The sequence below is a fragment of the Microcoleus sp. Pol14D4 genome, assembly GCF_036701245.1.
Classification (GTDB): Bacteria; Cyanobacteriota; Cyanobacteriia; order Cyanobacteriales; family Microcoleaceae; genus Microcoleus.
The window spans coordinates 21,159-78,829 of record NZ_JAUBQM010000003.1; the positions used below are offsets into that span (position 1 = coordinate 21,159).

General features: G+C 45.0%; 48 protein-coding genes and 1 pseudogene (1 of these 49 only partly in view). 19 read left to right on the forward strand and 30 right to left on the reverse strand.

Annotation, left to right across the window (positions count from 1 at the left end):
* A pseudogene (locus tag QUA33_RS02440) lies at positions 1-1,904 on the reverse strand (hypothetical protein); the annotation flags it as partial.
* A gap of 261 nt (positions 1,905-2,165) precedes the next feature.
* Between QUA33_RS02440 and QUA33_RS02445 the strand changes: the two are divergent.
* Together QUA33_RS02445 and QUA33_RS02450 are read left to right on the forward strand one after the other, a co-directional pair.
* Positions 2,166-2,504 carry a tetratricopeptide repeat protein gene (locus tag QUA33_RS02445; RefSeq protein WP_333146181.1) on the forward strand — a complete coding sequence of 113 codons (339 nt, stop codon included), beginning with the start codon at positions 2,166-2,168 and terminating at the stop codon, positions 2,502-2,504.
* The gene (locus QUA33_RS02450) at positions 2,455-2,994 is read left to right on the forward strand and encodes a tetratricopeptide repeat protein (RefSeq protein WP_333146416.1); all 540 of its coding nucleotides are present in this window, start codon (positions 2,455-2,457) and stop codon (positions 2,992-2,994) included. Before QUA33_RS02445 ends, QUA33_RS02450 begins: the two co-directional genes overlap by 50 nt.
* A 92-nt stretch (positions 2,995-3,086) precedes the next feature.
* On the opposite strand, the gene QUA33_RS02455 is transcribed toward QUA33_RS02450, so the two are convergent.
* From QUA33_RS02455 to nadD, 5 genes are all read right to left on the reverse strand, one after another.
* Complete coding sequence (locus tag QUA33_RS02455; protein ID WP_333146183.1) at positions 3,087-8,129, reverse strand: FkbM family methyltransferase; 5,043 nt, start codon at positions 8,127-8,129, stop codon at positions 3,087-3,089.
* A 363-nt stretch (positions 8,130-8,492) separates the two neighbouring features.
* Positions 8,493-8,678 carry a hypothetical protein gene (locus tag QUA33_RS02460; protein WP_333146185.1) on the reverse strand — a complete coding sequence of 62 codons (186 nt, stop codon included), beginning with the start codon at positions 8,676-8,678 and terminating at the stop codon, positions 8,493-8,495.
* Positions 8,679-8,942: 264 nt separating this feature from the next.
* A complete protein-coding gene (locus QUA33_RS02465) occupies positions 8,943-9,902 on the reverse strand; it encodes a GDP-mannose 4,6-dehydratase (protein WP_333146187.1) in 960 nt (319 codons plus the stop codon).
* A 422-nt stretch (positions 9,903-10,324) separates the two neighbouring features.
* Positions 10,325-11,344, reverse strand: a complete 1,020-nt coding sequence (locus tag QUA33_RS02470; protein ID WP_190656404.1) for a type I glyceraldehyde-3-phosphate dehydrogenase — start codon at positions 11,342-11,344, stop codon at positions 10,325-10,327.
* A 561-nt stretch (positions 11,345-11,905) separates the two neighbouring features.
* Positions 11,906-12,622 (reverse strand): nicotinate (nicotinamide) nucleotide adenylyltransferase, encoded by a 717-nt coding sequence (gene nadD, locus QUA33_RS02475; RefSeq protein WP_333146189.1) that lies wholly within the window; start codon positions 12,620-12,622, stop codon positions 11,906-11,908.
* A 963-nt stretch (positions 12,623-13,585) separates the two neighbouring features.
* On the opposite strand from nadD, the gene murC reads away from it, so the two are divergent.
* From murC to QUA33_RS02495, 4 genes are all read left to right on the forward strand, one after another.
* A complete protein-coding gene (gene murC, locus QUA33_RS02480) occupies positions 13,586-15,142 on the forward strand; it encodes a UDP-N-acetylmuramate--L-alanine ligase (protein WP_333146191.1) in 1,557 nt (518 codons plus the stop codon).
* A gap of 150 nt (positions 15,143-15,292) precedes the next feature.
* Complete coding sequence (gene murB / locus QUA33_RS02485) at positions 15,293-16,249, forward strand: UDP-N-acetylmuramate dehydrogenase (protein ID WP_333146193.1); 957 nt, start codon at positions 15,293-15,295, stop codon at positions 16,247-16,249.
* A 62-nt stretch (positions 16,250-16,311) separates the two neighbouring features.
* A complete protein-coding gene (locus tag QUA33_RS02490) occupies positions 16,312-16,662 on the forward strand; it encodes a YbaB/EbfC family nucleoid-associated protein (protein ID WP_006634273.1) in 351 nt (116 codons plus the stop codon).
* Positions 16,663-16,890: 228 nt separating this feature from the next.
* Positions 16,891-17,391: a low molecular weight protein-tyrosine-phosphatase gene (locus QUA33_RS02495; protein WP_333146194.1), complete on the forward strand. Its 501-nt coding sequence runs from the start codon at positions 16,891-16,893 to the stop codon at positions 17,389-17,391.
* A 77-nt stretch (positions 17,392-17,468) separates the two neighbouring features.
* Here the strand turns inward: QUA33_RS02495 and QUA33_RS02500 are convergent, their stop codons facing one another.
* From QUA33_RS02500 to QUA33_RS02510, 3 genes are all read right to left on the reverse strand, one after another.
* Entirely contained in the window at positions 17,469-18,872 is a 1,404-nt protein-coding gene (locus QUA33_RS02500; RefSeq protein ID WP_333146196.1) for a hypothetical protein, read from the reverse strand.
* A gap of 63 nt (positions 18,873-18,935) precedes the next feature.
* On the reverse strand, positions 18,936-19,670 hold the full coding sequence (locus tag QUA33_RS02505) for a response regulator transcription factor (RefSeq protein WP_333146198.1): 735 nt from the start codon (positions 19,668-19,670) through the stop codon (positions 18,936-18,938).
* Positions 19,671-19,733: 63 nt separating this feature from the next.
* Complete coding sequence (locus tag QUA33_RS02510; protein ID WP_333146200.1) at positions 19,734-21,326, reverse strand: glucose-6-phosphate isomerase; 1,593 nt, start codon at positions 21,324-21,326, stop codon at positions 19,734-19,736.
* Between the two features lie 463 nt (positions 21,327-21,789).
* On the opposite strand from QUA33_RS02510, the gene dusB reads away from it, so the two are divergent.
* Both dusB and argF read left to right on the forward strand, forming a co-directional pair.
* Entirely contained in the window at positions 21,790-22,800 is a 1,011-nt protein-coding gene (dusB, locus tag QUA33_RS02515) for a tRNA dihydrouridine synthase DusB (RefSeq protein WP_333059203.1), read from the forward strand.
* A 99-nt stretch (positions 22,801-22,899) separates the two neighbouring features.
* The gene (argF, locus tag QUA33_RS02520; RefSeq protein ID WP_333146202.1) at positions 22,900-23,820 is read left to right on the forward strand and encodes an ornithine carbamoyltransferase; all 921 of its coding nucleotides are present in this window, start codon (positions 22,900-22,902) and stop codon (positions 23,818-23,820) included.
* 155 nt (positions 23,821-23,975) lie between these two features.
* On the opposite strand, the gene QUA33_RS02525 is transcribed toward argF, so the two are convergent.
* From QUA33_RS02525 to QUA33_RS02555, 7 genes are all read right to left on the reverse strand, one after another.
* Positions 23,976-24,560 carry a Uma2 family endonuclease gene (locus QUA33_RS02525; protein WP_333146204.1) on the reverse strand — a complete coding sequence of 195 codons (585 nt, stop codon included), beginning with the start codon at positions 24,558-24,560 and terminating at the stop codon, positions 23,976-23,978.
* Between the two features lie 193 nt (positions 24,561-24,753).
* Complete coding sequence (locus QUA33_RS02530; RefSeq protein WP_333146205.1) at positions 24,754-26,253, reverse strand: family 10 glycosylhydrolase; 1,500 nt, start codon at positions 26,251-26,253, stop codon at positions 24,754-24,756.
* Positions 26,254-26,471: 218 nt separating this feature from the next.
* A complete protein-coding gene (locus QUA33_RS02535; RefSeq protein WP_445243213.1) occupies positions 26,472-26,621 on the reverse strand; it encodes an alpha-E domain-containing protein in 150 nt (49 codons plus the stop codon).
* Positions 26,622-26,625: 4 nt separating this feature from the next.
* On the reverse strand, positions 26,626-27,408 hold the full coding sequence (locus QUA33_RS02540; protein ID WP_333146207.1) for a hypothetical protein: 783 nt from the start codon (positions 27,406-27,408) through the stop codon (positions 26,626-26,628).
* Entirely contained in the window at positions 27,401-28,771 is a 1,371-nt protein-coding gene (locus QUA33_RS02545) for an AAA family ATPase (RefSeq protein WP_333146209.1), read from the reverse strand. Before QUA33_RS02545 ends, QUA33_RS02540 begins: the two co-directional genes overlap by 8 nt.
* A gap of 194 nt (positions 28,772-28,965) precedes the next feature.
* Positions 28,966-29,247: a type II toxin-antitoxin system RelE/ParE family toxin gene (locus QUA33_RS02550; protein ID WP_333146211.1), complete on the reverse strand. Its 282-nt coding sequence runs from the start codon at positions 29,245-29,247 to the stop codon at positions 28,966-28,968.
* Positions 29,237-29,479 (reverse strand): CopG family transcriptional regulator, encoded by a 243-nt coding sequence (locus tag QUA33_RS02555; protein ID WP_333146213.1) that lies wholly within the window; start codon positions 29,477-29,479, stop codon positions 29,237-29,239. Before QUA33_RS02555 ends, QUA33_RS02550 begins: the two co-directional genes overlap by 11 nt.
* A gap of 107 nt (positions 29,480-29,586) precedes the next feature.
* On the opposite strand from QUA33_RS02555, the gene QUA33_RS02560 reads away from it, so the two are divergent.
* Positions 29,587-31,656, forward strand: coding sequence for an Eco57I restriction-modification methylase domain-containing protein (locus tag QUA33_RS02560; protein ID WP_333146215.1), 2,070 nt, complete (start codon positions 29,587-29,589; stop codon positions 31,654-31,656).
* 128 nt (positions 31,657-31,784) lie between these two features.
* Positions 31,785-33,149, forward strand: coding sequence for an MFS transporter (locus tag QUA33_RS02565; RefSeq protein WP_333146217.1), 1,365 nt, complete (start codon positions 31,785-31,787; stop codon positions 33,147-33,149).
* A 212-nt stretch (positions 33,150-33,361) separates the two neighbouring features.
* Here the strand turns inward: QUA33_RS02565 and QUA33_RS02570 are convergent, their stop codons facing one another.
* Together QUA33_RS02570 and QUA33_RS02575 are read right to left on the reverse strand one after the other, a co-directional pair.
* Positions 33,362-34,720, reverse strand: a complete 1,359-nt coding sequence (locus QUA33_RS02570; RefSeq protein WP_333146219.1) for a lipase family protein — start codon at positions 34,718-34,720, stop codon at positions 33,362-33,364.
* Positions 34,721-34,935: 215 nt separating this feature from the next.
* Positions 34,936-36,297 carry a calcium-binding protein gene (locus QUA33_RS02575; RefSeq protein ID WP_333146221.1) on the reverse strand — a complete coding sequence of 454 codons (1,362 nt, stop codon included), beginning with the start codon at positions 36,295-36,297 and terminating at the stop codon, positions 34,936-34,938.
* 344 nt (positions 36,298-36,641) lie between these two features.
* On the opposite strand from QUA33_RS02575, the gene QUA33_RS02585 reads away from it, so the two are divergent.
* The 3 genes from QUA33_RS02585 to QUA33_RS02595 all read left to right on the forward strand — a co-directional run bounded on the left by QUA33_RS02585 (position 36,642) and on the right by QUA33_RS02595 (position 39,123).
* Positions 36,642-37,178, forward strand: a complete 537-nt coding sequence (locus QUA33_RS02585) for a GNAT family N-acetyltransferase (protein WP_333146224.1) — start codon at positions 36,642-36,644, stop codon at positions 37,176-37,178.
* A gap of 242 nt (positions 37,179-37,420) precedes the next feature.
* Positions 37,421-38,167 (forward strand): HEAT repeat domain-containing protein, encoded by a 747-nt coding sequence (locus QUA33_RS02590; RefSeq protein ID WP_333146227.1) that lies wholly within the window; start codon positions 37,421-37,423, stop codon positions 38,165-38,167.
* 41 nt (positions 38,168-38,208) lie between these two features.
* Positions 38,209-39,123 (forward strand): Rpn family recombination-promoting nuclease/putative transposase, encoded by a 915-nt coding sequence (locus tag QUA33_RS02595; RefSeq protein ID WP_333182744.1) that lies wholly within the window; start codon positions 38,209-38,211, stop codon positions 39,121-39,123.
* A gap of 111 nt (positions 39,124-39,234) precedes the next feature.
* Here QUA33_RS02595 and QUA33_RS02600 read toward each other — a convergent pair whose 3' ends face one another.
* From QUA33_RS02600 to QUA33_RS02625, 6 genes are all read right to left on the reverse strand, one after another.
* On the reverse strand, positions 39,235-40,008 hold the full coding sequence (locus QUA33_RS02600) for a class II aldolase/adducin family protein (protein ID WP_333146229.1): 774 nt from the start codon (positions 40,006-40,008) through the stop codon (positions 39,235-39,237).
* A gap of 132 nt (positions 40,009-40,140) precedes the next feature.
* A complete protein-coding gene (locus tag QUA33_RS02605) occupies positions 40,141-40,809 on the reverse strand; it encodes a hypothetical protein (protein ID WP_333146231.1) in 669 nt (222 codons plus the stop codon).
* Between the two features lie 173 nt (positions 40,810-40,982).
* Entirely contained in the window at positions 40,983-42,260 is a 1,278-nt protein-coding gene (locus QUA33_RS02610) for an NAD(P)/FAD-dependent oxidoreductase (RefSeq protein ID WP_333146233.1), read from the reverse strand.
* A gap of 12 nt (positions 42,261-42,272) precedes the next feature.
* Positions 42,273-42,431 (reverse strand): rubredoxin, encoded by a 159-nt coding sequence (gene rd, locus QUA33_RS02615; protein WP_333059225.1) that lies wholly within the window; start codon positions 42,429-42,431, stop codon positions 42,273-42,275.
* 266 nt (positions 42,432-42,697) lie between these two features.
* A complete protein-coding gene (locus QUA33_RS02620) occupies positions 42,698-43,465 on the reverse strand; it encodes a ChaB family protein (RefSeq protein WP_333135748.1) in 768 nt (255 codons plus the stop codon).
* A gap of 315 nt (positions 43,466-43,780) precedes the next feature.
* Entirely contained in the window at positions 43,781-43,987 is a 207-nt protein-coding gene (locus QUA33_RS02625; RefSeq protein WP_333146235.1) for a DUF433 domain-containing protein, read from the reverse strand.
* Between the two features lie 79 nt (positions 43,988-44,066).
* Between QUA33_RS02625 and QUA33_RS02630 the strand changes: the two genes are divergently transcribed.
* From QUA33_RS02630 to QUA33_RS02640, 3 genes are all read left to right on the forward strand, one after another.
* Complete coding sequence (locus tag QUA33_RS02630) at positions 44,067-44,756, forward strand: polysaccharide deacetylase family protein (protein WP_333146237.1); 690 nt, start codon at positions 44,067-44,069, stop codon at positions 44,754-44,756.
* Positions 44,757-44,760: 4 nt separating this feature from the next.
* Positions 44,761-45,747: a DUF6263 family protein gene (locus QUA33_RS02635; protein WP_333146238.1), complete on the forward strand. Its 987-nt coding sequence runs from the start codon at positions 44,761-44,763 to the stop codon at positions 45,745-45,747.
* A gap of 161 nt (positions 45,748-45,908) precedes the next feature.
* Entirely contained in the window at positions 45,909-47,390 is a 1,482-nt protein-coding gene (locus QUA33_RS02640) for an S-layer homology domain-containing protein (RefSeq protein ID WP_333146240.1), read from the forward strand.
* A 132-nt stretch (positions 47,391-47,522) separates the two neighbouring features.
* On the opposite strand, the gene QUA33_RS02645 is transcribed toward QUA33_RS02640, so the two are convergent.
* The 3 genes from QUA33_RS02645 to QUA33_RS02655 all read right to left on the reverse strand — a co-directional run bounded on the left by QUA33_RS02645 (position 47,523) and on the right by QUA33_RS02655 (position 50,510).
* A complete protein-coding gene (locus QUA33_RS02645; RefSeq protein ID WP_333146242.1) occupies positions 47,523-48,752 on the reverse strand; it encodes a tetratricopeptide repeat protein in 1,230 nt (409 codons plus the stop codon).
* Entirely contained in the window at positions 48,749-49,600 is an 852-nt protein-coding gene (locus QUA33_RS02650; RefSeq protein ID WP_333146244.1) for a hypothetical protein, read from the reverse strand. The genes QUA33_RS02645 and QUA33_RS02650 overlap by 4 nt, the downstream gene beginning before the upstream one ends.
* A 247-nt stretch (positions 49,601-49,847) precedes the next feature.
* On the reverse strand, positions 49,848-50,510 hold the full coding sequence (locus QUA33_RS02655; RefSeq protein WP_333146246.1) for a glycerol-3-phosphate ABC transporter substrate-binding protein: 663 nt from the start codon (positions 50,508-50,510) through the stop codon (positions 49,848-49,850).
* A gap of 202 nt (positions 50,511-50,712) precedes the next feature.
* Here QUA33_RS02655 and QUA33_RS02660 point away from each other — a divergent pair, with 202 nt between their 5' ends.
* Together QUA33_RS02660 and QUA33_RS02665 are read left to right on the forward strand one after the other, a co-directional pair.
* On the forward strand, positions 50,713-51,387 hold the full coding sequence (locus tag QUA33_RS02660; RefSeq protein ID WP_333146248.1) for an acetoacetate decarboxylase family protein: 675 nt from the start codon (positions 50,713-50,715) through the stop codon (positions 51,385-51,387).
* 38 nt (positions 51,388-51,425) lie between these two features.
* Positions 51,426-51,857, forward strand: a complete 432-nt coding sequence (locus QUA33_RS02665) for a VOC family protein (protein ID WP_333146250.1) — start codon at positions 51,426-51,428, stop codon at positions 51,855-51,857.
* Between the two features lie 221 nt (positions 51,858-52,078).
* Here QUA33_RS02665 and QUA33_RS02670 read toward each other — a convergent pair whose 3' ends face one another.
* Complete coding sequence (locus tag QUA33_RS02670) at positions 52,079-52,555, reverse strand: orange carotenoid protein N-terminal domain-containing protein (protein WP_333072966.1); 477 nt, start codon at positions 52,553-52,555, stop codon at positions 52,079-52,081.
* Between the two features lie 288 nt (positions 52,556-52,843).
* Here QUA33_RS02670 and QUA33_RS02675 point away from each other — a divergent pair, with 288 nt between their 5' ends.
* Positions 52,844-53,434, forward strand: coding sequence for a Uma2 family endonuclease (locus tag QUA33_RS02675; protein ID WP_333146252.1), 591 nt, complete (start codon positions 52,844-52,846; stop codon positions 53,432-53,434).
* A gap of 277 nt (positions 53,435-53,711) precedes the next feature.
* Here the strand turns inward: QUA33_RS02675 and QUA33_RS02680 are convergent, their stop codons facing one another.
* Together QUA33_RS02680 and QUA33_RS02685 are read right to left on the reverse strand one after the other, a co-directional pair.
* Positions 53,712-56,840: an MFS transporter gene (locus tag QUA33_RS02680; protein WP_333146254.1), complete on the reverse strand. Its 3,129-nt coding sequence runs from the start codon at positions 56,838-56,840 to the stop codon at positions 53,712-53,714.
* Positions 56,841-57,359: 519 nt separating this feature from the next.
* Positions 57,360-57,671: the 3' portion of a hypothetical protein gene (locus tag QUA33_RS02685; RefSeq protein ID WP_333146256.1), read on the reverse strand. Its footprint extends 81 nt past the window's final position; the window shows 312 of its 393 coding nt (coding positions 82-393); its start codon lies beyond the right edge, outside the window — the gene reads right to left on this strand; the stop codon is at positions 57,360-57,362.

Genomic DNA, 57,671 nt, shown 5'->3' on the forward strand with positions numbered 1-57,671 from the left:
GATTGCTCCAATTCTCCCTGAGTCTGGTGCAGTTGAGACTGGGATTGCTCCAATTCTGCCTGAGTCTGGTGCAGTTGAGACTGGGATTGCTCCAATTCTCCCTGAGTCTGGTGCAGTTGAGACTGGGATTGCTCCAATTCTCCCTGAGTCTGGTGCAGTTGAGACTGGGATTGCTCCAATTCTCCCTGAGTCTGATGCAGTTGCAACTGGGATTGTGCCAATTGACTCTGTGCTTGGTGCATTAGCACTTTGTATTGCTCCAATTCTCCCTGAGTCTGGTGCAGTTGCAACTGGGATTGCTCCAATTCTCCCTGAGTCTGGTGCAGTTGCACTTTGTATTGATCCAATTCAATTCGAGTCTCGTATGGCATATGATAATAAAGAGGGGTAGGATCAACTTCTAAGTTGAGCTGAAAGTTTTTTGAAAGTTTGGAAAGTTCTATAACAGCGATCGCATTTGCAAAGGGGAAAGGATGGTTGTACTCTACATTACTAAGTTCTATCTCTTCTATTTCTCCCCAAAGCATTTTGACGCTATCCTTTGTTGGATCTCTATTAATTAATCTTAAGAAACTTGTACGGATTGCTTCTGGAGGAATTCCATATTTTTTTAATAGTGCCAGATACTGCGCGCTGAACTGAATGTACCATCCTCCGTCCGTCAGCACTCCAAAGGGAACTGTAATCAATGCTTTTTTGTCAATAGCCAGCAGATCGTATATCTTGGCGATTGCCTTCAGTGGAGCTTCCAGATCGCGAATTTCGCTAGACTCACCGTAAGCACCACGCGGATCAAGTCCCTGACCTATATGTTCTACGGTAGAAATTGAAACTATAGCATCATATTTTTCTTCGGATTTAAGTGTCATTAAATCTTCATTATCCACCCCTATATCTATTTCAAATTTGTCTATAATTCTTCTTTTAATAACCCCCATCTGTTCGCCTAGTGAGGTTTCATAGCGAGAAAGTACGTTTCCCACTTCTAGAACACGGTCTGAATTTTGGAGATTAATCAGCCAATTAAACCCGATCGAAACTTCAACCGCTCTTTCCGAGGGATTGTTATACGGTATGCGATTGTAATATAGCTCTTTGCCTTGAAATAAAAATGTTTCTTTCCACTTTGTCATTTTTGCCGCCCCTTTGCCTGTTATTTTCAAATCAACTTGACTATCTGGTTTTTTAAATTGACTCAATTGGTACTGATCCCGGTTCCATCCTGCTATAATTGGCTGTAGTAAACTTGATTCTTGTCTCCGCTTTGCTCTCAAACTTAATGCTTCCTCATAAAGTTCTATATCTTGCCTATTGTTTTCTACTAACTTGCTGATAATTGTTTTGTTACTCAATACATTTTGTAAATCTTCTTGGTACTTAGGATTGGGGTTGATGTTTTCCTGAGCCACCGTAATTTCTGGCCACCCAAGCATGGTTTTTAGCTCTAATAAGTCCTCTCTGAAAAACTCTTGTACGCCGACAAAATAAAAATCATTTAGCATCTTTCCACAAGCATTTTGGCATAATATATTTCTTATTTCCGGTTGCTCGGCAAATTCATATATTCCAATTTTTGATTGTTGCAATTTTCCTACTATCGTGTTGTCACCCTTCTGTAATGGGAGATATCGCCAGTAAAAGTATAGGGAAACTAATAAATATATCGGATGCCTCAGCCAAATAATTCTTTTAGCTTCGGGAAAAAAGCTCTCATACTTGCTTAGAGAAAAATGACCGTTAATTACTCTGATTTGTGAAGGAATTTCATGAGGTTCGTAAACTTTTGGTCTAGACGCATCTAGATAATCATAGTAAATATGTTGCGAGCCGTAAACTTGCTGTAAAGCAGATTGAAACGTTGCTCCTGCTGTTTTTGGGACGTGAACGGCAATTAATTCAACCACAATAATACCTATATACCTCTATAGATTTTGTTGAAACATTTTTTTTATGTAAGATATTTCATCTACTATCATCGGCACCACTTTGTGCATTTTGTACTTCGCCTCCTATTCTAATTCTTCCTTGTTATTCGCTAGATTGCTTCGACAGAAGGCAAGTTGCGTCATTGTGGACTGAGTGGTAGCGCTCGCAATGTTCCCCATGTCAACCGTAAATCCTCAATTCAGTATTTTACTGTGTTTGAGTAGGGTCAGGTCAGTCCAGTGAGTTCTTGTCTTGCTCGCACACTTCAGTTAAAATCAACTACGTTGCAAGTTTATCACAAGTGGCACTTATTCAAAATTAATGCAGAAAAAACGGCTGTAACCCATATCCACGAAGGAGATCATTTTATAGAGTCAGGCAATTTAGATGAAGCGATCGCGGCTTACCGCCATGCGATTGAGTTAAATCCTGACATTTCTTTGTCTTACCACCACTTAGGGGAAGCCCTGACTCAGCAAGGCAAGCTGGAGGAAGCGATCGCAGCCTACCGCCGTGCCATTGAGCTAAATCCTAACCTTATCTTGGTCTCACCACAATTTAGGGGAAGCTCTAACTAAACTCGGTCAATTCGAGGAAGCGATCGCATCTTACCCCCGCGCCATAGAACTCAACCCGGATTTTTCTGGGTCTTATCATCACTTGGGGGATGCTTTAGATCGACAGCAACAGTGGGAAGAAGCAGTGGCTGCCTTTCGTAAAGCTATTGAACTCAATGCCGATCACTTTGGTTCTTACTGTGGATTGGGGCAGAGTTTGGTGAAACTGGGTCGGTTAGATGAGGCGATCACGGCTTACCGCCAAGCAAGTATTCTCAACCCGGATGTTGATTGGATTTACGGCTGCATAGCAGATATTTTGCAGCAGCGAAGAGAGTTGGATTTGGAGGCGGCGATCGCCTCCTACCGCCGTGCAGTACAACTAAATCCCAATGACGTGCAAGCATACCGCAACCTGCTAAATATTCAACCAGATAACTTTGAAATTTATTTTGATTGGGGGAATGCTTTAGCGAAACAGGGGGATTGGCGGGGGGCGATCAACTTCTAGAGTCAGGGACTCTGGAGGAGGCGATTGGCTCTCGTTTTGATGTTGTTGGGGTGTTGGACTCCATCATAAAGTTAAACTCTGTTTCTTTAGATCTAAACGACTCCAGCCTGCTCTAGCCGATTTTTCAGGGAATCAATGTTAACAAGTGTATCTTCACAACCCTCTTTGTAGTAAACGAGTTGACGCAACTGAGGACATTGAATTCCTGAACCTACCAAATAGTAGTAATCAAGTCTCTGGTAATGGCTAATCAGTTCGCCAATTTGAACGATCTGGTGGGGCGAGAAAATTTCGATAACTTTAGTTCCCGGCTGGCAAAAAACAAGGTTGCTGACTGCTGAACCGTGCATCAGGACTACAACCTCAGCCTGAGCCATCAATGAGACTTGTTCAGCAAAGGATATTGACTCTGCGAAGATTCTTGTAAAACCCAGCTTATTCAAAAGATTTAACACTTCATCTTCATTAATTGTTCTCCGTTCTGTTCCTGCATTCCGACTGATATATATACGCTTTAGCTGCCTTGATTTTGATGGTAGTGCTAGGGGAAGAAACTTGCTTCTGAGGAAATCGCACGCCCATTTTGTTGGGAAACACTGGAAACCGGGATAAGAGGGAACAACTAATTTATTAGCTTTTATATGGGGATGATTCTTGGTCTCTATGATTTTTTTGACGGGAATACCCAACACCTCAAGGGTTTCTTTTTGAAAAGGTGATCGGTAACCGTTAATTAAAAACTTGTCAATACTGCCCAGCTCAATTCCACTTAGTTGTAACAATCCTATCCTCGGAAGTAAATCTAACATCCAATGGTAATAAATGAGTCCAGTATCTACGGATAAGACAGCTACAGTACCATTAATATGCTCAACAAGTGGTAAATTGGTTGCTGAGAAAATAGGATGTCGATCTATGGGTATGCCAGGGCAGGTAGAAACATCTAGCAATAACTGATTATCTGAGGTTATAACAGCAGTTTTAGTGTTATAGCCGTACTCGCAATACCGACCCTCTGGTATTGTGACTACAAATGTGGCGGGCGACTCAAATTGACTCCACCAACTACTATTCAATATCGGATAGAAAGCTCTATCTATTGTTTGCGGCGGTGCTGAGAGCGGAAAGTGATGGGGAGAGTGGAGTTCTATGTAGTTAGTTTGCTTTAATGGAGATGCAAGTACCCACTCCCGCACAGTGCCATAACACCCTTGCGGAAGTGCAGCAGGCTGTGCTTTTTGAAAATACAAGTTAGCTTCTTCCTGTTTGCCTTGCTGTTGGAGAATACTGCCTATATAACTTTGGGCGATCGAACCAAACGTGTGATGTTCTAAATCAATTAGGTCTTGGAAACACGAAATAGCTTCATCGAACTTAGATTGTGCATGAAGTAAGCCTCCCAATAGCAGATAAGCCCCAACATATTCTGGATCTATTTGGATAGATTTTTTGTAAAATTTAATTGCATCGTCAAAATTTTTCTGGTGTGACCTGGCCTGTCCTATATAAAAGTAAACTTCCGCCCATTCTGGATGCTGCTGAATAACTTTTTGATAGGAGGTAATTGCGTCATCAAGTTGGTTTTGCTTTGCTAGTGCTTGCCCGATATAAAAGTAAATTTCCGCCCATTCGGGGTGCTGCTCAATAGCTTTATGGTATGAGGTAATTGCCTCATCAAGCTGATTTTGCTGTGCTTGCGCTTTCCCTAAATCGAAGTAAATTTGAGGTGCGTCGGGGGAGTCAGATTGAATTAAGAGCGACTTTTGGTATGCCTGTATGGCCTCACCTGCCTTGCCCTTTGCTGCTAGGAGTTTCCCTAAACAAGCGTATAATTCGGCTGAGTCGGGTTGATTTAGTAAGGCTTTGAAAAATTTCGCTCTCAAAAGCACCTGTGCATCGGGTTGGTTCTGGGTGGCTAGATTGTCGGCCCAACGACTGTAGGCTAGCACGAGGTCGGATTTTGACCGAATTGCCTGGTGATAGGCGGCGATCGCCTCATCCCACTTGGCTTGTTTTGCCCATTGAGTTCCCACATGCCAGTAAGTTTCCTCTTCAGAAGCTGAGGCGATCGGTTCCCACACCCACTTAAATTCTACTGATTGTTGCATTCCGGCGAGAATTGTTCTGCGCGTAATTCTCTTTTCCCCAAGGAGCTTGATATACCACTGTTTGCCTGCTTCATCTGGATAGCGGAGCAAATATTTACGGTAAGCTGCTTGCAAAAACTCTTCATCGCTGAGGTGATAATTGGTTAGCAGAAATTGTACGTCGTTTAGTTTAAATTCTTCTGGTATTGAATCGCTGTTTAATTTTTTCGGGTTCTCCCACAAAAGAGGCTCGCTATTCCAAGGATCGAAGGGGATTAGTTTCTCTGTTGACCAGTCCGGACGAAAGAAGAACTTGCCTGTTTCGTTAAGCATACACGCTGCAAACGAAAAACTGCTATTTGATATAGCGACAACATCGCACTGGCTCAATATGTAAAAATCTGAATAAAAGTCTGCTTCCGACACATTAGCACCTAAATCTTGTGCTGTTACTGGGTTGTATTCTCCAAAATCTCCGATAACTTTTCCAATTTCGTCGCTAGCAATGAATAGTACAGGTTCGTCCAGCCTTTCCCAGAGACCCCTGAGCCACTCTTTATACCATTCGCTAGGTGCTGGTAAAAAAGGTACTGTATTAAAGTGGCTGTAGTCCCCGCGGCGAAGGTGCAGACCTACAACAGTTTTGCCTAGAGAACGCAGGCACGCGATCGCAGCTTGCATTTTTGCTTCAACTTCTGCCGCTGGTTTAAATAACGAGCGCACGTAATCTTTGTAGGGAGCGTAATATTTTGTGTGGTACTGGCAGTAACCCGAAAAGTCTACATTTTTGTAAATTGTTGGCGAATTGGGGATGATAGCTTCAGCAAACCAAACAGAAAATGTTCCATCTTGTTGCCTAACTTCTTTAATTTGAGGTAATTTCTGAGAAATCGGCTGGTCTTGATGACCAAATAGATATTGTCCGATCCAAGCAGGTGTCTCGCACCGGAGATTATGCTGTTTGGCATAGATTCTTAAAAAAGCGTACTCAAATATCTGGTTGCCAAATCGATTAATGTCAAGTTTCGACATAGTAACGGCTGGCTTTTTGACATAAAACGCATCCCCCCAAGACGGGTGAAGCGGGGTTGTTGTTGCAGCACGATCGAAACCGTAATTCTCCAAAAATTCATCAATTTGGTCAATCAACGCGCAGCCTTCGTACAGTTCTTTGTAATTTACTTCTGTGTTAATTGCTTCTACATATTTTAGTAAATTAGTCGCTCCTTGCAAAGCCAAAAGTTCTGCACCTTGGATATCTATGTTGATGATATTAAAATCCGCAGGTTCCAATTCCAGTTCTTGCAGCAGGGTATCTAGAGTTTTTGATTCTACTGTTACTTGGTGAGTTTCCTGAATGTCTGGATAAATCTCTGCATGAAGCTTTAACGGCAAAATCGAACTGCTTTGATCCATTGAAGTGACGTGCAAGTTTACCGTGCCATTTCGATCGCTCACAGCACAATTAACTGCTTGCACGTTGGGGAATTCTGCTATTTTTATCTGCAATCTTTCAAAGACTTCTGGATTAGCTTCGATATACAATACCTTTTGCACGCCCATTGCTTGGTACAATCCTGTTTCATGACCTTCGTGGGCTCCAACGTGAACAACACCTCGCGGAACGATGGAATGCTGCGTACAAAGTTGCTGTAAATCCAGCATTTGGGGTGCTTCACCCAAAACAGTCGATCGAAAACGTTCGTTTACTGCTAAGAAAATGCTCCACTGATAATTTTCATAATCTGGCTGAAAATTATGGCAATACTCTAATCCATCTGGTTGAATCTTAAATATTGCATACCGCAAATTTTGAAAATATTCAAAAACTTGTTTTAGAGTTTTTTTCGAGTCTATGTAAGTGCCACCGTATTCAAATTGAATGTAATCAATTTTTCCCTTACTTAATAAATTTTGGGTTCCCTCTAGTACATCTAATTCGCCACCTTCCACATCTATCTTTAAAAAATTAATGTGGCTAATTTCTTGTCTTTGACAGTAATTATCTATAGTAGTTGTCAAAACATTTAGAATTTGAGGTTGCTTAATATCATATTCCTTTTCCGCCTGCAACCTCCGGTAAAATGTACTCCATTCCGGAGACTCCTGGTAATAAGCAAACTGATTTGATTCTTCTTGTTTCCCTAGCGCATAGTTATTGGCAATAATTTGACTATTACAAATTCCTTCTGCTAAATTTTGTAAAAGAATTTTGTAAATTTTAGGAACTGGTTCAAATAGGTGGATCTCTGTTTTAGGAAATTGATTAAATACTTCCTCCGTCCAACTGCCAACATTGGCACCTACATCAAAAACTACTTGCCCGGATGAGATGAATCTTTCGATACACAGCAATTCGCCGCTGTGCAAGGTTGTCTTGGCTCCGGCTCTAGGTTTTGCCGGTTTTTCAGGCAATGCAGGTGCTGGCTGTTGGAGCGAGTGCACTTGATTTTCCCATGCCTTTGTGCTAACTTCCTGACTATACTGAGCCACGAGTAATTTGGCTCCTTCGGGAACAGAAACTATTACATCTTCAACTATAACGGTATACCGACTTCTTCCAGAATTCAACAAACTGGTAACAGCATCAATAGTCGGCCACTCCTCTATACGGTGAGGACTCGGGGGTGGAGATAAAAAAAGGCGGGCATCATCTATCAGGATAAAGTGATCGCATTCAGAATCGTTGATAATTTGCAACTCTTCTAGCAGCGGACACTCCTCAGATTCTCCATATGTTATTCCCCCGCTCCAGTGGGCGTCTAGCCAAAAAATACAAGGTTCCTTGAGTGTGGGTACAATTGCTGCAAGCTGCTCTTTTGAGTTTCCCAATACGAAGTCTATATTTTTTAAGTGACCGTAGTTGTTTACTACTGCCTCATATATTTCTTTAGCTGCTTCAATTGTTATAACTTTTGGAAAATACTGTGCAGCCCACAATGCCGTTGCACCGCAGTTAGTGCCAGTTTTAATAAAACCTTGCAAATTGTATGCATCTTTCAAGGCTATTGCTAACTCGGTTGGCACTCCTCCTCTGACTAAACCCATTCTAATTACTCCTTATCTAAAATTATGTACATCTGAAAAATGGTTAGAACTCTAGTTTGTGGTGTGAAATATCTGTGTGTATTTTGGTTTAGCTGGAGCTTTATTGCCTTCACTAAAGCTCATTTCCATCAGCTTATAAGGATTGAAAGCGATCACCATTTGTTCCCGGAAATCTAATTTTACAGTTTTCCCCGGCATTCCTGCTCACAATCGCCGCAAACACGCTCCAGGTTAGTGAGTAAGATTTTCACTTAACTCACTTTCATTAAAATACCATGCTGGTCGATCGATCACAAACTCAGAATGTCGATCGGCAAACTCAGCCGCCTCAGTACGGTGCTCCTTGTTCCACTCAGGGGATCGTCAGTAATTTATTTCTCCACAGGTTTCACCCCCCCAGTCATGGTGTCTTGGCCCTGTTTCCGCCAGTGTCACCTTAAAATCTTGCTTCTGGTGTTCTTCGTGAGAGGTAATCTGATTTTGGCTGCCCAAGCAAATAGTAAAATCATTATTCATCGCTTCATAATTGAGGAAAGACTCCTTAATCATGTTGCCCCGATAACCCAAACACACAATAAAATTTTAAAATCCTTAATGGGCATAGGTTTTCATAATATGCCAGAGAATTGGACAGCCGCCCACATCGACTAGGGGCTAAGGACGAAATTCTGTTTCTTCTCGGAGACCTGTCCCCAAACCGCGGGCTAATATAACTACTTGGATTGTTTCAGATATTGAAAAGGATATACAACCGCTGATAATTCACAACTGGTATTTATTCCAAACAAAGAGCTATCTTTTCTAAAAAAATCTTCAAACGTTACTCATCCTCGCTTCGACCATCATCCGCACCACATCGGGCATCTTATACTTCGCCTCCCAGCCCAATTTTTCTTTTGCCTTACCCGGATTTCCCCTCCCAACAGCAATCTCCGTCGGTCTGTAAAGACTCGCATCGGTTACTAAATGTTCCTGCCAATCCAAACCCGCAGCAATAAACGCTGTCTGCACAAACTCCTCCAAAGGATAGCTTACACCCGTGGCAATTACATAATCGTCCGGTTCTTCCTGCTGCAACATCAAATACATTGCTTCTACATATTCGGGAGCCCAACCCCAGTCTCGCTGCACTGAAATATTTCCCAAATGCAGTTTTTCGGAACTACCTGCCGCAATTCGGCACACAACAGATACAATCTTTTGGGTAACAAACCTCTCCGGGCGCAGCGACGACTCGTGATTGAACAGAATACCAGAACACGCAAACAAATTGTACGCTTCCCGATAATTTGCTACTTCCCAAAATGCCGTTGCTTTCGCTACCGCGTAAGGACTTCTGGGTCGAAAAGGCGTATTTTCATCGGCTGGATTGCCTCGCGTATCCCCAAAACATTCGCTGGAACTGGCGTTGTAAAGTTTAATTTTTCCGCCTGTAAACCGAATTGCTTCTAACAGATTCAATGTGCCTGTGGCAATGCTTTCGAGGGTTTCTACGGGTTGTTCAAAAGACAGACCGACGGAACTTTGACCTGCTAGATTGTACACCTCATCTGGCTCTATTTTGGCAAGCACTTGCAAAACGCTGCGAAAATCGTTGAGAGACATGGATTCTAGTTTTACTCGGTCTCGGATACCCAAACGGGCCAGGTTTCCGAAACTAGACATTTGGGCGTCCCTGGAGGTGCCGCAAACTTCATAACCTCGATCGAGCAACAGTTTAGCTAAATAAGCTCCGTCCTGACCTGATATACCGCTAATTAACGCTTTTTTCATATCACATTTTGCTTTCAAAACTACACCGTAGCTGTTGCTATTTTTTCAGGTTTTTAACTTTTATAGTCGGAATTTTTATTTTTTTAATATTTGGGATTTTCCGATAACTTAACCAAAGCAATTTTAAGCGCTTGCTACCAACAACAAATTTATCATCAAGCAGACCCGAAAGCCCGATCAATCGAAGTATTGTTGCAAAAAGTTCTATCGATAGCTGGGAGTAGCAGCATAAGGATATCGTAGGGACACCGCACTGCCATGTCCCTACGATATTTCATCTTCTACTCGCCAACTATCGACTGCCAAAAGTCTCTAGCGCTCGAAAACAGAAATAACAAGTCAGCTAGAAATCGACTCAAAAGTACAAAATATCAGCATTTTTTACCTTCTGCCGAATGACTAAAGCCTTCTGCCTTCGGCTACTAGGCTTCCCAACGTTCGGCGACCAATTCAGCCAAGTCAACCACCCGCTGACTGTAGCCCCACTCATTGTCGTACCAAGCCAACAGCTTCACCATGTCGCCATCCATCACCAGCGTCAAGCTGGAATCCAGAATCGAAGAAGCATCACTTCCGCGATAGTCGCATGAAACTAAAGGCAAATCGTTGTACTCCAAAATCCCTTTCATGGAACCGGAGGCAGCTTCTTTGAACACTTGATTTACTTGCTCGGTAAAAGTCTTTTTCTCTACCTGAGCCACAAAATCAACTACCGACACATTGGGAGTCGGCACGCGCATGGCGATACCGTTTAACTTGCCCTTCAATTCTGGAATCACCAAAGCCACAGCTTGGGCTGCTCCGGTAGAAGTCGGCACAATATTCATTGCTGCCGCCCGGGCCCGCCGCAAGTCGCGGTGGCTGGCATCCAGCAAGCGCTGGTCGCCAGTATAGCTGTGGGTAGTGGTCATCATGCCTTTGACGATGCCAAAATTTTCGTGCAGCACTTTCAGTACAGGAGCCAGACAGTTGGTAGTACAGCTAGCATTGCTGATGACTGTGTAGTCACTGTGCTTGTAGTTGTGGTGGTTGACTCCCATCACATAAGTGCCAACTTCAGAACCCTTGCCGGGAGCGGTAATTAGCACTTTTTTAGCGCCGGCAGTGATATGCTTCGATGCACCAGCTTGGTCAACGAAGACGCCGGTCGATTCAATAATCAGATCAATACCCCAATCTTTCCAAGGCAAGTTTAGCGGGTTGCGATCGCTCACGCATTTAACTGTCTTCCCATTTAGGGTAATGGAATTTTCATCCGCACTGATGTCCACATTCTTCAACGTTCCCATCATGGAATCGTATCTGAGCAAGTGAGCATTACTTCTGGGATCGGAAGTGTCATTAATAGCTACCAACTCTAGCTGGCTGTTTTCTCTGCCCAACCAGCAGCGCGCAAAACTGCGCCCGATACGTCCAAAACCATTGATCGCGACTCGAATCACTTTAGTACCTCCTAACGATGGCAGCCCCTAGCTCAGGCTTAAATTTTGGAAAAATTTAAGAATTGACTTTTGACATTCTCACCGGACTAAAGCCACGGTGATTCCCAAACCTCACGATTTGAGTTTCTGCTTCATCGCAACTGCCTCCACCCACAAGGAGTTTTCTGGTCTTATGTTCGCTCCACAGACTAACCCCGCTAGCCCAGCGGTTTTTATGCGTCGAATACCTAAAAGGAATTCTTATCTGTTGTTTTGATTCCAGGGATGTTTACCATTGCCCTATCCTCTTTTCCCGGTCTACCGATTTGTCTGCGCCGCCAGTTGTACTGGACTTCGCTCGTTAGGCTGTCTGAATCCATCGTCGCGGGTGGGTCATTGACCAAACTATAGTTTAATATAAAGCGGTCTTAAAACGACGGGGTTTCCGCCCACCTTTCTGATGACACCAGATCATATCGCAAAGGTCGATCCTTTCTAACTTTTTGTGTCGATCAAAAAAGCTTGAACTTTTCTAGAAGGCTGAAATTGCAATGCCGAAGGCATTAGGCTTTCTGCCGCTGGTTACTGGTAAAGCTGATGGGCTGCAATATAAGTCCCGACAACTTCCGGGACTAAGTAGCGGAGGTCGATTTTTTCGGCGCAGCAGCGGCGGATGTGGCTCGACGAAATCTCGATCGCAGCCATGGAAAGCACCTCCCAGCGAATTTCCACGTCCAAAAGAGCCATTTGTTCGGCAACTCGTCGGCCCACAGCATTTGCCTGAACCTGCATCCTGTCCCTCGCGGAATCGATGGGTTTTCCACTCGGACAATCTCCCCACTCGGACAGTCCCCCAATCTCCCCGCTTTCTGCTGTCTCTCGATCTTCCTGACTCGGACGTGGGGCTACCAACCAGTCGCACAACCCGCCAATTTCGCCGCACCGATGCCATTTGGGGAGAGTAAGGAGTGCGTCACTACCAATAATCCAGTACCAGCGATGATCGCCTGGATACAATTTTTGCAAATACAGCAGGGTGTCGATCGCAAAAGAACTGTCGGAGGGATTTGCCGACCGCGGCGAAATTAGGAAGTCGGGGCGATCGGCGATCGCCAGAGCGAGCATTTCCCGCCGCTGCTCAAAACTTGCCAAATCCGGGCGCTCTTTGTGAGGAGGAGAGCGATCCGGTACCCAAATGACTCGATCGAGAGCAAATTGACTCGCAGCCGTCTCGGCTACCAACACGTGACCCCAGTGAACCGGATCAAAAGTCCCCCCCAAAATCGCTATTTTCGCCATATTTCCCCCAAATCAGGATTAATACAGACATCGCGCCACTTTTATTTTTATACGCTTTTAACCACAAGCTCGTTTATTAGAAAACCCTCGGTTTTCATTGGGGACAAACCCCTGGACGACCCTAGTTTCGAGGATCGTCCCGGACGCTAAAACCGGTTTTTTCAACCCCCTTAATTCGTTCAAACCTTCAAGAAGACTTAAAAAACCAGGTTCTGAGCGTCAGAGTGGGTGCGGGACTGGATGATTAACCTTGCCAATATCAATCCCAACTTGTTTTGAGTGCGCGATCGACCGCCTGAGCATTCGTTTGTAGGCGACCGAAAAAGTTTTGACGGTAGATATATTTATCGCAGTGGTAAAAATTTTAAGGGCTGCCAAGAGAGTCGATCGGCTTCTCGATCAAAACCAATGATTTGGTTCGATCTATGGCTTTGCGACTATTCCGACTAACTGCATAACTTGTATATATACAATAAAGTAAGAATATATACTATAGCTGCGATCGTGTCAATCTCTGATTTGGGAGAGAAAATGACCGTAAAGGTAGATTTATGACTATAAAAAGAGCGAAATTTGGTCATACGTGGTAGTGTTTGTAAATCCTTATGGGTTTTACCCTCAATCTTGGTAAAAAGGTTGTGGGGCTTTTGCTGCCGTATCCGAGCACAGCAGGCGGATAGAAATAGAAAGAATGCAGGAGTATGCAAGCACCCAAAATTAGTCTGTTGGGCCAGACCCCAGACCCCGTTTTCTGTTACCTGCTATTTTCGAGCTGTGACTGTTCCGGAAAACTACTCGGTACTAAGTCATATAGGATACAAGACAAACATCTCTACAAGTCCCGCAAATCTAGGGACGCGCAGAGAATTTTGTACAAAATCTCTAGCGAACTGTATCCTGAAAAAACAATTCTTGATATGATATCGCGTGTTATTGGCGTGGTGTGGTGTGTGAGGAGCGAAGATGCCGAGTTCTGTTGATTTCAGCGGTAGACCATTTCATTTCATCGGCATTGGTGGGATTGGGATGTCAGCCCTTGCCTACATTCTAGCTAAACGCAAGTTGCCTGTGTACGGCTCCGACATTAAATCGAGTCACATAACCGAGCGCTTGCAAGAAATGGGAGCTCACATTTTTTGGCGTCAAGACGCCAGCAATTTTGAATTATTTCAAACGACCCTTAACGGTAGCAGTCCCGACCGCGAGCTGCAGGAAAGGGCGGTATCCTCGGCAGTCGCTGGTACGGTAGGGACTTCTGTAGCGACAGCGGAAGCTATCCAATTCAACGGCAACGGTTCAAGCGCTCAAGCAATTCCGAAATTGCCTCAAGTAGTATGTTCGACGGCTATTCACCCGGCAAATGCCGAATATCGAGCTGCTTTAGATTTGGGCTGTCCGATTTTTCATCGATCGGATGTGTTGGCAGCGTTAATTCAAGATTACCAAAGCATAGCCGTAGCGGGGACTCACGGCAAAACTACTACTAGCAGCTTAATCGGCTTCATGCTGATGGCTGCGGGTCTAGACCCGACAATCGTGGTAGGAGGCGAGGTAAATGCTTGGGAAGGCAATGCCCGTTTGGGAGAAGGCCCCTACTTAGTTGCCGAGGCTGATGAATCCGACGGTTCTCTCGTCAAGCTGGTTGCCAAAATTGGCATAGTGACGAATGTGGAACTGGATCATCCAGACCATTACGATACCCTTGACCAGGTAATAGACACATTTAAGGTGTTTGCCCAAAACTGTCAAACCTTGGTGGGCTGCATTGACGACCAAATCGTCAAAGACTGCCTTCAGCCTCATGTCAGTTATAGCTTGCAGCCGGACAGCGGTGCTGACTACACGGCTTCGGGCGTGGAGTACGGAGCCGAAAGCACCAAGGCCCACATTTGGGAGCGAGGAGCTTTCCTAGGGGAAATGGAGTTGAAGTTGCTAGGCAAACACAATCTCAGCAATGCACTAGCTGCGGTAGCCGTGGGTCGATTGTTGGGGTTAGAGTTTTCGGCGATTGCCAAAGCGATTGCTGGCTTTGAAGGAGCTCGCCGCCGTTTTGAGGTGCGGGGTTTTCACAATGACATCCTGTTTGTGGACGACTACGCCCACCATCCTAGCGAAATTCGTGTCACCTTGGCGGCGGCTCGCTTGCGGATCGAAGGTAGCGAAAAAAATCCCAAATCCCGAAGAGTGGTTGCAATTTTTCAACCTCACCGTTACAGCCGGACTCTGACATTTTTGCCAGAATTTGCTCAATCTTTTGGGGATGCTGATTTGGTTGTGGCTTGCGATATTTATAGTGCTGGGGAACCGAATTTAGGAGAGATTAGCGGGCAGCAGGTTGCTGATTTGATTGCTAAAGAAGGCCGAGAGGTTGAGTTTGCGCCTTCCCTGGAGTCAGTCAGTAAGTTTTTAACCCAAAATCTGCAACCTGGGGACTTGGCTCTGTTTTTGGGTGCTGGTAATCTGAATCAGATTATTCCAGAGGTTATGGCTTTTTATCAACAAGCCGATCGCCCCGATTAGCTCGCGAACTGAGTAGAGTCGATCGACATTATGGCATGGCACTTTGTGCCGAAACTTCTGTCGGACGGCTCGCTCAAAGGGGCGACATAAGTTAGCTAAATGGATTTTCAACCACGTCTTCGAGCGAAGGTATTTTTAAGGATTTTCAAGATGGTGACTATCTCGAATGACTCCTCTGTTAAGGACTATCGGCGAGTGTATTCTCCTATTTCTTTGCGGGGAACTGATTGCAAGATTAATTCCCAAGTTTCGCTGGCGGGCCTGACTTCCTTCCGAGTCGGTGGCCCGGCCGAGTGGTACGTTGCTCCCCGCAGTATGGAGGCTTTGCAAGCGAGTTTTGCCTGGGCACACGATGAAGGGCTGCCGGTGACTCTGCTGGGTGCGGGTTCTAATTTGTTGGTGAGCGATCGGGGTTTGTCCGGTTTGGTCGTCGGCACTCGCTACCTGAAACAGGTGAATTTTAACCCAGAAACAGGTCAAGTTACAGCGGGGGCGGGGGAGTCAATTCCCCGCCTCGCTTGGTTGGCGGCTAAACGGGGCTGGAAAGGCCTAGAATGGGCAGTCGGCATACCGGGTACAGTGGGAGGCGCTGTGGTGATGAATGCAGGCGCTCACAGAGGCTGTACTGCTGATATTCTGGTCAATGCTCGCGTCCTATCCCCTGGTGGTAAGGTGGAAATTCTGACTCCCCAAGAGTTGGAGTACCGCTACCGGACTTCGGTGCTGCAAGGGGGCGATCGGCTGGTGACTGAAGCGACTTTCCAGTTGCAGCCGGGATTCGACCGATCGCAAGTAATGGCAGAAACTAATGACCATTTCAGCCAGCGGCGGACAACTCAACCTTACCACTTACCGAGCTGTGGCTCAGTCTTCCGTAACCCCGGCCCCAAGACGGCAGGTTGGTTCATCGAACAAGCGGGACTGAAGGGATATCAGATCGGCGGCGCACAAGTGGCTCAGCGCCATGCTAATTTTATTCTTAACTGCGGGTCGGCAACGGCCAATGATATTTTTCAAGTGATCCGCCACGTTCAACAGCAAGTCGAGCAGCGGTGGTCGCTGTTGTTGGAGCCAGAAGTTAGAATACTGGGAGAGTTTCCCTTCTAAGGCATCATTGAAGTAATACGGAAACGGCAGACTGCCAGCCCACACACCATCACAAAGTAGTTATGACAAAATCAGGACAAGGATTTGGCTTCGGCCTGGGAAAAATGAAAGAACTGACTGAAGCTTTCAAAAAAGCTCAGCAGGTTCAAGAAGGAGCTAAAAAGCTCCAAGAAGAGTTGGATGTAATGGAAATTGAGGGAACTGCCGGCGGTGGCTTGGTCAAGGTTTTTCTCAGCGGCAACCAAGAACCCCGCCGCGTGGAAATCTCACCGGATGCCCTCGGTGAAGGTGCTGATGTGGTTTCTGAACTCGTCACGGTGGCGATGCAGGATGCTTACGCTAAGTCTACGATGACGATGCGGGAGAAAATGGAAGAACTCACCGGTGGACTAAATCTCCCCGGTTTCGGTTAGTCATTAGTCATCAGTCAATTGTTGACTGTTGAGTGTTGACTGTTGACTGATTAAACTTTCTGGAAAACCGCTATAGTAAGGTGCGTCGCTGCTCCAAGTTCGATGGAACTTGCAGATAAACTCTGAAAGCGACGCACCCTACAAATTAGCACTGTTGACTGTTGACTGACTAATAACTAATAACTAATAACTAATAACTACTAACTACTAACTACTAACTAATGACTAATGACTAAATTATTGTTTGTCTGCCTCGGCAACATCTGCCGATCGCCCTCAGCAGAAAATATTATGAATCACTTAATTGAACAAGCTGGTTTGAGCGATCGTATCACCTGCGATTCTGCCGGAACTGCTAGCTATCACATTGGTAGCCCCCCGGACAGGCGGATGGCATTGGCGGCGAGGAAGCGAGACATTGAATTGCTAGGCGAAGCCCGCCAATTTGCCAGGAAAGATTTTGAAAATTTTGATTTGATTTTGGCGATGGATCGGGACAATTATCGCAATATTCTTGCCCTGGATACTACGGGAAAGTATAAAGATAAAGTGCGGCTGATGTGCGATTTTTGTCAGAAATATGACCTGAAAGAAGTGCCAGATCCTTATTATGGTGGACCGGAGGGATTCGATCGAGTAATTGATTTACTGTTAGATGCCTGCGAGGGTTTGTTGGAGTATGTTATCAGTCAGGAAGGCTTAAGGGTTGGTGGGCAGAAGGAAAGTTAGAAAATTGCGATCGACAGCTACTGTAAACTCTCGGTGCGATCGGAAACTATATTTTCTCTCTTCTTTGGAACTATAACTTAAATACTTCTGACAAATCTTCGCCTTAGTACGAGTAAGGCTGTAGGAGGAATAACGGTGATCAAAATTGTAAGTATAGAGATCGGATTATTTCCACCCCCTCCCCCTAAAAGGATACTGGGAAACAGAGCAAAAGTTAAGCTTGTCAAGACAAAATGGGGAGCATTGATACTCAAAGCAGCAATTGGCAGCAGAATAGAGGGATACCAAGGCATTAGCCAAGGTGTAGCAAACAAAAACAAACTAAGAGTTATCCATCCAATATCTGATACCAAATTGATTTCAGAATAGTTGCTGCGGAAGTATGATTTAAGTAACGTCACTAGGTAGTAAATCATCCAGATACAATAGGAAAAAACTTTAAGGAAGGATAGGATACTTTGGCGGGTTTCAAAAGTTATATTTGGGAAGAAGTTCAGACATAAATTCATCAGGTGGTGAAACGAGCGAGCTGTAACCGAGGATACTCCTGGATTTAACAAACTTTTCCAAGCTGCAACTGTTGGTAAAAATGTATAAGTTATGACTGTAATTATTAATAAAGAAAGTAGGGATACTGCTGCTAAATCTCTCCACCGACGCTGCTTGCAGAGGAAAGCAAAAACTAAGGGAAACCAAATTAGAGGTAATGTTTTTACTAGAAAACCCACCCAAATTGCTAAAATTGCCACAACATAACGTTGGTAATAAATACATCCTATAAAAACAATCAATGTATTAGCCAGCAAAACGTCAAGATGAGCATTAACTATCTGCTCGTTCAAGAGCATTGGATTGAGTAGATATGCCATTGCGATCAGGCTACGGTTCTCGGGATTTTTGAGTAATCGCCAAATCAAGTAAGCATTTAGTGTATGTACGCATAAACATATTATTTTAAAAAAATAAATTCCAACTAACGGGCTAATTGGTACTGCAAGTGCTGATACCGAAAAAAAGAACAGAGAAACCGGGCCGTATGTGGAAGTTTGAAACCAGTGCATGAAAGGGGATAAGCTAGAGACAAAGCTATCAGACGTATTCAAGTAAGGATTGATTTTATTTAAGCTCATTACTCCGTAATGCAAGTACATATAAATGTCATTGCTTTGGGGATAAGCTATGAGGGCAATTGCCAGAAAGGGGATTGCATACTTACAAATGTCTAGAAAGCTGGAACTTGTTTGCTTTTTTTGACTTAACCAGATAATATATGTAACCGTTGCTACCAAGTAGGAACCGTTAATTATAAGTCGGATGAGACTGAAACCGCTGGAAGGGAAATCGTTATAGTTTTCTCCACCCTGTAAAACGCTGTAATACTTGGTGATTCCCATTGATGTCATCGCAATACAGAAAATTATGGAAGCTGCTAATGCTGCTGCATATAAAATTTTCTGATTTTTTAAGTAATTGTTGACCATGATGCTATTTATTCAGTGTGGTAAGTAAGTGCAGGTAATTTTCTTGCCCGATCGCGTTGGCGGTTATCTGACTAAATGGTGTTCCATCGCAAAGCGAACGAGTTCTGCTCGGTTGTTGCTTTCAGTTTTTCTGAACAAGCTGCTGACGTGCTTTTCGATAGTTCGAGGGCTGAGGTGGAGCCTGGAACCTATTTGAATATTAGAAAGACCTTCTGTCAGCAAATCTAGCACTTGTCGCTCTCGCTGAGTCAAAGTCGGAGCATTTTGGCTGGGAGATGCCCGTGAAGCGGAGCTATCCCGTAGGGAATCGCCTGTGTTTGACTTTGGAGTTAAAAAATCTGCTTCTGGCTTGTCATTGCCTCTGCTGGGTGCCTCTGTTGGCGTCGGTTCGGGTTCCGGGGAACGAGAGGGGGCCTGAGCGATTAGAGCGTAGCGATCGAGCAAAGAGCGAATAACCGCCCCCAATTCCTGGATTTCAAAAGGCTTCGCCAGATAATTGTCGCACCCCATCTGATAGCCGCGAATCCGTTCCTGCGTGCTCGTGCGTTCCGTCAAAAAAATCACCGGCAGCAAGCGGAAAGCGGGACGAGTCCGAACTCGCCGCACGAATTCGTAGCCATCCATCTCGGGCATTGTAATGTCGGTAACAATCAAGTGGGGCTGAAATTCATCTACCAGGCCTAAAGCTTCTTTGCCGTTCTCAGCAGCGATTACAGAGTATCCGGTAATTTCTAGATAATCAGTAATTGACAAGCGAGTCGCGAAATCGTCGTCAGCAACCAGAATAGTTAATGGCATGAGGGAATTAAAAATTAAACATTAAAAGTGACTAATTTCACTTTTAATGTTTAATTCTACTGTTTAATTCTCTTGATAACTTGCAGTTAAAGTAGCCGGTTGTCCTAATTTGCCCTCCAAAGCTACGCCGCGCCCGTTGGCTGCCAAATGCCGCAGAGTTTTGTAAATTGTCTCGATTTGCTCTGGTCTTCCTGCTTTTTTTGCTAGTTGTGCTACAGACAGAGGTTTTTGGGCGTCTTTGAGCACTTGCAGTACCCGTTGCTGCAAGTCCAATACAGCAGCGGCCGCTTTTTTGCCTGCTTCAACCCCTGGCTGGTGATAAGCATTGACATTCACCAAGGAACCGTAAAAACCTACGGCTCTTTCGTAGAGGGCGATTAATGCTCCTACTGTCCGAGGGTTGACTTGGGGGATTGTGACAGTAATTGAATCTCGGTGATTTTCGTACAAAGCTTGTCGAGTTCCCTGCAACAAACCAGACAAATAATCTCCCGAAGTAACGCCGGTTTCTACTTCTGGGGAAATGCCTTGCCTGTCTTGCAAAACTTCGATAAATGTTAGGAAGAAATTCGGCACGCCGTCTCGCAGTTGCTGGACGTAAGCGTGTTGGTCGGTGGTGCCTTTGTTGCCGTAAACTGCGATTCCTTGATGAACTGTATTGCCGTCTAAATCTTCCTGTTTGCCGATCGATTCCATGACTAATTGCTGCAAGTAGCGGCTGAACAATAGCAGTGAATCTTTATACGGCAAAACTACCATATCTTTTTCGCCACGTCCGTTGCAGGCAAAATACCAACTCATGGCTAAAAGGGCGGCGGGATTGTTTTTAATGTCGGGAATCCTGGTAGCTTCGTCCATGACTTTAGCGCCGTCGAGCATCGCCCGAATGTCGATGCCTTGCAAAGCTGCTGGCAAAAGTCCTACTGCTGAGAGTTCCGAAGTGCGTCCTCCCACCCAGTCGGCCATCGGGAAGCTGGCAATCCAGCCTTCGGATTTGGCTAATTTGTCTAGTTTGCTGTCTGTTCCAGTGATGGCAACTGCCTGTTTGGCGAAGTCGAGTTTTTGAGAGGCGAAGGCTTTTTGAACTTCGATCATACCGTTGCGGGGTTCGGGGGTGCCGCCGGATTTGGAGATAGTAATTACTAGGGTGCTGGCGAGTTTGTCTTTGATTTTGTTAAGAATGCGATCGATCCCAGCCGGATCTGTGTTGTCGATAAAATGTATTGCTAGGGGCGGAATGTCTGGGGATAAAGCTTCGGCGACAAATTGGGGGCCCAAGGCGGAACCGCCGATGCCGATCGAAATTATGTCGGTAAATTGCGGAGCAAAGGGCGGTTTAATATCGCGGTTTTGAACTTTCTTGACAAATGCTTCGACTTGTGCTATCCCTTCGACTATTTCTTGTTTTAATTCTGGAGTGGGAGCTAAATCGGGGTTTCGCAGCCAGTAATGGCCCACCATGCGGTTTTCATCGGGATTGGCGATCGCACCTGCTTCTAAAGCTGCCATGTCTTTGAAAGCTTTGTCAAATTTGGGCTTCAGTGCTGCTGCGAAAGCGTCGTCGAATCCCATGCGGCTGATATCGAGGTAAAGTCCCAATCCCTCGTGATAGTAAAGCCAGTCTTGATAGCGTTGCCAGAGTGCTGCGGCGTCCATAGGAATTCTCTACAATTTTTTTAATGTTCGATCGGCGTCGTCAGGAATCCACCAATTGTAGTTTAAAACGATCTGATGTACGGCTTTTGCAGAATCCTAATAAATTTAAGCATTAATCGTCTGAAGGCAGCCGGATCTGAAGGCAGGCAGAGCATTCGGGAGAATTAAACAATAAAAATATGGTTTGGGCAACACTCTTAGTAGGTAGATCCCTCATTAAAGATCGCACCCCATAGATAGATCGAAGCGGCACAGAGATTTAAGTGTAATCGGGGTTGGGCTTTGACCCCTCGTTTAACAATATTCAAATTCGGGCGATCTGGATGTGTAAAATAGGCATTGCGGTCAGGTTAAATATATTTTTAGCTGTCACTCAATAATCGGCTAAAAATATAATTAACAACTGTCAACTATCTGAAGTGTAGTATAATATACAGATATTAGAATTAAAGTGCTATCCACTATGCTTGCTCTATCTCCCGAATTAAAAGAAAGGTTAGCAACTCCGCTTAAAATCGGCGATTTTGAAGTTAAAAGTCGCGTCCTGCAATCGCCCTTATCCGGCGTTACCGATTTGGTATTTCGCCGCCTGGTGCGCCGCTACGCGCCGGATTCGATGATGTACACGGAAATGGTGAACGCTACGGGTTTGCACTACGTGAAGCAACTGCCGAGAATTATGGAAGTTGACCCGAACGAGCGCCCGATTAGCATTCAATTGTTTGACTGCCGGCCGGATTTCTTGGCAGAAGCGGCGCAGAAAGCAGTGGCAGAAGGAGCAGATACTGTTGATATTAATATGGGCTGTCCGGTTAACAAAATTACTAAAAACGGCGGCGGTTCTTCCCTGCTGCGAGACCCGGAAACGGCCGAGGCAATTGTGCGGGCTGTTGTGGAAGCGGTAGATGTTCCTGTCACCGTTAAAACTAGGATTGGTTGGACTGACAAAGAAATTAATATTTTGGAATTTGCGAAGCGGATGGAAGATGCGGGAGCAAAAATGATTACCGTGCACGGCCGCACTCGATCGCAAGGTTACACCGGCCCGGCAAAATGGGAGTGGATTCGCCGAGTGAAAGAAGTTTTATCGATTCCTGTTATTGCTAACGGGGATATTTTTTCTGTGGAAGCAGCGATGCGATGTCTGGAAGAAACCGGCGCCGATGGAGTGATGTGTTCGCGGGGAACTTTGGGCTATCCTTTTTTGGTGGGAGAAGTTGATTATTTCTTGAAAACTGGTGTGGAAAAGATAGCTCCGACACCAATTGAACGCCTCGAATGTGCTAAAGAACATTTGCGGGCTTTGTGGGAATATAAAGGTGAAAGCGGTGTCTCCCAAGCGCGCAAGCACTTAACCTGGTATGCTAAGGGTTTCCCCGGCGCTGGGGAATTGCGGGGCGTGTTGGCTGTGGTAGAAACGGTTGAACAAGGTTGCGATTCGATCGATCGCGCGATCGAGCAATTGCCCGCATAAACCTTACCCGCAGATGTCAACTAGGGGTTACAGAAACAAAATTTACCTCTGCGGGCTAAGATTTAAGACAAAGTTAAAAATTTGTGTGTGGGGGAAAGCATGGATTCCTTAAAAGGGCGAGATTTATTAAGTCTGGCAGATTTAAGCATTGACGAATTAAATTATTTGCTGGATCTAGCAGCCAGTTTAAAATCGGGAATGGTCAAGCTGAAACGCAATAAAGTTCTCGGTTTGTTATTTTCCAAAGCTTCAACGCGAACGCGGGTAAGTTTTACGGTGGCAATGTATAAATTGGGAGGGCAAGTGATTGACCTCAATCCCAACGTCACACAAGTCAGCCGCGGGGAACCTTTGGTAGATACAGCCAGGGTTTTAGACAGATATTTAGACATTTTGGCGATTCGGACTTTCGAGCAAAAAGACTTAGCAACTTTTGCCAATTATGCGAAAATTCCTGTGATTAATGCGCTGACAGATGACGAACACCCATGTCAAGTTCTGGCGGATTTAATGACAGTAAAAGAGTGTTTTGGCAAGTTGGAAGGGGTAACTTTGACTTATTTAGGCGATGGCAATAATATGGCTAATTCGCTGATGTTGGGCTGTGCAATGACGGGAATGAATGTAAGAATTGCTTGCCCTCAAGATTTCCAGCCGAATGCTGAGATAGTGGAAAAAGCTAAGAATATTGCTAAGGGAAAAACAGAAGTTACTGTGACGGCGGACGCAGAAGCTGCTGTGAAGAATGCTCAAGTGATTTATACTGATGTTTGGGCGAGTATGGGACAGGAAGAGGAAGCAAAAATCAGGATTCCTTTGTTTGAACCCTATCAGGTAAATGAACAATTGCTGAAGTTAGCAGATAAGAATGCAATTGTACTGCACTGTTTGCCCGCACACCGCGATGAAGAGATTACCGATGCAGTGATTGAAGGCAGTCAATCGCGCGTTTGGGATCAGGCAGAAAATCGGATGCACGCTCAGCAAGCTTTGCTCGCAAGCATTCTAGAAAGCGATTAGGAATAGAGAAGGGAAGAGAAGAATCGCCCGACTGAAGAATAAGAGAAAAGCCATTCTCTCTATCTCTTCTATTCTCTTTCTCTGCGCCCTCTGCGCCCTCTGCGGTTAATAAAAAAAACATAATTCACAAATGAAGACAATTGATACAGCCGTTTTCAATTTGATACCAGAGGGGGCAACATAGCCTGAATTGCGATATTGAAAGCGGGAAATTCGATCGGTGAAATGCTCGCAGTTTCCGCAAGAATTACTTCGCTTTGATAGCCATTTTCAGTAGGTTCTCGAAAAACGTGCAGTTGTCGCTCATTCACATTTAGCACCCAATAATCGGCAATTCCCGATCGCGCGTAAATTTTGGCTTTAATTTCGCGATCGAAAGTTAAGCTGCTGTCTGCCACTTCGATAATGAGATATACCTCTGAGGGAGTGGGGTGGTGAGTCGCATAGTCAAAAGGATCAATTCTGACTACGGCGATATCTGGTTCGGGTTCGGAATTGTCATCAAGGGCGATCGGGCTTTTATTATAAACAGCAGCCTGATTTCCCACAAGATTGTGCAGCAGCGTCGCAGTGCGTCTAGTGGCGGAAGCGTGAAGAGTTCTTTTTGCACTTATTTTTATAATATTTCCTTCAATTAATTCGACTCGTTCTTCGGGGTGAAAAATTCCGATTTCTCCCAGTTTGTGATACTCTTTAACTGTCCATTTACGGAGCGTGAAAGCACCTTCTGTTGTTAGCATATCTCGATTGATAAATTTATAATTTGATGTGGGATAATTTTATTTTAACTTATGATATTAACTGATTTAACTGGTTCCCAGGCTCTGCCTGGAAACCGATATCTAGAGGCTCTGCCTCGCAAGCTTTTATGGAAATTGGAGGCAAGCCTCCGGATCTGCGTTACCAGGTAGAGCCTAGTAACGAGTAGACCAGTTAAGATGCTCCGAGATTGATTTTGGTGACTTCACCGGCGACAACATTAACTGTTTGTTGAATTTGACTTCCGTCAACTTTCAACTGATAAGTTCCCGGAGAAAGCTCGATCGCCCCAAACCATCCTTTACCATCGGCGCGCAGTTGACGCACCTGGCCAGCAGCATCGATCGACTGCAATGTCAAGCTCGCACCGTCGCAAGTTCGATCGCACCGCTGCAAATTTCCGGCGATCGCACCTGCAGTCGGCCGCGACTTCCAAGGCATATCGGGAACGGCTGCTGCTGTCGCCCACACAGGCTGAGTTTCATAGGTTTTGCCCGTCGCAGCATCAACGTATTGACTCGGCTGCGACAGCGCGGTGTAAAACAAATCGTTGCTTTGGGGAACGTATTTCCAAGGCTGGCGGGGCAAATCTCCGCTGCCGCCCGATCGCAGTTCCACATTCGTGTACACGTTGCTGCTAGCGTAGGAGTAGAGCACCGTACCTGCGACGTGATTTCCTTTCGCAGACGGCTGTTCAGCGCGACGGATCTGGCCTAGAGTGTCTTCGATGTAGTTGAGGTAATTGCCGGGGCCGATCGCAATTTGGCGGTTGTACTGGTGGTCTTTGGCGTACTCGATCCAGTGGTCATAAGCGAGTTTTTGCGATGGTTTGTACTCGCGCTGGTAAGTCATCGGCATCGCCATGTCTAAGATCCCTTCTTCCAGCCAAGCGCGCCAATCCTGCAATACTTCTTTGTAAGGCTGCGTTTGATACCACCCTGCATCGTTTTTCGGGCCGTCTCCCCAGGCGATCGTGGCGGCGGTAATTTTAACGCGCGGTTTAATCGCAAGGCTTTCTACATAAAGCTTGCGGACTAAATTTGTCACCTGTTCGCGCCGCCACTGCATCCACGCGGGATCGCTGGGTGCGGGTTTGCCCGATCGACCTGTTTGCTGATTGAAACGGGCGATCGCAGTCGGATTGTAGCCCCAAGTCGGCCCGCCGTAGCGCACGTAATCCAACTGTACGCCGTCCACATCGTAGCGCTTGATTAAGTCCAAATAGACGGAAACAGTATAATCTACGGCGTCTGGATGGCCGGGATCGAGGAAACCGGGTGATTCGCCGCTCGAAGTCAGCATCGCCCAATTGTTGATCCCCGGCGCATTGGGCCCGTGTTGTTGCCAAACGTGACCGGCGGGAAGTTTGGTGCCGGAAACCACCGGCAGCGTCACCATCCAAGCGTATACTTCAATGCCTGCGGCGTGGGCTTTGTCAATCAAATCTTGCAGGGGATCGAAACCCGCAGGAACGTTGGGATCGAGAGTGCGGGGTTCGATCGCACTCGTGTAAAAGGCATCGCCACGGCGGCGGACTTGGGCGACGATCGCGTTAGCATTTGCCCGCTGCGCGTCTGCGATCAATTTTGTGACTTCTTGAGGGGTTTTGAAGCCGGGGTTGAAGGCGTCCACCCAGAAGGCGCGAAATTCGGCGGTTTGGGTTTGCGGGGGCATAGTTGCGTTAGCGAAGCCCTCGAAGAGGATCGCGCGGGATGGGAAGTTGGAGAACCAACCAGGAGTCAGCAGAAAACTAATTGTTAAGCCAATCAGGAACAAGCTTGACAAAAAGAATGTTTTGGTATTTCGCATGAGAAGTGTGTGAGAGAGCGTTTAACAGTCCTTTACAGACTTTTGGTTTGAGCGTCCGCTTGACATTTTCGCACAATGCTACATTAAGTGGGCAGATCGGTAAATAGTTGAGTAATACCGCTGGGAGAGTCGAGAATGAGATTAAAATTGACCTCGCCAAAATGGGCGATATTTTCCGATATTTCAATATAGCGGTTGAGCCAGTAAATTGAATCCGCTACACCACTTAACATAGTTTTACAGGCTAAATAGGGTTTTAATGATTTTCATTTTGGCTGTATCAATACCGCATTCAAGTTTGGAAATTGGAGTTAGGCTTTTCCACTTGCCTTTATTCGCGGTGAAGATAGCATCGGCTGTTTTTTCAGGATCGATATTTTCAAAGCCTCCTATTTTATTAGTTGATAAGTAATTGAGGCGATCGAAAATTTCATCTTTTGATGCACGTTTCACGCTGACTGCTTGAGGAGGAGGAGGCGGCGGCGGTGGCGGTGATATAGAAAATACTTTAGCAATAAAATCTAATCTCGCCTTAGTCAAACCACATTGTAACTTAGTCAGGGGGGTGAAATCTGACCATTGCTCGCGGTTAGAATCTACAATTTTATTGGCTGTTTCAACTGGTTTTACATTCTTCCAATTATGCTCTTTAACTAAGTATTTAAATACAGCTAAGATAGTATCTTTTGATGCTGTACTCAGATTGACTGTGGGAATTTCTTCTCGCGCTAGAATCTTCGCTTGTTCAATATTTGATGGTTTTGGGTCAATGACAATACACCATACTAAATCTAACTTGGCTTGTTGAGCTACAGCATAGACAAAGTGATTGCTCACAACTTGATACTGATAGTCGCCTGTTTCTTTAACGATAATCGGAATCCAATTGCGATTACCTGCTTGCAAGACGGCTTCGGCGGCTCCGGCAATGATAAACTCTGACTCAGAGCAGGGTTCTGCTGACTCAATTTTAGATAACTTCAAGTGCATTAACTTACCGATGTTCTCAGAATTACTCATACAAAAAATATTCCTTCGCTAATTTTAAGTAATATTCAGCAGCTTTTTTGTGTTGAAAAACCGCTGGCTTTCGAGAAAAAGCTGCACTTGAAACAACTTCATATTCTGGAACAGTGAATATAGTTGTGTCAATCTCCGCTTTTGTAGATTTAGGCCAATAATAGGGTAATAATTTAGGATCTAGAAAAGAATTATCCCCTTTCTCAACTGTAAGGATTGCTTTAATTTCTACACTTATTTTTTTCTTGGAAGCCTCTGTTTCTTTGTATCTATTGAAAAAGATAGGCAAGGGAATAGGACCACCGTCCTCCCTCAGCTTCTTAACTTCAGGTAAGAATTCTTTAATCACTTTAGCAGCATTTTTTAAGGATGAAAAGTTATTGTGTTCTGTTGGCATGAGGATTACATCGGAAGCTCTTACAGAGCTTTTACTAAAAAAAGTCCAATTTGTAGGCGCATCAATTAATATGTAATCATAATTACCAACAAAACTATTAAGTAAATCTCGCAGTTGTGCTGAACCTTTCTCAATTTGTGCTTCATACTCATAACTCATGAACTTCGATAACCCTGAATCAGATGGGATGACATCAAACATCTTAACTAATTGACCTGCTTTATTCTTCAGATTAAATGGTTGAATAGTTTCTTTAACATTCAATGATCCAGGAAGCAGGCAATCAGATAATTTGACTTTTCCCTCCTGTAAGCCTAATGAATCTGTTAAATCTCCTTGTTGTGGATCGAAGTCAACAACAAGCACTTTTTTATGCTGTAGTCGAAGAATCGCAGCCAAGTTGATTGTCGTTGTAGTTTTTCCCACACCTCCCTTATCATTATAGATGCAAATTGTTAAAGCTTTGGGTGGGTTTTCCAGCAAGTTCTTAATTCTACTAATAATTTTAATAATATTATCTTTGGTTATCCTCATGCAGTCAGTAGCAGGCAATACGATTTTACCATGTTTGCGGAATAGCTGGATATCTGTTGAGTTAGTGATAATACCCCATTGAGATGTTTGGCACTTAGGAGCAAGAAGATAACCTGTTATCTGTTCTTTAGCTTTTTTGTACGTGGGAGTACCTTCTGCTAAGTTAAGGATTACCTTTCCTGATACTCTTCCTTTAACTTCAATGATTAAGTATGGGTTAATCTTAGCAACTGAAAATTTATCCTCATCGTGATTCTTGCGAGCAGCAAAATCAGCAGGGCCCTTCCCTGTTTTAAACTGTTGTACCCACTCATCAGATGTGAATCCAAGTGCATTTAGAAGGCGTTTGACAAATCGATCTTCGACTTCTGGCTCTTCTGCATTCTCTGAAATACTATCTAAAACTTCATTCCAGTTGATAGTTGTCATCATTTAGACCTAGATATTTAAGTAAAATCATAACGCTTGGTTTCAGTTTGTGTCATCGTTAGCTACCTCCCGATCTAGCTATATGAACAGTCAACATACTTTTGGAAAAGTTATATATTTTCTAGTGCGCTTGACATTTTTGCACATCGGTGAAATTTTAGGCGAAAATACACTAAAAGTGCGCTCGGCAACATCACCTAATTTTCTGGATACTTTCTTGAACTGTGAAGGATACGGAGAATTTCTACGTTTTCTTCTTTTACTCGATAGATGATGAGATAAGAGGTATTGGAAATGACAAGTTCTCTAGTAGATTCTACGCGACCAACTCGACCCATAAAAGGAAACTCTGCGAGTTGACCTACAGCACCCTGAATCCTTAAAATTAATTGCCTTGCTGCCTCTGGATCGTCTTTGACAATATATGCGTGAGCCTGTTCTAGATTTCGCAACGCTTGTCGCAGCCACTTAATTTTCATTAGTCAATTTGGCAAAAACTGCTTGGACTTCATCATCGCTGGCAAAGTCTCCAGCTTCGGCCTCGGCAACGCCTTTGTTAATTTCATCGAACAGCCATTGATAATTTTCTAGGTAAGAAGCGATCGCTTCGTTCAAAACATAAGTTAAATCGCGATCGGTGACAGTAGCGATCGCCTTCAGCGCCTCTTTTTTTTCGCTATCAAGGAGAAATGTAAAACTTTCTTGACTCATGGCTGCCCTTTGCTGTTATGGGAAGAGAGTAAACTGCTACTATGATAGCGTAGAGATTCCTATTTTGGCGAAAATAAACTGAACTCGCTATCGCACTTTTTGAACAAATGATAGTACCGCACTTTCAAACCCTAGCCCTTCCGGGTAACAGCTACTCAACTGCAAGCAATTTACTCGATCGAGTAGATGGCTGGCGCCAAGAAGCAACCCGAAAGTTGCAGCAAAGCCAGAGAGGAGAAAAGGGACAATTTTTAACACCTTCCTCAGTCGCAAGTTTGATGGCAGGAATGTTTGAATTTAACTGTGCCGATATATCGCTTTTAGATGCCGGGGCTGGTATTGGTTCCCTGTTAGCAGCCGTTGTTTGCGAACTTTTTCAGCGCCCAAACAAACCGCGTAGCCTGCACGTTACAGCTTATGAAATTGACCTTATTTTGATTGAATACCTCAAGCAAAATTTAGAATTATGCAGTATAGAATGTCAGCGTTTTGGGATATCTTTTACCTGTGAAGTTCGCGAAATTGATTTTATTCAAGACAGCGCCGATATGTTGCAGCCCAATCTATTTACACAACCAGTAAAACGGGAGTTTACCCATGCAATTATCAATCCTCCCTATGCCAAGATAGACGCTAAATCCCAAGCCCGAACCTTGCTGCGTTCTATAGGACTAGAAACCAGCAATCTCTACGCTGGCTTTACAGTGGCTGCCGCTCACCTGCTCAAACCAAACGGTGAATTAGTGTCGATTACTCCCCGCAGCTTTTGCAACGGTTTATACTTTCGAGATTTCCGCAAAGTATTCCTTCAAATGATGGCTTTACGCCAAGTACACATCTTTGAATCCCGACAGTTGCCATTTCGCGATGATGCGGTGCTGCAAGAAACTATCATTGTGCGCGCCACAAAACAAATAGAACAGCCAGATACTGTACTAATTACCTCAAGCAGCAGCGTAGGCGACGACCTGGTTTTGTCTCACCAACTGCCCTATACCGCCCTAATTAATCCCCAAGATGCCGAGCAATTTATTCGGATTTTACCGGATGCTGTCAGCCAGAAAGTAGTAGAGGAAATGGCTCAATTTACTTGCACCCTAGAGGAATTAGGCTTAACAGTTTCTACGGGAAAAGTTGTAGATTTTCGGGTTCGCTCTGACTTGCGGCTAGAACCGGAAAACGGTACAGTTCCGCTGATTTATCCCGCACACTTCTCGGCTGGCGGTGTTGAATATCCCACAGCCACGAGAAAGCATCAAGCTTTAGCTGTAACAGAAAAAACTGCTGCACTCCTCGTACCTAACGAACATTATGTTTTGAGCAAGCGCTTCTCCTCAAAGGAAGAGAAAAAGCGAATTGTTGCAGTTGTCTGGGATGCCAATAAAATTAATAGTTCTAGGGTTGGTTTTGAGAACCATTTGAATTACTTTCACCAACAGGGACGCGGATTAAACCTCACCCTGGCGCGGGGATTGACCGTTTATCTAAATTCGAGTTTGGTAGATGCGTTTTTTCGACTGTTCAACGGACACACTCAAGTTAATGCTACGGATTTACGCAATTTGAAGTATCCTAATGTAGAGCAGTTACTTTTACTTGGCGCTAAAATAGGAGAAATATTTCCCACACAGCGGGAGCTCGATCGACTTGTCGAGACACAACTGCTGAAGGCGACCAATCCGTTAGAAAATAGCCCGATGACAATCAAGAACCGTATTGATGAATCTCTAGAAATACTTGCAGCGCTGGGTTTTCCAAAAGGCCAACTTAACGAACGTTCCGCCTTAACCCTTCTGGCTTTGCTTGACCTCAAGCCAAAGGATGCTTGGGAATTGGCAAAATCTCCACTTAGGGGAATCACACCAATTATGGAATTTATGGATCGGGAGTACAGTAAAAAATATGCACCAAATACGCGGGAAACTGTGCGCCGTCAGACTGTGCATCAGTTTCTAGATGCAGGTTTAATTGTTGTTAATCCTGACAGTCCCGAATGTCCGGTGAATAGTTCAAAAACTGCATACCAGATAGAAGAAACTGCTTTGGAACTCCTGCGAACTTATGGCACTTATGACTGGAACAAGAATGTTCGCGCTTACCTGGTTCATATTAACGGAGAAAAATTTTTGCAGGGTTATTCCAAAAATATAAATATTTGTGAGTCAAAAGGATGCTAAAATTCACTGTTTATATGGCTGCCGCTGGCATCGGAATGACATATACTGTGATGCCAGCGGTTGAATTGACCGGAATTGTCGATCGCACTCAGTAAATCAAATAAGTAACTAGGTAAAATATCTCTGCAATGGAAAAAAAGCATAACGCTGGATTGTGGGTATCAGTATTATACTTCGCTCAAGGTCTCCCTTACACCGTCGTTAATTTAATGTCGGTGATTTTTTTGAAAGGTATGGGAACCAGCAACGAGCTCATCGGATTGACAAGTCTGTTGTCTTTTCCTTGGGTTTTAAAAGGTTTGTGGGGGCCAGTTGTTGATTTGTATTCAACCAAACGCAAATGGATTTTAACAACCGAAATCATTTGTGCTTTTCTGTTTGCTTTCCTAGCTTTTGGCGTATTAACGCCGGCACCGATTATTATATCGCTTGTTATCTTTACCGCGATCGCCTTTGTGTCAGCTACTCACGACATCGCCATTGACGGATTTTATTTAAACACTCTCAATAAAGACCAGCAAGCCTTGTTTGTCGGGGTTCGCAACACGGCTTATAGAGGTGCTGTCATTGCCGGTAGCGGTTTATTGGTGTTCTTAGCGGGGAAACTGGCCGAAAACCATTTAGTCACCGGAAATACAGGCGACACCAAAATATATCAAAACATTCCACTGTCACTTTTCGGTTCGGATTTTAGCGTGTCTGCGCTTAACTACGGATGGGCGACAGCTTTTGGCATTTGTGCGATTATGTTTGTGCTGATATATCTTTTTCAGCGGTGGTATCTTCCTTATCCTCGAAATTACGATCTGGAATCCGACACTCCTCAACAAAGAACCAGCTTTATCGAAGCATTCAAAACCTATTTTCAGCAAGATAAAATAGGTTGGATTGTGGCTTACGTTTTGATTTTTCGCTTGGGCGATGCCTTGACTTTTAAAATGGCTCCGCCATTTTTGATGGATAAAGTTGAGAAAGGAGGATTAGCAGTTTCTACGTCAGATATGGGCTTATTATCCGGTACTTTAGGGGTAATGTTTCTGTTAATTGGAGGGTTGCTGGGCGGCTATTTGATTGCGAAACAAGGATTGAAAAAATGGATGTGGCCGACGGCTATTCTGCAAAATTCGACTAACGTGCTGTATTGGCTGTTGGCAATACATCAACCGGGGATTGAATGGGCTTATGCTGTAAACTCGATCGAGCAATTTACTTACGGACTTGGCGTAGCTGCCTATACAGTGTTCTTGATGCGGACTGTTCGCCCTGAATACGAAGCATCTCACTACGCGATTACAACGGCTTTTATGGCCGCTGGAGTGCTGATTCCGGGCGTTTTTAGTGGCTACTTGCAGGCGAATCTCGGCTATCAAAATTATTTTTTGATGAGCGCGCTGGCAGTGATTCCCGGTATGCTGACCATTTTCTTTCTGCCGCTAGAAGATGAGAAAAAATTAGCATCCATGCCCCGACCTGGACTGGACGATTTCGATTAATATCAAGTCCGGTCGCTATAACTATAAGATTCGGGCGGGGGTGGGTTTACCAATATCTGCACTACTTTTTCGATATTCCGCCGAACCTGCCCCTACAGGAATATGGATGTTTTTAATCACTAACTGGTATAAATTGTGCGTGCCTTCATAAGATAAAATAAGGACACAACATCGTTGTGTCCCTACCCAATATCTGTATTGCCAGCAGCCAACTAAATTGAAATAAAGTCACTAGCTGTTAGGGGACTACTTGAAAGGCCGGGAATACTGGCAAGAACTTCGCCGTTACTGGCAATTTCGATCGTCGTTATAAAATCGCCTGGAGTAACTCTCAGTTGGTTAAAGCTCAAACCTCCGCTCAAACCGATTAAATCTTGACCCTTTTGAAAGTCTATAAGTGTATCTGTACCGGCACCTACTCCTAACACAAATACGTCGCGTCCAGCCCCACTGATTAAGAGATCCGCACCCGCTGCACCAATGAGTGTATCGTTTCCTTCTCCCCCGCTCAAATTGTCATCCCCTTTGCCGCCTAATAGCAGATCGTTGCCGCTGCCACCGCTGATAATATCGTTGCCTTTGTTGCCGCTGAGAGTGTCGTTTCCCCCATTGCCAGTGATAATATCGTCCCCTGCGAAACCTGATGCGGTATTGTTAGCATCGTCGCCTACTAAATTATTAATTTGGGAGACATCCAGAGCAGTTTGCATTGCCACAACGTTTGCTAAAAAGGAGGTTCCCGGAGTGGTTCTTAATTTCTCTAAACTGCTGCGGGATTCCAGCGATGTTCCCAAGGCGGGCAGTGTAAAGTCTAAGCCAGCTAACAGCTCTAAATAATCGGAATCTGTGAAAGTGAAATTAGGGCTGCTCAACTGGTCTACAGAAATTTCTGTCTGAGTCAAGCCGGGAGGAGGATCAGTTAACAAACCGCTTTGCGTGTGCTTGTCCAAGACCAGTAGCGGGTTGATAATCGGGTCAGTAAATTTTTGAAGAACTACTTTCCCGGGGATAAAAGCTTCTCCTCCCAAACTCACAAAATCGCCGCTAACTATGTAGTGAGTTACATTTTTTCCGGCGCCGACTTTCTGCTTGAATGTATTGACTGTACTCTGAGCAACTCCGGGAGAATTGAAGGTGACAACATCTCCAACAGTAGATGTAAATTCGGTCGCGGCTAGTTGCGTTATGGCGCCGCCTAAGCTGTGTCCGAGAATGTCTGGTGGCAAGCGACTGGGGTTTTTTGCTGTGTCTTGACTGATTTGGGTCAACCAATTTCCTAACGCTTGTTTGTTGGCTTCAAATTGGTTGAAACCTGTGCCGCGCGGGTCTGCGTTGGCAATATCGTCTACGGGCGAGTCGGTGCCGCGAAATACTAAAACGGGCGGTTTGTCTGGGGTGGTGGAAATTAAGCCGATCGCGTGAAATCCCGTCCCGAGATCGTCAAAGGTGCGATCGATTTGATAGCCAGCAGCACTCAAGCCTGTTTGAACTAAAGTTTGAAATTCGGGAGCGTCATCTATGTAAGCAAGTTGCTTGGCTATAGTTTCGTAAGCGGCGGGGGAGGAGGGCATATTTTTTTATTTCCTGTCGTTTGAGGGGGAATTAGTTTTTAACCTACTTAACTAAGTTTACTATAAACTTCGTTTATTGACCATATTAATTGGTCATTTTTAGTAGCTTTTTAGGGGCAAATTGATAGAGATTTTTTAATACAAAAAAAACATCTCCGTACAAAACCCATGCAGGTTTCGCGCCACCAAAAATACAAATTTTGAGCACCCTAAAGCTATACAAAATCTACCCGCGTAATATCGCTGGCAACTACGCCTCTGAGAGTAGCAAGAATTTCCCCAGTAATCGGGATAGTAATTAAAGCTCCGTCAACACCTTGGGTTACTCTCACTTGAGGAAAAGTTAGACCCCTCGACAGTGTAATTAAATCTTCACTGTCTTGAAAATCTAAAATCACATCGGCTCCGCCACCTGATTCCAATACAAAGCGATCGCGCCCCGCACCACCAATTAAAAAATCGTTGCCCAACTCGCCGGAAACCAAATCATTTCCGTCGCCGCCCTCCAAATAATCGTTATCTCTGCCGCCGTACAAGAAATCGTCGCCATCACCACCGGTGATGCTGTCATTACCTCGATTGCCTCTGAGAGTATCGTTACCGCCGTTGCCGATAACTGTATCCTCTCCGGGGCCGCCGGTAGCAGTATTGTTCCGAGCGTCTCCTGATAAATAATTCGGTTGTAAGGGAGCTAAACCGTACTGCATTTGTCTGATTAACTGCACAAAAGAAAATTCTGGTGCTGTTCTCAAACTCTCTGCACCGCCTCTGGTTCTGATGGCGACTGACACATTGGGCAGGGCGAAATTCATCGCAGCGATAAACTCGTTAAAATCTGAGTCGTTGTTATAAGCAAATTCGGGACTGTTTAATTGTTCTACGGAAATTTGCCTCTGCAAAAAACCCACGGGCGGAGTAGTTAACAAATTTTCAGTTCGATGTTTTGCCAAAACAGTTAAGGGATTAATACTCGGATCGGTAAAACTTTGGATAAATACTTTACCCGGAATAAATGCTTCCCCAAACAAGCTGACTACATCTCCGCTGACAATGTAGTGAGTGACATTTTTGTTGCCTGCCCTGCTGAGATTTCTCCGAAAACTGGTGAATGTAGTCGCTGATACTCCCGGAGAGTTGAAAGTAAAGATATCGCCGGTCAGAGATGTGTATTGGCTTGCTACAATTTGAGCGACTGCTCCGCCCCAACTGTGCCCGATGACATCGGGCAATAATTGGTTGGGGTTTTTACCAGTATTTTGACCGATTTCTGTGAGCCAGTTTTGGATATTATCTTTGTTCTTTTCAAATTCAGGTAAACCAATGTCCCGCGAGTCTGAAAAGATAGCGTCGCCGTCGATGAAATCTGTACCTTTAAATACGAGGGCGGGCGGGTTTTCGGGATTGGATGAACCGAACCCGATCGCATAAAAGTTTGTTTCTGGGTCGTCGAATATGCGATCGATATAGTAGCCATTAGTATCTAGGAAACTGGAAACTTCATTTTGCGCGTTAGGTTTTTGATTCAAAAAAACAATTGACTTAGCCAGAGCTTCATAAACAGCAGGCGAGGCACTCATAATATTAGATTTTCTGTTAGTTGGTATTTGCGATCGCTCTCTTCTTGAGCTAATTGTCCAATGGCAGCCATTATAGCTGACAAGATTTGTATGGTACACTTGATAATATCAACTCAAGAATTAAGTTTTTGCGGTTATGGGTATTATTCGTCAATACATTGCTCCATTGATAGCGGTATTAGTATTTTTCGCGGCTCTGGTAGCAGTCAGTGCTCGCATCTTTTTGCCGGGTGACATGGCTGCCCCGGCACCGATTGAGGAAGCGATCCCCCAAAAGCAAGCGACAGTAGTGAATCCAATTTTCTTGGGGCTAAATTATTCCGCTTTGCGTGTCCGGTGAGCTGATGTCTGCTCAATTAATACCGGGCTACGCGCTGCGCTCAGGATCTGGAGTCGATCGGGCAAAACTGGTAAAGTTTATGCACCGGACATATCGAGAGCTTTACCCGTATGGGGAATTGGGACATTTGGCTCAAACTGTCGAGCAGTATTTTTCTAACCAGACGCCGGTTTGGTGGGTAGAGTGCCAGAAAAACAGCCAGGAAGAGGCAGAAATTTTGCCGGTGCTTCCCTCGCAGCATCTCAATCCCCAATCTCAAGTCCAAAATCTCCACTCGGTTGTGGGATGTTTGTGGTTGGGAAATGCGATCGACCAAACCACCGGAGAACGCTACGCTCACATTTTTTTGCTGTACGTAGCACCGGAACATCGCCGTCTGGGGCTCGGTGCAGCTTTAGTTATTCATGCTGAAAATTGGGCGCGCGAAAGGGGCGATCGGCAAATTGGTTTGCAAGTATTTCTGAGCAATCAGCCGGCGGTGAATCTCTATCAAAAATTAGGCTATCAAAGTCATTCCGTCTCGATGCTCAAGTCTCTTTAAAAAATAAAAGGTACTGTTTGTAGTAAAGACTAAGAGTCCTAATACTGAAATAAGCTAAAAACTTGGTGACTTTAGGGGAAATTAAGTCTTGACTACGAACTTTAAGGAAGACTGAAGTCCTCACTATGAACCATATGAGGCCTTCAGCCCTCCCTCGGGATACTTTTATTGGTATTATCCTAGTTGCTGTTGACCGTTGTCTGAGTTGCTCAGGAGCATCCTCAGTACGGTAAAGTTTTTTTATGAACAATAACGACTACTCCAACGCCCTTGATACTGACACGGAACTGGAAAGCCCTTTGGATCAATTTGACGACTCCCAACCCCCGCTGCCAGATCCCGAGGAAATGCTGCCTTTGCTGGAATCCCCGGAACCTCAGCACCGGATGATTGCGGCGCGGGCTTTTTGCGAACTGCAGGACGATCGAGCAATTTCGCATTTAATTAATTTATTGAGAGACGGTTGCCCCTTGGTGCGGGTAAGCGCGGCCTATGCTTTGGGGCGAAATCCGAGTCCCGATGCTGTGGAACCGCTGATTCTTCAGCTTAACCGCGACTGGAACGGTTACGTTCGCAAAGGGGTAGTTTGGGCCTTGGGAAATTGCAGGGACCACCGCGCTTTGCCATCTTTAATTGATGCTCTGAAAACTGATATTTCGGCGGTGCGTTTGTGGGCGGCGAGTTCTCTGGGTCAAATGGCAAAAGTTGGTTACTATGTGGTGATTGCTGCGATTCCGCCGTTGATTGAAGCGCTGCGGGGAGATTCTGTGTCTGCTGTGCGAAGTAATTCCGCTTGGGCGATCGGGCAACTGGCCCGCGAATTGCCGAATAATATAGTGTACGCTGGGGCGATCGACGGTCTGATTGAAGCTTTAGAAGAAGATGAAGATATGGGCGTGCGGGAAGATGCTAAATCTTCGCTCTTGCGAGTCGGCGACCCGCGCGGATTGCAGATTATTGAAGATTTAGAAATGGAAGGACTTTTGTGATCTCCTTACCGCACTTAAACACCACATACTAATTCCCACTTATCAATTTCATCAATCCCAAGACAGAATTTGGTTTCAAAAAAATCTTTGCTTCGCCCCAGAGCAAAGACATTTTGATTAGCTTCCTCAATGCTATGCTCTATGATGCACAGCCAACCATTGAAGACTTAGAAATTATTGACCCTTACGCCGCGCCGAGCGTTACTGGATTAAAAGACACTTACCTGGATGTTAAAGCCAAAATTACAGGCAACAAAACTGTGATTATCGAAATGCAGGTAATAAATGTAGAAGCTTTTACAAAACGGGTACTGTACAATGCGGCCAAAACCTACGCAACTCAACTCAGGCCCAGGGAAGGATACTCGAAATTAAATCCTCTCATTGCTTTAACAATTACAGATTTTATTCTGTTTGAAAATACAGAAAAATTTCTCACCCATTTTGTATTTAAAGAACTCCAAGAAAACTTCGAGTATTATAACCGAGAAATCGAATTAGTGTTTGTCGAACTGCCCAAGTTTAACCAAAAACTGGAACAAGTCGAAAACATAATTCAAAGCTGGATTTATTTTATCAAAAATGCTCCTTTATTCGATGAAATTCCGGAAAAATTTGCATCAATGCCCGAAATTCAAACAGCTTTTTCCATCGCCAGCAGAACTAATTTAACCCTTAAGGAATTAGAGGAATTAGAAAAGCGGGAAATGTTTTTTGAAGACCAACGCGGTGCTGTTATTAAGGGGATGCAAGAAGGTCGCAAAGAAGGCATAATTGAGGGGCAAACAGCATTAATCCTGCGTCTACTCGTGCGGCGCACTGGTGAAATTGCGCCGGAAATTCAAACTCGCATCCAACAGTTATCTCTCGAACAATTAGAGGATTTAGGAGAAATCTTGTTAGATTTTACCAGTCAAGAGGATTTGATAGCTTGGCTGGAATCCGTGTCAGTATGAATTTATAAATTTTTCACTTCTGATACTAAATCCGGCTTTAATACCCTCTTCATTCTTTATTCGCCGCAGGCGGACTGTGTTTGTGTAATAGTGGTTTCAACCGCCGAGTTTCTAATCTAATAAGTCGGGTTCCCGACGCACTATCATGTCATAAAGCGGTTGAAAGCTAAACCATCCCATGCGGTGAGACCCTACTTGTTGCTGTGTCAAACGCGCACATTCTGGCTTGATGAGAATTGGTTTTCCCGCAGCTTCGGCCATTAACTGCGCTTGACAAGAACGTTCCATTGCAATAAACCACCAAGCCGCTTCATCTACTGTTTGACCTACTGTTAACAGTCCGTGATTTTGTAAAATAATCGCTTTTTTCTCACCTAAAGTTTTGGCGATGCGTTTAGCTTCTTCGATTTCCAAAACAACTCCGGTGTAATCGTCAAATAAAGCTTGGTCTTCATAAAAAGAACAAGCATCTTGCGTCAGCGGGTCAAGCAGGCGGCCCAAACTCGACCAACTTTTGCCGTAGGGAGAATGAGCGTGGGCTGCTGCGATTACGTCGGGGCGGGCGCTGTGCACTTGGGAATGAATGGCAAGTGCTGCTTCGTTTACGGGTTTATTTCCTTCAACAACTTCGCCTTTGTGGTTGACTAAAATTAGGTCGCTGACTCGAATTAAACTAAAGTGCATTCCAAAAGAATTGACCCAGAAATGGTCTAGGTGTTCGGGGTCGCGGACGGTGATGTGTCCGGCAATTCCTTCGCTGAATCCGAAGCGGGCAAATAATCGAAATGCGGCGGCTAAACGCTGTTTGCGGTGGCGGCGTTCTTCTTCAATTGAGTTGAATGTTGGGGGTTGAATGGTGACTTTGGGGATTTTTATTGCAACCATATATTTTATTAGTGAAAAGACAGGAGGCAGAGCCTCCGAATCGGCATTCCCAGTCTCTGACTGGGAACGAGATAAATTTTGAATTGGGAAATTTGAATTGGGAACTGTGGGGTCGGCATCTTGCCTGCCCTACTACACTGCGATTTCACTCAGGCGCAAACCTGCGATGTTTTTGCAGTCGAAAGTGGCGTTATTGCCGGGGTGGCGCTCGATTAATTCGATAATTTGTCCGGCGGGGTTTTGCAGAAACCACTGAGTTAATGAGCCGTAATCTAAAGCTCGATCGGACATGGGTTTGAAGTTTTTATTTTGCCATATTGTAGCAGCATTCTGCACGTTTTCGACTCGAATCGCGACGTGGTGAACTGCTGCTAATCCTCTTTCTTCCTGGAAACGGTTTTTTTGGTCGCCGGCTGCGTGGGGGGCATCCAATACTACTAAGCCGCCCGCTGGCATTAATAAGGTCATTAAATGCAGCCACAAGTCGGAGGGAACATTAATGTTTTCCGCACAAAAGTTAATCGGGAACAAGTCTGGGCCTTCAACTGTTTTGGCGCCGAAGGGGTAAAAAGATTTGGCGTAGTTTTCGAGTTCGGTGCGGCTAGGGAATGTGAGGACAAAGTGGTCGATCGCAACTTGTTCGTCGTACAGGTGTGTTTCAAACGTCCAGGTTGTTAAAAATTCGGCAGTGATAAATTTGGGGTTGAGTTCCAGCAAGCCATTTTTTTCGATGAAAGGTGAGTCAAGATGGCTGTCAAGGTTGCGATCGAACTTTAGGGTTTTTAGATTCAAGTTTTTCATGGATCTCACCCGATGTTGAAGGACGCAAAACTGCGAATTGTGTCTGCAAGCTGAAGTTGACTCACATTTAGTGCGCCTTAATTCAAAAATAACACAAAATTTAATACAAGCAAGCCGATCGCGCGATCGTAACTCCCAAACCTTTACACAGCAAATATTCCCCAATCTAAAATCTAAAATCTAAAATCGGATGGTTTGCCGATCGCCAAACCGGCCAACCACGCCGTAGTCCAAGCACTTTGGAAGTTGAAACCGCCCGTCACACCGTCGATATCCAAGATTTCGCCAGCAAAAAAAAGTCCGGGACAGCGGCGGCTTTCCATTGTCTTGAAATCGACTTCTTTGAGGTTGACACCGCCGCAGGTGACGAACTCTTCTTTAAATGCGCCTTTTCCTGCAATCTGATATTCGCCTTGAACGAGTTCTTGCAGGAGACGATCGAGGATTTTGTTAGATAAGTCTGCCCAGCGTTTTTGCTCATCAATGCCGATCGAACTTGTCAAGCGTTCCCAGAGGCGGCGCGGCACCGGAAACGGACAGCTAGAGACAATCAATCGGTGGGACAACTGCGACTTAACCGCTAGCAGTTGCTGCCGCAAAACTTCCGCATTGTACTGGGGAAGCCAATTAATCAGCACAGATGTTTTATAATGGCGATCGTGCAAAAATCTCGCACCCCAAGCCGAAAGTTTGAGTACAGCAGGCCCGCTTAAACCCCAGTGAGTAATTAGCAAAGGCCCGCTTTGTTCTAATTTAGCTCCCGGCAATTTCACCTTAGCATTAGGAACAGAAATTCCCGCTAAATCTTTGATTCGGCTGTCGGAAATATTAAAAGTAAATAGAGAAGGAACGGGCAGTTCTACAGTATTACCTAACTCTTTTGCCCACTTGTAACCCGACGGATTGCTGCCTGTAGCGAGAAGAATGCGATCGCACTTAAAACTCTCCCCCGACTTCAACTCAATTTCAAACCTAGGGGCGGTATCCCCTTGTTCACCCTCTGCGTTATTCCCGGTTAATTTCCTTACAGAAACTACTGCATCGCCGGTGCGAATTTTCACGCCTGCATCCTCAGCAGCGCGGATCAAACAGTTAACAATTGTCGCCGAATCGTCTGTGATCGGAAACATTCGCCCGTCTTCTTCGGTTTTCAACTTCACGCCGTGACCGGCAAACCATTCTACAGTATCGCGCGGTTGAAATCGAGTAAAAGCACCGCGCAGAGCTTTTCCACCTCTGGGGTAATTCTGCACTAAAATACCGGGGTCAAAACAAGCGTGAGTAACGTTGCAGCGCCCGCCGCCAGAGATGCGAACTTTTGCCAGGAGTTGCCTGCCAGCTTCTAGTAAAGTGACGCGGGCCTGCGGGTAGGTTTTGGCACAGGTAATTGCACTAAAAAAACCAGCAGCACCGCCGCCAATGACTGTAATTTTGAGGATTCGATCGGACAAATTTTTTCTCGCTTATTCTGGTTCAAAATCGGATTTTGCCGCCCCGCAAGTGGGACAAACCCAATCGTCGGGGATATCTTCAAAGGCAGTACCGGGCTCTATGCCTCCGTCGGGGTCGCCTTCTGCTGGATCGTAGACGTAATTGCAAACTGTACAAACGTATTTTTGCATTTGCTTAACTCAATTTTATATTGTAAGCGTATAGATTGTACTTGATAACGAAACTTAGTGCAATACCACTTTCAAAAAGTAATGCGACTTTCGGCAATTCCTAACTTATTAAAAATCAAGTTTTTCAAAATTATCAAATCTAAAATTTAATTAAGTCTTGCACAAATCTAAAATCTAAAATCTAAAATCTAAAATCGTAAAAGCCTCTAGAACTTGGGTTCTAGAGGCTGCATTCTATCTTTTATTAGTTAACCGCGATCGGGAAACTAGACTTTCGCTAAAGGCTTTGTCCAAACGCCGTTTTCATCTTCTTCGTACTGCTGGTGAATGGCATTCCAAGCGGTGTGTTCGGCTTGTATCGAGTCGTTGCTTTCATCAAATGCGGCGTTGTAGGATTCCATAAAGGTTTTTTGAGCTGCTTCCGACAGGTGCGATCGCACTTCTGGAGATAAGTCTGCCGGACTGTTGCAGCGACCTTTGACGGCGCGCGGCAGCGTCATTTCGCTAACTGAAACTTCTTCGCCACCTGCACTTTCTAGCAAGAGTTGAAATTCGCCCGATTTATCTGCCGGAACTTCTGCCATCACGAGAAATTCGCCTGCTTCAACGCGGGTTTGATAGATAGTTGCTTTGTCTTCGGGCATTCCCAAAGCGACCAAAGCGGAAACTAGACCCGCACCGGCCGAACCTGCGATCGCGCCACTAGCTGCACCCAACAGTACCGCACCCAGCGGGCCCGCCGAGACTACTGCACCGACAAAGGGAATAAACAGCACCCCGACGCCAGTTAGCAAACCCAAAAAAGAACCGAATAAGGAACCAAAAATCGCCCCGCTTCGCAGACCGCCTAAAATTACATCTTTTTTAGTAATAAAGCCGGCAATTTTAGTTTTAGACTGAAAGTTTTTTCCCATGACTGAGATGTGGTCGCGAGAAACTCCGCGATCGAGCAACCGCCGAATTACGCCGTCTAATTGTTCTTCTTCCTTAAATACGGCTGAAACTGTGCGTTCGGCTAGGTATTCCTCTGTCATTTTTCCTCCTTGATGGTTTTTCGATTAGTTGTGCTGTTTTTCAGTATATGAGGACACCGGAGGGCGATCGCATCGACCGTGAGATAGAGGTAGATGAATGGGAGATAGTTTGAGGCTCTATCAAAAGAGTTAAGGGATTTTTTAACGAGGGATTACTCCTCTATTACACATAGTTATTTAGCTCTCATATAACCTTACAAATCTTCTCATTATATTTTATTGTAACGGTTTAATTTTTATTGTTTGTTCAGATTGCTCGGACTCACAATCAGCCTTTTTTCCTGCTATATCCGCGTCAATTTTGTCTTGATTCGCCTAAGAGTAGGCTAGTAAACCATAAATTTGTATTGGCGATAAAGTCAAGTGCGGTTTTTCATCCATGATTTGTTCTGGAGTGAGCGCAGCATTAAAATCAATAGCAATATTTTTTACGGTAATTCGGGTTTTTGCGAGGCGCTGGTGGCTGCCGCAAGTTTCCGGCCTGCTGACAATTAGCGTTCCAATATCAACGGTAGTTGTCATATTTACCTAGATTGAGTTAACTTTATTCTATTGTAACCCAGCTTCATTTCTACCCGATCGCATTTATCAAGGTTAATCAATGCCATTAGCACCCCTGTTTCCTGTCGTTCATCCCATCCTCAAATCTGCTTTTCCCAGATGTCTGTGGACTGGAGATATCAACAGCCGAGAGATCGCCCTCACATTTGACGACGGGCCGCACCGTCAGCACACACCTCAACTGTTAAAAATTTTAGATAAATACGACATCAAAGCTAGTTTTTTCTGGCTAGGTTTTTGTGTGGACAGGCATCCAGAAACGGCTAAAGAAGTGTACGATCGCGGACACTGGATCTGCCTCCACGGCTATCAGCATATATCGTTTCCAAAACTAAAAACCCACGAACTCAAACAAAGTTTAGAAGACACGCAGAAAGCAATTGCCAAAGCTTGCGATTTAGACCCACAATTAATCCTGGACGTGCGGCCACCCAACGGCATTTTTACGCCGCGAACATTAGAGTTATTGCAACAGTGGGAATATCGCCCTGTAATGTGGAGTGTCGTCCCGGAAGATTGGGTGCGACCGGGGGTGAGGAAAGTTATTAGTCGCATCGTGCAGCAAACTGAAAACGGATCAATTATTGTACTGCACGACGGCTATTGCGGCGGTGAAGATGTTGCAGCTTCGGCGGATAAAATAATTCCATTGCTTTTGTACAAAGGTTACAAATTTGTGACAGTCGATAGACTGTGGGAACAGACCAACATTCAAATAACAGGAAATTAAGTTAATGAAAAAAAGACAGTTTATTGCATCTCTTTGTTTGGTAAGTGCCGGATGGGCGATCGAGCTTTCTCCTGCTTCCCTAAGTGCGGAAACTCCACTTGTAGTGCAGCAGCCAGCCCCTGGCGTATCTGCGCCTGCCCCCAACTCAAAAACCCCGCACGTGGAACTGCTAAATCCGGGAGTGGAACCACGACAAGAACTGCGTTTAAAACCAGCTATCGATGTCAAAGAAACAACTGTTATGACCGTAAAAATGGATATGGAAATATCCGCATCGGGTCGGTCTTCGCCTGCAGATCAAATTCCAGCATCGGTGATGACTTTCGAGACAAAAGTCACTAAAATTGATCCCAACGGCGATATTCACTACGAGTTTGCTTATACTAACTCAGATATCGCCGGCGATACTGGAAATATGCCGCCAGCCGCCCGAGATGCCATGCGTTCCGCACTCAAAAACATGGTGGGAGTGAAAGGCTCTTTCATCATGGACAATCGCGGTTTTCATAAAGGAGGGGACATTATTTTACCCGAAGGAGCTGACAACAACGTCAAACAAATGGTTGGACAAATGTCTAACTCTCTAGAACAACTAGCCTCGCCGCTGCCTGCTGAAGCCGTGGGAAAAGGAGCTAAATGGCGGGTTTCTTCTGCCTCTGATTTCAGTGGTATTAATGTGAATGAGATTACTACCTATGAATTGGCTAGCTGGCAAGATGGAGTAGCTTCTATGAATGTAAGTATAGAGCAGCAAGCAAACCCCCAAAATATTACCTCTCCCCTACTGCCTGCTGGAACTACCTTAACCCTAAAATCTTTTAGTTCTCAGGGTCGAGGACAACTTACAGGGCGCTTGGATAGATTAAATCCTTTTCGCTCTACTGTGTCTATTAGTTCAAATAGCGAAATGAGTGCTAAAAATGCTGGCAGTTCAGAAGAATCCACAATCACAACAAAAATGACGATGGAGATGACTTTAGAGTCGAAATAAGCTTTATTATACAAGTCTAAAAATTAGGGTCATGGCATTGCCATGTCCTTAGTTGTCGGTAAATTTTTAATAACTGGTATTAAATGGGGTTAATATACCTGATATTATATAAAGTTTCCGAAAGTTTCGATCGCCAATTTGTAAGTAGAGGAGTCTGTTATATGATTCGATCGCACAGATGGCAAGCTATCATCGGTTTAGTGGTAGCCCTAGGGATAATCATCGGGAATTTAATGTTTCCGGGCCTGAATGTAGCGCCGGCATTTGCTCAAGCCAGATTTAAGGATGTTAACGAGCATTGGGCGCAAGCTTGCATAGAGGAGTTAGCACAGAAAAAAATCATTAGTGGCTACTACGAAGACGGCACTTTTCGCCCGAATCGCCCCGTCAGTCGCGCTGAGTTTGCGGCGATGGTTCGCATGGCTTTTCCCGATGCCAAAACCGTCCGCGCTCCGATCGACTTTGCAGATATTCCTACAAATTACTGGGGTTTTAAAGCAATTCGAGAAGCTTATCAGACGGGTTTTATGTCTGGATACAGTGGCAGTATCTTTAACCCAACTTTGAATATTACCCGCTGGCAGGCTTTGGTAGCTTTAACCAGCGGCTTGAAATATACACCTACGGGTTCGGCGGCTGAGATTTTGGATGCGACTTTTGAGGATGCGCCACAAATTCCCGAACTGGCAAGAAATGCGATCGCCGCCGCCACAGAAAAACAACTTGTGGTCAATTATCCTGCTGTTAAACAGCTAGAACCTACTAGGAATGCTACTCGCGCCGAAGTCGCAACTTTTTTCTGTCAGGCGATCGCCAAACCCGGCCAAACTGCCTTAGTTCCTGCCCAATATATCGCCCAAGTTCCGGCGAATATCGGTCCGCCGAGGACAACAGAAATCTCGGAAGCGGGGAAAGTTCGGGCGGAAGTTTCTTTCATAAAAGAAGCAGAAAATGCAAAAAATCTCCGCATCAGAATTATCCGCAACGGTAAAACTTTATTAGAAGAACCAGTGCTCATTCCAACTCGTTCTTTAGTAGATAACCCCGACCAAAGGGCGAACGAAGAAATATCAGAAGGACGTTTTTTATCGCTACTAATCCGTGATTTAGACGGCGACAAGGAACCGGAAGTGCTGGCCGATTTAGTCTCAATCAAAAGCGGCGTCCGCTGCTGCAATTATTCGTTTATTTACCGCTACGACTCGGCAGCTAACAAATACACTCATATCAAGCATTTCTGGGGCAATGTAAGTTACGAAATAGTCGATTTTGGCAAAAATGATATCCCAGAGTTTAAGAGTCAGGACGGCAGATTTTCCGAGGCTTTTACAAACTACGCTGATTCTCGCTTTCCGCTGCAAATTTGGCAGTACCGCCAAGGTAAAATGCAAGATGTTAGCAAACAGTATCCGGTGGAAGTATACACAAATTCTGCTGAGCTTTGGCTGGAATCTAACAAGCGTCTGAGTGAAAATGGGGAGGTGAAAGGGGTTTTGGCGGCCTTCATGGCGAACAAGTATGTCATGGGCCAGGAGGCGGAAGGTTGGCAGTTGTTGGAGAGAGTTTATCAAGGGCGCGATCGCACTCAATTCTTTGGGAAGTTGCGGGAGTTTTTGGTAAGTACGGGTTATGCCAGTAAGTAGATTTGCAGGTTTTTAACCGCAGATTTAAGACGCTTAACGCCGATAGTGTTTGTAGGGGCGGATTTGGTATCTAGATTAGTTGTTCCCTCTTTTGTATTTAACGCTAAACCCGCCCCTATAAGTTTTTTGTAATTACCATGAAAATTCTCTCTTCAGATATTCCGCTAATTTCCGATTGTGCGGCTGAAAATACTCGCGCAATCGCTGGTTGACAAAATCATCTGCTGGCTGATAATCACCACCGTTGTACTTTTGATAATTCCCCAGTTGAAAATCTGGCACATCTAAAAACTCAAAAACTTGTTTGATTGTCGCAGCCGGACCGGCATAAAATTCTTCACTCTGCAAAATCAAAAACTGTTCCCTGGGAAAAAGTTTCATCCACTCTTTGAGACTGCCAGCATAAAGACTCTTATAAATATAATGACAATCTTTCCCAGGATTTTTGTCTTCTAAGTTTGTTTCGGTTGCGCCATCAAGCAATTGCAACTCGGAATCGATCGCCTTTTCAAAACTTCTGCGTTCCGTACCGCGTCTCACCAGCATTTGATAGTGAGAAAAAGCCCGATATACCGGATTTCTCAAAATCACAATCAGCTTAACTTTGGGCAAACAACCGTGCAACCTTTCTGCAGCCAGCGGGTGAGTCAGATAAGTCGGAGTTGCTTCTCCTGTCAAAAAATGATGCGCGTCTATTGTCGGCGGGAAATGCGATCGATACCAAGCTATTCCTTTGTTGAAATGTTCTGAAAAAAAACAAATTTCTTTATTGGCAGCAGGTAAAATCTGAGGGTGCGAAGTGATATATTTGTAGAGAGAAGTTGTGCCGCAACGGGGAGAACCGATGATAATGAAATCCGGCGATCGCGCTTTTGCCCAATTCCATTCTACTTGCGACAGTTCCGGGCGAGATGCGACTGTTTGCAAGCGGACTGCGGTTTGAAAAAGCGCGATCGACTCCTGAATTTTTCCCTGCTTGCTCAGCGCTACAGCTAAGTTAATGTAAGCTAATGGAAAATTGGGCAAAATCTCGATAACTTCGCGGTAAACAGCAACCAGGCTGTCAGTCAGAGGAGAATCTTTAGGCAGCGGCGCGTACAGCAAGGGGAAGTAAGCAGCAGTAAAGTTTGGTTGTAGGAGAATGGCTTTTTGGTGACAGGCGACAGCTTCTGCAATTTGCCCGTTTTGTTGCAGCGCTTTTCCCAAATTGTGGTAGGCTGAGGGCGAATTGGGGTTTTGGGCGATCAATTTTTCGTAAAGGGCGATCGACTCTTGCAATTTTCCCTCATCCTCCAAACTATCTCTACAACTATCTGTAAAAGTGCGATCCTCTCCGAAGGCTTCGCTAACGGCCAAACTCATGCTGGAATCCTGTAATAACCGCGCATCATCACCTTAACATCCAAGTGCTTCATTTCTGCTGTAGAAGCATCGTGAATCATATTTTCAGTCGGTGCAATATAAGCCTCGCCCGGTGCAATTCTCAGCTTCACGACGGGATATTCTGGATAGCGCTGCATAAACTCAGTGGTTAACTGTCGCGTCCAAGGTTTTCCAATATCAGAATCAGGACATCCCAGCATTTCAAAAATATCAATTTCAGTCAAATTCACAAACAAAAAGTAACGGCTGTCCCGACCTAAATTTACGCAAATTCGATTAGTAGCCTCCTGCTTTTTCGCCAGCGGCAACCCGTCCCAATTATCAGTATGCAAACCATTGCGGCAACCGCGTTTATTATCAATTGTTGCCGTACTCAATCCCGGCTGCCTGCCTCCCATACCGTTAATAATCGGCGGCGCATCCGACAGACAAAAAGGCTGAAAATACTCAATTAATTTATCGAGTGCCTGTAGGCATTTTTCCTCTGATTTAAACTCAGCAACCTGTAGCGGAGTTGTTAGGGAAGCGATACCGGCAGCAGCAAACAAAGCTAAAATATCCGGCGGTAAACGCACAATTCCTACACCCAAATAGTGCGGTGGGGGTTCATGAACCCAAAGCAGTGCAGACTCTGCCGGTGTTGGTTCCCTCCAAGGTTCTTTTGGCATAAAAGCCCCTTCGCAATACTGAATGCGATCGGGTACGCTGTCAAAAGCTAGCTGCGTGCCCGAACTCAGCCACACTCTAGTTGGGAACTCTTTCTGTGTAGTTTCTGACTCCAGATTTTGGTAGCGATAAATTACTATACTTTGACGGAGAGTGGACATTATTTAATATGTATTAATCGCCCAGATCGCAAATGCCGGTTGTAGTAAGGAATACCAGTCCTTTTTGTTGAATTTCCCGTTCGTAGTAAGAAATGCAAGTCCTTTCTTTTCCGTTTCACGACTTAGGTAAAAAGTGGTTTGACGTGCTACTTATATATGTAGGGTGTGCAGTGCACACCCTACATATATAGAAAATTTTGAGCAATGAGGGCTTTACTACAAACTTTTTACCCTCTAGAAATCTTGCCTAATGAGTGCAATGGGTGCAGTGAGTGCAGTGAGAGCACATCGATCCTACCTCAACCCCTTCATCATTGGGAAACTGCCAGAGAGTTTGCGTTAAGGTCGCGCGGTCAACATCCTGCCGGGGAACTGAGGAAAGAGTCAAAACGCGGGCTTCATCGTCGGTGCTTTCTACCAAAATTTCGCCCTCAGCAACTTTAATTGCATCTCGGTGCAAAATGCTGATGCCAAACATATCTGTCATCCCCAAGTCTGACAGTTTACCTGCAATTTCCTTGAGAAATTCCGAGTTATTGACAACTGCTTCTGACCGTTTAATTGTTGCCGACACAGCTTCACTAACGCGGACAAATTCTAAGGGAAACCAAACCCAGTTGCCTGATGCTCGATCTTTTGCAACTTTCCACATATACGGAATAGCATCGCCGTATTCTGCAGTCGGCTTGACATAAGCATTGTTGCCGTCAAACTCTTCGACCAACCTTTCGTTATCCGCCAGGTCAAAGTGTTTGTGAAGTAAGCAAATACCTACCTGCTTTTGCAAACCGTAACTGCGGATGATAGCCCCCAGTTCTGTCATGTTATCCTGGGCTTGCTCTAGCAGGTCTCTTGCCGTGAAAAAATGCTCTAAACTATCGAAAACATCTGGCTTGTAAGATGTCAGCATACAGGTTTAGGTTTCCTTCTAAATATTCACTAGATAGACCATATTTAATATTCTCTCAAATGTCAACAGTTTGGCTGCTATCAACACATTATTTTTTTATATGTAAAATTCCTAAGAATATGTGAAGAGATACAAAAAAATGTTGCTTTTTGAGACGCCAAGCTAAAATAAATATAAACTCTCAGACATTTAATCACTAAAAATGGTATATCCACCTGCACCTTGGAATCTGCAAGGTTATGCTGTTCAGACTTTACAATTGGTAGATGTGGCACGAGTGCGCCCCTTGGTTCCCTCTGAGTTAGAAATAGTGTCTTTATTGCCAGGAAAAACCCTAGGCGGCATTTATATATCCTCCTACGGGTTGGGTTCTGTGATGGAGTACAATGAGTTAATTGTAGTTAGCGCGATCGCCAATTATGCCGGAAAATGGGGTGCTTGGATTTCTCACATTTATGTAGACAATCCTAACTCGGTAGCCGGCGGACGCGAAATTTGGGGACTTCCTAAAGAATTAGCGCAATTTAGTTGGGAACGCAGCGATTCGGTAAAGGCAGCACCGCTAGGCTACCGCGTCACAGTTAGCCAAGGAAACCGTCAACTGTGCAGTCTCAGTTATACCCAGCAAAGTTTAGCTTTACCCCTGTCTTTGAGCGGAAATGTTTTCAGCGCTGACAGGAGAAATTTGCTGTTGTTTAAAGGAGACTTTAAATCTCGAATCGGCTGGATTAAAGGCGAATTAGAAATATCTGAAGAAAGCCTTTTTGCCCATTTAAACTTAGGTCAGCCCTTGCTAACAGTTGCCTGCGAAGATCTGCGTTTAATTGCAGGTGCGCCGCAAATAGTGGGGAACAGATCGGCTGAATTCAGTTATTAACCCTAAAATTGGCGTACATTATTAGGAGGAAAGTTCCCATGAGCGATATTGGTTTTACCCACATTGCACTTTCAGTTAGCGATGTAGACAAAAGCATCTCGTTTTACGCGAAGTACGCTGACCTAAAAGTGCTTCACCGCCGTGTAGATCCAATTACATCATTAGATGTTGCTTGGATTTGTGATTTGATTCGACCGTTCGTCATTGTGCTAATTAAAGCACCATTAGTTGATGGCAAACTTTTACCACATTCCCATCTCGGCGTCGCCTGCGAAACTCGTGAAAAAGTCGATCGCCTTTGCAGTGAGGCTGAGTCAGAAGGGCTTTTATTGAACGGCCCTAATGACTCGGAACCTCCTGTCGGCTACTGGGCTTATCTCCGCGACCCGGACGGTCATACGCTGGAAATTTCCTACGGTCAGGAAGTTAGCGCCCTGTTAGAAAAGTTATTAGCGCAGCCAAAGTTATAAGGTCAGGCATTAAGTTTTCTAGACACCATTTACGCAAAGTCTATGTGTCATGCTGAGTGAAACGCAGTGCAACGAAGCATCTGTAAGATTCTTCGCAACGCTTATGAATGACAGGATTACGTTTAAATGCGTCCAGGACTGCTAGATTGAGCAGCCCCGGTTAATTTATGATTAAATTAACCGGGGCTGCGGGCAATTAATTCGCTGAGTAATTCCTATTTTTAAATGCCAGCCCCCGGAGCAGCTTCAGCACCCATGTCTAAAATTGTACCGCGAAGGAAATCAATTTGCTGCTGGAAATCCATGCCCTCAATCTTTCCTAATAAAGCTTTTCCTGCGTCGGGAAGTTGATAGTCTGGAGGCACAGGAATAATAGTTCCTTCGTCCATTCCTACCGCGAGGAAATACCAAAAAGCCAGCTTGGTTTCAGGACTCATCGAGCCGTACATCCGGCTGATTTCAGTATTGGCTTTTGAGGCAATGTCGCGCATTACTTGTAGTTGTTCTTCGTGGGGCAGAGGCTTGACTTGATCGAACAAACCCTGAGCGATGTCGGAACCCGAAGCACCGGGAGCCGCTGGCGTTATTGACTTGCCCATTTGGGTGTAAACAAACCACAGCAAACCTAATTGGTCGTCTACACTCAACTGCTTAATATCTGCTTTTCCTTGGTCGTAAGCACTGGTAGTAAAGGTCATTCAAGCCTCCAAAATAATATGTATTGCTCAGTTTTCTTATTTGTGAGAAAACTTTTGTTTGCTACTTAAGTTAAAGTACCTAATAAATAGTGATGCTAGAATCTTGCTTAAGACAGAGATGATCCCGGACATAAGTTCGGGGAGTAAATTTACCAAAATTGGGAAAATTTGCAACCAAAGGATGAGGGAAATTTGACAATATTGTTGTTAGCGGAGCTCATGATTAGCATGGTTTAGCCGATCGACGATCGCCTATAATCGCAACAGACCTGTATTGAGGTGGCTGTTATGTCGATCGCAACTGCAAAACGCTTCACCATAGCGGAATATCACCGCCTGACAGAACTGGGGTTCTTTGGTGAGGACGATCGAGTTGAGCTAATCAAGGGTGAACTTGTGAAAATTGCTGCTAAAGGTACGGCTCATTCTGTTTGCGAGATACGCTTGGAACGCGAGTTATTTAAGCTGCTGGGAGAAAGGGCGACACTGCGAGGACAACAACCAATTATTCTGGCTGATGACAGCGAACCAGAACCCGATCGCGCGATCGTGCAAAATCGCCCTGATGACTATCTATCCTGTCACCCCACTCCAGCGGATATATTGTTACTGATTGAGGTTGCTGATTCTTCTTTGAATTACGACAAACAAGTCAAGTTGCCCCTTTATGCTGAAGCGGGTATCTCTGATTGTTGGATATTTAACTTATTAGAAACTTGTTTGGAATATTACAGCGAACCCTATGAGAATTCGCAAGGCAAATTTGGTTATCGCGTCAAGAGAATTTTTCTGCCTAACGAGACAGTTGCCCTCCCTAATTTTGGGGATTTGTCCCTCGATTTATCTAAAGTATTTCCTGCCAATTTGAGGGGGGAATAGAATTCGCTACATATACACAATCCGCCGCAGTTTACCTGGCAGGATCTAGGGTCGAGCGGACTAAAAAAACGGCGTTGCACAATTTGAGGATGATTATTGTTGGGTGTCCCGCCTGCTTTGACAATACACCGGACGGGCGGGACGCCCATCCCACAAAACAATTAAAATCATTCTGGAATTATGCCACACCAAACAAATGGGGTGTCAGTCAAAGAAAATAGGCTGGCAAACAGCCAGCCTAGAATCAGGAGAACTTTATTTCAAACTCGTTGAAAATCTAGCTAAACAAACCCGAAATCCCGTTGACTGCTATGGCTCCAGCCAAAGCCGAAACAACCACAGAAGTCAGAGCCGTACCGAACAGCCACCAAGCTGCGGCTGCTGCCGCTTCGCGCGCATCTTCTGCTTGCTGCTTGGTCTTTTTCTTGAGTTCTTTGATGCGTTTTTTGGCTTCAGATTGCAGGCGTTCCGAGCGCAATAAAACGCTGTCTCGGGCTCCTTCCATTTGGTCAACAATTCGGTGAGCCTGTGCCTCGGAAATATCAGAACGAGAACTCAGCAGGGCAACTAAAGTACCGCGATCGAACTCACCTAAACGCTCTTTAATGGCGTCAAATCCGGCCTGCGGGTCGTCAAACACTTTGCGTAAGTCCCGCTTGATGCCTTCGTAGTTGAGTTCTGGTCGATCGAGCGAATTGAGGTAATCCCGGATTTTTCCGAAAATACCATCCATTGCTGACTGGAACTTGTCCTGAACCATTTGAACTTGTTCGACAATTTGGTTGCGGACAGATTCAATTTGGTCGGCAATTCTGTTAGCTTCGTCTTCCGAGATGTCTTCCCGCTGCGACAGCAATGCTACCAGAGTCGATCGATCGAAGTGCTTCAGGCGATCGCCCAAACTTTGCATCCCCATTCCCGGCTCGCTAAACAGCAACTGCAAATCGCGTTTGATGCTTTCAGGATTGAGTTCTTCCTTGTCCGTATTCCGCAAGTAATTTTCCAAACTGCCTTGGAAATCCCGGACTGTTTTCTGAGCGCGAGATGCCAAGCGGCGCGGCGATTTCACGATGCTGCGAATCGAATCTTGCACGCGATCGATCGTCCGCTCGATCTGTTCTTCGCTCAAATCTTCCCGCTGCGACAGCAGCTTAACTAAAGTTTCGCGATCGACCTGAGAAAGTCTTTCCCGAAGTGCCAAAGCACCCTCTTTCGGATTTTCAAACAATTTAGTCAAATCCCGATTGATGCCTTCTGGATCGAGTTCTTCCAGGTTGGTATTCCGCAGGTACTCGCCAATTTTGGCAGTAACTTCCTCGTACTGTTGCTTAGCTTTATCTGCCACCATTTGCGGCGCGTGGATAATGTTGTCGCGCACAGATTCAATCCGGTCGATCGCCCGATCGATCTGTTCTTCGCTGAGGTCTTGGCGCTGTGACAGCAACTGCACCAGCGTATCGCGGTCGAATTGAGATAAGCGTTCTCTCAGCGCTTTAAATCCGGCTTCCGGGTCGCTTAACAGCGTTTGAAACTCGCGCTCGATCGCTTCTGGATTGAGCTCTTCCTTATTAGTATTGCGTAGATAGTCTTCTACCTTTTGCCGCAATTCTTGCGCTTTTGATTTCGCTTGCTCTTGCAATTCTTGAGCTCTAGAAATCACGCGATCGCGGGAACTTTCGAGCCGCCCGATTAACTGATCGGCTTCCTCTGGACTAAAATCTTCCCGCTGACCCAGCAACTGCACCAAAGTATCGCGGTTAAACTGCGACAGGCGATCGCGCAAAGCCTCAAAACCAGCATCCCGATCTTCCAAAAGCGCTTGGAAATCCCGTTCAATACCTTCAGGGTTCAGCTCATCTTTGCCAGTCGATCGCAAATAATTCTCAATCCGGCTCCGCAAATCTTGAGACTGTTCTTTACCAGCAGCATCTCGCACGATTTCCAACACTTCTTGGCGGACACCTTCAAGCTGTTCGGCAATTTCCGTCACCTGTTCAGGAGCAAACCCCTCGCGGCGGCCCAGAATCCCTACAAAATAATCAGGATTAAACATCTCTAACTGGCGCAAAACCGCCCCAGGAGAGGCTTCCGGGTCGTAAATAACATCCCTAAACTCCTGCTTGATTGTCTCGCGGTTGAGATGCCACGGTTGGGCATTCATCAAGTAGTTTTCCACATCAGCCTTAGCTGTATTGAAAGGCAGCGCCGGCACTTTATCGCCCACCTGAGAAGCAAAAGATTTAGCTTTTTGAGTCCCTTGTGCTGTCAGTTGTTGCAACTGACCGGAGATTTTTTCAACATCCAAATCCGACAAATCCGTCCGCGACAAAACAGTGCCAACAAGAGCTTCCACACCCAACTGCATCGCTCGCTTCATGCCGCTGCTGGATTCCGATTTGTTTTCCCTACTTTCCAGAATTTGAGACAGCTTGGCGTTGAGTTCGTCAGACTTCAGCAAATCGGGAGCCGCAAACTTGAGAAAATCAACCAACTCTAAATTCGGGTCTTTCTGCTCTTGCTGCTTGCCAAAAGTTTGCTTCCAAACGCCTTCGAGTTGGTCAGCAACTTGAGTTATTTCCTCTTGAGAAAAGTCTGTGCGACTCTTAACTAAATCCACAAAAGTCTGGCGGTTAACATTCTTCAGAACGTCGCTTCCCGCAAGAGATTTGATATCTGCATCGCCCAGCAACTTTTCAAATTGACCGCGAATTTCCTTAACATCTAGTTTCGGTAACTGCAAAGAACCCACATAATCTTGCAGTGTTTCGCGAATGCTATCCGGGTCTACCGCCGAACTCAATTCGCGGCGGACAGCGGCAACAGATGCCTCTACAGTGTTGACCATTTGGTCGCTAGCCATCTTGCCGCCGATCGCAGCACCAGCAGTACCCATGACGCCTTGAACGCCTGAAAAAGCAGTTTTTATCAAGGAACCGATGGCGGAACCGACGGCGCTAGAACCGAGCCACACCAGCGTTAAAAAGTACGCCGACCAAATGACTACACCAATAATTGCCGCTCCGTCTACCGAGGCAATTGAAGTTAGTTTGACTGCCAGAAAACAAGCCAAAAATAAAGCCAGGTTAACGGTGACTAAAATCCAACCCCCGACTAGACCTTCAGTCTTACGAACTTTTGTCCCCAAACTTTCAGATTCATCATCATCATCGTCGGGTAAAGCCTCGTCCCAGTTGGAGATTTTGGCGGCAATCGAGAAATTTGTTAACAGGAATTGAAAGCCGAAAGCCATGATGACTCCGGCGATTAATGCCACGAAAAACTGCGGGCTTAAAAACATCAGCCCTCCGATATCGGGGTGGTCAAATCGCGCATCTATTTCTACTGGCATTTGGGCAATATTGAATTTGGGACTGTACAGCGACATTAATAACTCGCTTTCAAACATAATTTACCTCCTAAGTTTTTATGCCTAACTAGGCATAGCGAAAAGAGTCCCCAACTTTTTTATAGGGGATTTTGTAATCTTTAGATGATGGTTTGTTTTGGTTCGGCTTTATCTTACGGAAGGCCTTATTAGTGAAATTGGGACGAGTAGTAAATCAGTTCTCTAGTTATCTCATCCTTACTGCTTATTATGGCTGTGGAAGCTAAAAAATAAATCCGTCTAAAGTCAGAAATCAGTCTTTCTGGGACTGATAGCAGCAGAGTTCGCATAAAAGTGGCAAGTTTGAGGCGGGGGGCGATCGCCACCAATTATCTATAGTAGTAAATTGAGATTCGGCGCACCCTACATATCGTAGAGTGCGCTACCTAGTTGAGGATTCCGTTTGATTTTTAGGCTCAAAACGCTCTAGTAATTCCGAGGGAGGGATCTGCATAAGCAGTCGGTTGCGATCCAGGGTTTCTAAATCTAATTGCAGGTAATTCAACAAACATGATATCGGGGGCGCCGCAGCCTCCTAGCCTACGAATTTTTGCCACAGCATTTACCCTCACAGTTGCGAAGGCTGCGAATACAGCCGTACTCCTCGAAACGTTGACTGTGTTTGCGAACAGTAGGATAGGCAAGTAAATTGAAAGGAATTCCGGTTAGTTTGTAAAACAATCGACCAGCAGCATGAACAATATCCCAAATTTCGCTTAAATTAGGTTCTCGAACAAATTCTTTTATTTCATCTTTTAAAGCAAGCCACTGAGATTGCACAGTAGGAGAGTGACAATTATCAAATACTGCCATACCTTTTTCGTAGTTTTGCCAAATTTTATTCATATATTT

Coding starts and splice junctions, on each gene's coding strand:
- QUA33_RS02455 (WP_333146183.1), bottom strand. CDS start 8,129: ATGGGTTTAGTCAGAGGAGGAGTGCCAACCGAGTTAGCAATAGCCTTG.
- QUA33_RS02460 (WP_333146185.1), bottom strand. CDS start 8,678: ATGATTAAGGAGTCTTTCCTCAATTATGAAGCGATGAATAATGATTTT.
- QUA33_RS02465 (WP_333146187.1), bottom strand. CDS start 9,902: ATGAAAAAAGCGTTAATTAGCGGTATATCAGGTCAGGACGGAGCTTAT.
- nadD (WP_333146189.1), bottom strand. CDS start 12,622: ATGGCGAAAATAGCGATTTTGGGGGGGACTTTTGATCCGGTTCACTGG.
- murC (WP_333146191.1), top strand. CDS start 13,586: ATGCCGAGTTCTGTTGATTTCAGCGGTAGACCATTTCATTTCATCGGC.
- murB (WP_333146193.1), top strand. CDS start 15,293: ATGGTGACTATCTCGAATGACTCCTCTGTTAAGGACTATCGGCGAGTG.
- QUA33_RS02490 (WP_006634273.1), top strand. CDS start 16,312: ATGACAAAATCAGGACAAGGATTTGGCTTCGGCCTGGGAAAAATGAAA.
- QUA33_RS02495 (WP_333146194.1), top strand. CDS start 16,891: ATGACTAAATTATTGTTTGTCTGCCTCGGCAACATCTGCCGATCGCCC.
- QUA33_RS02500 (WP_333146196.1), bottom strand. CDS start 18,872: ATGGTCAACAATTACTTAAAAAATCAGAAAATTTTATATGCAGCAGCA.
- QUA33_RS02505 (WP_333146198.1), bottom strand. CDS start 19,670: ATGCCATTAACTATTCTGGTTGCTGACGACGATTTCGCGACTCGCTTG.
- QUA33_RS02510 (WP_333146200.1), bottom strand. CDS start 21,326: ATGGACGCCGCAGCACTCTGGCAACGCTATCAAGACTGGCTTTACTAT.
- dusB (WP_333059203.1), top strand. CDS start 21,790: ATGCTTGCTCTATCTCCCGAATTAAAAGAAAGGTTAGCAACTCCGCTT.
- argF (WP_333146202.1), top strand. CDS start 22,900: ATGGATTCCTTAAAAGGGCGAGATTTATTAAGTCTGGCAGATTTAAGC.
- QUA33_RS02525 (WP_333146204.1), bottom strand. CDS start 24,560: ATGCTAACAACAGAAGGTGCTTTCACGCTCCGTAAATGGACAGTTAAA.
- QUA33_RS02530 (WP_333146205.1), bottom strand. CDS start 26,253: ATGCCCCCGCAAACCCAAACCGCCGAATTTCGCGCCTTCTGGGTGGAC.
- QUA33_RS02535 (WP_445243213.1), bottom strand. CDS start 26,621: ATGTTAAGTGGTGTAGCGGATTCAATTTACTGGCTCAACCGCTATATT.
- QUA33_RS02540 (WP_333146207.1), bottom strand. CDS start 27,408: ATGAGTAATTCTGAGAACATCGGTAAGTTAATGCACTTGAAGTTATCT.
- QUA33_RS02545 (WP_333146209.1), bottom strand. CDS start 28,771: ATGATGACAACTATCAACTGGAATGAAGTTTTAGATAGTATTTCAGAG.
- QUA33_RS02550 (WP_333146211.1), bottom strand. CDS start 29,247: ATGAAAATTAAGTGGCTGCGACAAGCGTTGCGAAATCTAGAACAGGCT.
- QUA33_RS02555 (WP_333146213.1), bottom strand. CDS start 29,479: ATGAGTCAAGAAAGTTTTACATTTCTCCTTGATAGCGAAAAAAAAGAG.
- QUA33_RS02560 (WP_333146215.1), top strand. CDS start 29,587: ATGATAGTACCGCACTTTCAAACCCTAGCCCTTCCGGGTAACAGCTAC.
- QUA33_RS02565 (WP_333146217.1), top strand. CDS start 31,785: ATGGAAAAAAAGCATAACGCTGGATTGTGGGTATCAGTATTATACTTC.
- QUA33_RS02570 (WP_333146219.1), bottom strand. CDS start 34,720: ATGCCCTCCTCCCCCGCCGCTTACGAAACTATAGCCAAGCAACTTGCT.
- QUA33_RS02575 (WP_333146221.1), bottom strand. CDS start 36,297: ATGAGTGCCTCGCCTGCTGTTTATGAAGCTCTGGCTAAGTCAATTGTT.
- QUA33_RS02585 (WP_333146224.1), top strand. CDS start 36,642: ATGTCTGCTCAATTAATACCGGGCTACGCGCTGCGCTCAGGATCTGGA.
- QUA33_RS02590 (WP_333146227.1), top strand. CDS start 37,421: ATGAACAATAACGACTACTCCAACGCCCTTGATACTGACACGGAACTG.
- QUA33_RS02600 (WP_333146229.1), bottom strand. CDS start 40,008: ATGGTTGCAATAAAAATCCCCAAAGTCACCATTCAACCCCCAACATTC.
- QUA33_RS02605 (WP_333146231.1), bottom strand. CDS start 40,809: ATGAAAAACTTGAATCTAAAAACCCTAAAGTTCGATCGCAACCTTGAC.
- rd (WP_333059225.1), bottom strand. CDS start 42,431: ATGCAAAAATACGTTTGTACAGTTTGCAATTACGTCTACGATCCAGCA.
- QUA33_RS02620 (WP_333135748.1), bottom strand. CDS start 43,465: ATGACAGAGGAATACCTAGCCGAACGCACAGTTTCAGCCGTATTTAAG.
- QUA33_RS02625 (WP_333146235.1), bottom strand. CDS start 43,987: ATGACAACTACCGTTGATATTGGAACGCTAATTGTCAGCAGGCCGGAA.
- QUA33_RS02630 (WP_333146237.1), top strand. CDS start 44,067: ATGCCATTAGCACCCCTGTTTCCTGTCGTTCATCCCATCCTCAAATCT.
- QUA33_RS02635 (WP_333146238.1), top strand. CDS start 44,761: ATGAAAAAAAGACAGTTTATTGCATCTCTTTGTTTGGTAAGTGCCGGA.
- QUA33_RS02640 (WP_333146240.1), top strand. CDS start 45,909: ATGATTCGATCGCACAGATGGCAAGCTATCATCGGTTTAGTGGTAGCC.
- QUA33_RS02645 (WP_333146242.1), bottom strand. CDS start 48,752: ATGAGTTTGGCCGTTAGCGAAGCCTTCGGAGAGGATCGCACTTTTACA.
- QUA33_RS02650 (WP_333146244.1), bottom strand. CDS start 49,600: ATGTCCACTCTCCGTCAAAGTATAGTAATTTATCGCTACCAAAATCTG.
- QUA33_RS02655 (WP_333146246.1), bottom strand. CDS start 50,510: ATGCTGACATCTTACAAGCCAGATGTTTTCGATAGTTTAGAGCATTTT.
- QUA33_RS02660 (WP_333146248.1), top strand. CDS start 50,713: ATGGTATATCCACCTGCACCTTGGAATCTGCAAGGTTATGCTGTTCAG.
- QUA33_RS02665 (WP_333146250.1), top strand. CDS start 51,426: ATGAGCGATATTGGTTTTACCCACATTGCACTTTCAGTTAGCGATGTA.
- QUA33_RS02670 (WP_333072966.1), bottom strand. CDS start 52,555: ATGACCTTTACTACCAGTGCTTACGACCAAGGAAAAGCAGATATTAAG.
- QUA33_RS02675 (WP_333146252.1), top strand. CDS start 52,844: ATGTCGATCGCAACTGCAAAACGCTTCACCATAGCGGAATATCACCGC.
- QUA33_RS02680 (WP_333146254.1), bottom strand. CDS start 56,840: ATGTTTGAAAGCGAGTTATTAATGTCGCTGTACAGTCCCAAATTCAAT.